Raw genomic sequence first — 57,671 nt, 5'->3', positions numbered from 1 at the left:
TTCGTCGTGCCGATGAATGCCCTGCTGCAACATCGCGGCCACGTGCTGATGAGCGCAGGCCATTCCATCGCCGTGCAGAACTTCAATGAGAATCTGTCCATTCTGACCATGCTGGCCGTGTATTCGATCATGATCCGTCTGCACCTGCCGCTCAACATCATCATCACCCTGTTCGGCCTGTTCGTCGCCGGCACCATGTACGCCATCATGCGCAAGCACAAGCTGAACCAGGCTGAGCATGACAATCTGTCGTTGATTGGCGAGCAGAAACATTAAACCCAAACAAGGGCTGGGATCAGACCCTGAGGATCTGACCCCGGATTTCATTTTGGGCTGAGAATTTCCGACCTACGCAGGCAGCGCGCCTGTCAGTCGCCGCGCGGCAGCCTGCTGCGTCCAGTCATGGGGCACGACAAAACCGCGCGTGCGCTCTACTTCCCAGCCTTCGACAGTATCCACCATGGCCACCATCACCGGTTGCGCCAGATCAAACAACTGCGCCCGCAAGGCTTCCACGTCCAGCACTTCCACGTCGCGCCCCTTGAACGGCGCCAGCCATTGCAATCGCGGCAGCACGATATAGCGCTGCGCGGGGAGTTGCGCCGGCGTGCACCAGAAGCCGTGTCCATGATCCGGGGAAATACCGTCCAGGGCGGGCGTGGCGTCCGGTGCATAAAACAGCCAGCCCTTGACCAGCGCCTGCGCCGCGCGCACGGGCTGCGCCAGCAGGCTTTGCGCGGCCGGATGGCGGGACAAGGCTAGTTGCTTGTCGAGAATCTTGCGCATCTTCAAGCCCAGGGTATCGGCCAGGTTCGGGCCGATCAAATGGTTGAAGACGCCGGGATCAGGCATCCCTTCGAGCAGGTAGAACTTAGTGGCAAATTCCCAGTGCAACAATTCACTCTCGTCACGCAGCAGGAAATCGAACTCGCCCACCGTATCGTTGCGGTTCACTTGCACCTGCAAACCATGCGCGGCCAGCACGCCGTGTTGCTCAAAATAAAAGGCCAGCAGCTTTTCAGCATACAGGCCCAGGCGGGAATAGAACCGGCTACCCAACGCCGCATCGAGCGGCGACGGATCATCCTGCAGCGCCCCCAGCCACGCCGCCACGGCGGGCGTGACGGCAGGCAAGCTGGCGATGCGCCCGCCCCAGTGGGGGCTGGCAGGATCGAGCAAGTCGGGCGAATCGAGCAGCCAGGCCAGCGCCCGCACGCGGGGGTGCGTCAGATGGCCCCAGCGCTGCTCGAAGCGGACCTGGAAGGTAGCGACGGCCGTATCAAGCACCGTGCGTGCTTTTCGCCAGGCACAGGTCGGCCCAGGCACGCGCCTTGGCCTTGCCCGTCCCGTCCTGCAACAGTTGCTCTGGGTGGAAGGTGGCCACGACGGAGGCATTGCCCAGCTGGCGCACCGTGCCCCGTACGGGCTTTTCGCCGGGATTGATGCCGGCGGCGGCCATGGAACCGAGCGTCAAAATAGTGCGCGGCTGCAACAGGGCCAGTTCGCGCTCGAAATACGGGCGGCAGGCGGCGGACTCGGCTTCTGTCGGCAAGCGTTCCTGGCCAGCCTCGTCGAGCGGACGGCATTTCAGCAAGTGGCTAATATACACATCGCTGCCCGCATCGACGGCGATGGCTTTCAGCATATTGTCGAGCAATTTGCCCTGCTCGCCCGGCAAGGCGCGCCCTTCGCGCTCTTCCAGCCGGGACGGGCTGCTGGCCAGCATCAGCCAATCGCCCTGGCGGTCGCCACGGCCCATGACGACGCCCTTGCGCGTCTTGCACAAGTCGCAGCGCGCACATTTGGCGACGGCGGCCGTCAAGCCATCCCAGTCGAGGGCGGCGATATCCGTATCGCTGAGCTGCTTCACGGGCGGCGGCGGGGGTGCGTCGTCGAACCAGGCCGTATCGTCGGATGCGGCGGCAGCCACGGGTGTAGCGGCCACGGCAACGGGCGCCGCAACCTCCACAGTGTCCACGGCTGCCACCTCGGCCAGCACTTCGACCACAGGCGCCGGGACAGCGACGGGTGCGGCAACTTCGGCCACGGGTTCCGCCACGGCCACTTCCAGTTCCACAGGGGCCTCGGCGGCGACGTCCACGACCTCGGGCGCGGCGCCCTGGCGCAGGCGCCACAACGGCCCCACACCCATTTCATCGAGGAAAACGGCGCTGCGGCTCATAAGGTATAACGCATCACGATGGCGTCCTCACGTTGCGAATTGGCGGCCGGATAATATCCCTTGCGCCGGCCGATCTGTGCAAATCCATAGCGCTGGTAAATATCGAGCGCGCGCACGTTCGACGGGCGCACTTCCAGCAGCATCGATTCCATGCCCAGCTGGCGCGCGCAGGCGCAGGACTGGTTCAGCAGGAAGCGGCCCAGTCCCTGCCCCTGGATGGCGCCCTCGACGGCCACGTTCAGCAAGTGCGCCTCGTCGACGACCAGCATCAGCAAGAAGTAGCCGAGCAAGGTGCCGTCCACGTCGCGCAAGACCCAGGCCGGGTAGCCGCTCTTGAGGGAATCGACGAAGTTGCCATGCGTCCAGGGATGCGGATACACGCGCTGCTCCAGCGCCAGCACCTCCAACAGGTCCGCTTCGACCATCGGCTGATAGTCGAGGCGCAGCAAGTCCCAGCCGGCAGCATTGTCCTGGCCCGCTACGCTCATTGCGCGGACTCCGCAGCGGCCTTGGCCTGTTGCATCTCTTGCCGTTCCGCGCTGGTAAAGGCGATCTTGTTGCGCAAATACAAAGGCTGCGCCTCGGCCGCCGTCACGCACTGGCCGGCCGCAAACGCGATGCGCGCCAGCTGCGCCACCTGCACGGCGTGCGGCATGATGGCGGCGTCGGCCGTGGCGGCGCACGGCAGCCCAGCCAATGCGTCGGCATAGGCGCTAAAACCGTTGCCGCAACCGGCGACGTCGCCTTGCGGCGCCACGCCGGCCGGCGCGCTCAGGGCCGGCGGCAAGACGGCCTGCAAGCCATTTTGATACTCATATTGCGCCCAGTACACTTCGCCCATGCGGGCGTCGAGCACGGTCACGATGTGTTGCGCGCCATGCTGCTGGTGGCAGGCGAGCGCCATGGCGTCGAGGGTCACGACGGGCACGACGGGCAGGCTGGCGCCATAGGCCAGGCCCTGGGCGATGCCGCAAGCCGTGCGCACGCCCGTAAACGAGCCGGGGCCGGAGCCGTAGGCGATGGCGTCGACGTCGGCCAGGGTCACGCCCGCTTCGGCCAGCAATTCCTGCACCATCGGCAAGATCGACTGGGAATGGGTGCGCACGCCCGACGAGGCGCGGGACAGGACGACATCGCCGCGCAACAAGGCGCAGGAGGCGAGTTCGGACGACGTTTCAATAGCAAGCAAGGTGGGAAGTAAGATAGGCATGCCGTATTTTACCTTGCCGCGCCATGGCGCGGCACTCCCCGCTGCCGCATGGCGTGGCAAGCCGGGCAGCGATCAGGCCGGTGCAGCTTGAGACGGCTTGCACAGCGGCCCCGCGAGGACGGCTATAATGAACGACGCAGCCTATTATTTGACCGGCATCAAGTCTGCCGCGCCAAGCAATCGTTCAGCCATGACTAAGCAACACTACCAAGCCACATCGCTCAGCAACATCGTCTTTCCACTCTTGCCCTGGTCCGTTCCGTGAATCCACTTCTTGCTAAACTGCAACCATATCCATTCGAAAAGCTGCGCCAGCTGTTTGCCGGCGTGACCGTCAATCCCGAGTACGCGCCCATCAGCCTGGGCATGGGCGAACCCAAGCACCCGACGCCGGCCTTCATCGAGCAGGCGCTGGTCGACAATATCCACGGCCTGGCCAGCTACCCGACCACCATCGGCTCGGAAGCCTTGCGCGGCGCGATTGCCGGCTGGCTGGAACGCCGCTACGGCATCCCCAAGCTCAATCCTGCCACGCAAATCCTGCCCGTGAACGGTTCGCGCGAAGCGCTGTTTGCGCTGGCGCAAACGGTGATCGATCCGTCGGCCGGTTCGCTCGTGATCAGCCCGAATCCGTTTTACCAGATCTATGAAGGTGCGGCCTACCTGGCAGGCGCCGAACCGTATTTCGTCAATTCCGACCCCACGCGCAATTTCGGCTGCGACTACGATAGCGTGCCCGCCTCTGTCTGGGAAAAAGTGAAACTGCTGTTCCTGTGTTCACCGGGCAACCCGACGGGCGCCGTGCTCACCCTGACGGACTGGGAACACCTGTTCGCCCTGTCCGAGCGCTATGATTTCGTCATCGCCGCCGACGAGTGCTACTCCGAGATCTACCACGGCGACACGCCGCCGCTGGGCGCGCTGCAGGCGGCGCACATGCTGGGCCTGTCCACGATCGAGCGCCCGTATGCCCGCCTGGTGGTGTTTTCCAGCCTGTCGAAGCGTTCGAACGTGCCGGGCATGCGCTCGGGCTTCGTCGCCGGCGATGCGGAAGTATTGAAAAAATTCCTGCTCTACCGAACCTACCACGGCGGCGCCATGAGCCCCGCCGTGCAGGCGGCCTCCGTCGCGGCCTGGAACGACGAAACCCATGTCGAGGAAAATCGCGCCAAGTACCGCGCCAAGTTCGATGCCATCACGCCGCTGCTGCAGGCGGTGATGGACGTGCAATTGCCGGACGCCGGCTTCTACCTGTGGGCCGACGTCAGCCGCACGGGACTGTCCGACACCGAATTCGCGCAACGCCTGTACGCCGAATATAATGTCACGGTATTGCCTGGCAGCTACCTGGCGCGCGACGCGCACGGCATCAATCCGGGCCGCAACCGCATCCGCATGGCCCTGGTGGCCGAAACGGCCGAAGGGCTGGAAGCGGCGTTGCGCATAGTAAAATTCTGCCAGCAGCTTTCCGCATCCGCATCAACCAACTAAATGAATAAGACATCATCATGAGCCAACAACTGCAAACCATCATCGACCAGGCCTGGGAAAACCGCGCCGAGATCAATCCGCGCAACGGCACGGCCGAACTGCGCGACGCCGTCTCCCACGTCATCAATGGCCTGGACAACGGCAGCATCCGCGTGGCCGAAAAAACCTCGGGCGACTGGGTCGTCAACCAGTGGGTCAAGAAAGCCGTGCTGCTGTCGTTCCGCCTGGAAGACAACGTCGTCCTGCCATCCGACGGCACGATGCAGTTCTACGACAAGGTGCCGACCAAGTTCGCCAACTACACGGCCGAAGACTTCGCCAAGGGCGGTTTCCGCGTGGTGCCGCCAGCCGTTGCCCGCCGCGGCAGCTTCATCGCCAAGAACGTCGTGCTGATGCCGTCCTACGTCAACATCGGCGCCTACGTCGATGAAGGCGCCATGGTCGACACCTGGGCCACCGTCGGCTCCTGCGCGCAGATCGGCAAGAACGTCCACCTGTCCGGCGGCGTCGGCATCGGCGGCGTGCTGGAACCAATGCAAGCGAACCCGACCATCATCGAAGACAATTGCTTCATCGGCGCCCGTTCGGAAATCGTCGAAGGCGTGATCGTCGAAGAAAACTCCGTCATCTCGATGGGCGTGTACATCGGCCAGTCGACCAAGATCTACGACCGCGCCACGGGCGAAGTGACCTACGGCCGCGTGCCGGCCGGCTCCGTCGTGGTGTCGGGCAACCTGCCTTCGGAAGACGGCAAGTACTCGCTGTACTGCGCCGTGATCGTCAAGCGCGTGGATGCAAAGACCCGCGCGAAAACGGGCATCAACGAGTTGCTGCGCGGTATTTAATTAATGCGCCACAAGGCGCACGCAGCACCCTGAATGTCCCGCCCCGGCGGGACATTTTCGTTTCCTACCAGCAACTTCAATCGTCCCGCTGTCCTGTTCCATCCTGTCCTATACTGGATGGCATGAATACTCCTCCCGTATTGATCGTCGGCGCCGGTCCTACCGGCCTCATGCTTGCCTTGCGCCTGGCGCGCCATGGCGTCGATTGCCGCATCATCGATAAAAACAGCGGGCCGGGCCAGGCGTCGCGGGCCATGGCCGTGCATGCGCGCACCCTGGAGTTTTACCAGCAGCTGGGCTTTGCGGACGAGCTGGTCAGCCTGGGCATCAAGATCAATGCCATGAATATCCACGAGGGCGGCGAAGAACTGGTAAAACTGGCGCTGGGCGAGATCGGCGAGGGGCTGAGCCCCTACCCTTTCGTGCTGAGCCTGCCCCAGGACGAGCATGAACGCTTTCTTATCAGCAAGCTGGCGGCGGCCGGCGTGCACGTGGAATGGAACGTCACGCTGGACCTGTGGACGCAAGACGATAGCGAAGTGCAAGCCATCCTGCTCCACAACGGCGAACGTCAATATTGCACGTTTGACTACATCTGCGGCTGCGACGGCGCCCGCAGCAAGGTACGCGAGATCGCCGGCTTCGAGTTTTCCGGCGGCACCTATGACCACCTGTACTACGTGGCCGATGCGCAAGTGGCGGGCAAGAATACGGATTTGCACGCCCACCTGGGCGCGAACTCTTTTGCACTGATGTTGCCCGTGCGCACCAGCGGCATGCAGCGCCTGATCGGCATCCTGCCCGACCGCCCCGATGGCGCGCCCGCGCCCGTCTTCGACGACGTGCGCGGCGACGTGGAAACCCTGCTGGGCATCCACGTCGAGCACGTGAACTGGTTTTCCACCTATAAAGTCCATCACCGGGTGGCGGCGCAGTTCCGCGCGCGGCGCTGCTTCATTCTCGGCGACGCGGCCCATTTGCACAGCCCCGTGGGCGGCCAGGGCATGAACACGGGCCTGGGCGACGCCGTCAACCTGGCCTGGAAGCTGGCGCAAAAGCTGCATGGCCAAAGCAACGACGCCCTGCTCGACACCTATGAAAGCGAGCGCATCGTGTTTGCCCGCAAGCTCGTCGCCACCACCGACCGCGCCTTCCAGGCCATCGTCGCGCAAGGCATCGCCGGGCAATTCCTGCGCCGCTGGCTGGTGCCGCACGCGCTGCCCTTCTTGTCCGGCTTCGAGCGGGCGCGCCGCTTGCTGTTCAAGACCGTGTCGCAAATCGAGATCAGCTATGAAGACAGCGCCCTCTCCGCCGGCCATGCGCAATACCTGCGCGGCGGCGACCGCCTGCCGTGGTTTTCGGACGGCACGCAAGACAACTTCACGGCCCTGCGCAGCATGGATTGGCAATTGCACATCTATGGCGAGCCGGCGCCCGAACTGCTCGACGAAGCGCGCGTGCTGAAACTGCCCGTGCATTGCTACACCTACAACGTGGCCGCCAAGCTGGCCGGCCTGGGCCGCGACGCGGCCTACCTGGTGCGCCCCGACGGCCACATCGCGCTGGCCCTGCACCTGCAGGAAAGCGGCGCCCTGCGCGCCCTGGCCTTGCGGCTTGGCCTGCATTTTGGTCCGCAAGAGATGGGCAAGACGGCGCCCCGGCCTGTGTAAGGGAATCACGGGGCCGTGTTGCACTGCCGCATCGACTGCGCATCGACTGTATAATGTCGGCTACCATCGCATTTTGTGCTGGCGCAAGCGCTGCGATCAAGCGAACCGCATTCATTCCCCCTTAGCCCTACCCATGACGACCATTACACTCTACGGTATCCCCAATTGCGATACCGTCAAAAAGGCCCGCACCTGGCTGGCCGCGCAGCAACTCGATTTCACCTTCCACGACTTCAAGAAACAGGGCCTGGAACGCGCCACCGTCGAGGCGTGGCTGCAGCAATTGCCGTGGGATGTGCTGGTCAACAAGAAAGGCACGACCTGGCGCGCCCTGTCCGACGAGCGCAAAGCGTCGATCACGGATCCGGCCAGCGCTTTGGAACTGATGCTGGAAAACCCGTCCATCATCAAGCGCCCCGTGCTGGACAAGGATGGCCAGTTCAGCGTGGCGTTTTCGGATGCCCAGTACAAAACCATTTTCTCAGTTTAAACCCGACACCTGCAAGGCTGAGGTCGTACGGGGACGCCGAGTCCCAAGAGTACGACCCCGCTCCACACCATGACCACCTCCAAAACCCTCGCCCTGACCGAAAAACTGATCGCCCTGTCCTCGGTCACGCCCGACGACAAGGGCTGCCAGCAGCACCTGATCGACCTCCTCACGCCGCTGGGCTTTGTCTGCGAGACGATCCAGTCGAACGACGTCACCAACCTGTGGGCACGCCGTGGCACGACGTCCCCCGTGTTCGTCTTTGCCGGCCATACGGACGTCGTGCCCACCGGCCCCGTCGAGCAATGGCGCTCGGAACCGTTCATTCCCACGCACCGCGACGGCAAGCTGTACGGCCGTGGCGCGGCCGACATGAAGACCTCGATTGCCGCCATGGTTGTTGCTTGCGAGGAATTTATTGCGGCCACGCCCGACCACTCGGGCTCGATCGCCTTTCTGATCACCAGCGACGAGGAAGGCCCGGCCACGGACGGCACCGTCATCGTGTGCGAGCAACTGAAGGCACGCGGCGAGCAGATCGACTATTGCCTGGTGGGCGAGCCGACCTCGAGCGCCCAACTGGGCGACATGATCAAGAACGGCCGCCGCGGTTCGCTGTCGGGCCGGCTGACGATCAAGGGCGTGCAAGGCCATATCGCCTACCCGCACCTGGCGAAAAACCCGATCCACGAGGCGGCGCAGGCGCTGGCCGACCTGGTCGAGGAAAAATGGGACGCGGGCAACGAGTATTACCTGCCGACCTCGTGGCAAATGTCCAACATCAACGCGGGCACGGGCGCCAACAACGTGATTCCGGGCGACATGGTGATCGACTTCAATTTCCGCTTTTCCACGGCCAGCACGGCGGAAAACCTGCAGGAAAGAGTCCATGCCATCCTCGACAAGCATGACTTGCAATACGATTTGCAGTGGACCCTGAGCGGCCTGCCCTTCCTCACGCCGCGCGGCACGCTCTCCGATGCGCTGTCTGCCGCCATCCTGGAAGAAACGGGCCTCACGACGGAGCTGTCGACCACGGGCGGCACCTCGGATGGCCGGTTTATCGCGCAAATCTGCCCCCAAGTGATAGAATTCGGGCCGCCCAATGCCAGTATTCACAAGATCGACGAGCACATCGAACTGCGCCACATCGATCCCCTGAAGAATATTTACCGGCGCACGCTGGAGCATTTGCTGCCCGTCTGAACCAGAATACCGAGGCCCGTCACGGCGGGCCAGAACACCGTCTTTTCGAGAATGCCATGACCCCGAACCCGTTTTCCACGCCACGCGACCTGCTGCGCTACGCCGTTACCCGTTTTAACACCGCCAAGCTGTTTTTCGGCCACGGCAGCGCCGAAGCGTTCGACGAAGCGGCCTATCTGATCCTGCACACGTTGAAGTTGCCGCTCGACAAGCTCGAACCGTTTCTCGACGCCAAATTGCTGCCGTCGGAAGTGGCCAGCGTCATGGCGGTCATCGACCGCCGCAGCATCGACCGCGTGCCGGCCGCCTACATCACCAAGGAAGGCTGGCTGGGCACGTATAACTTCTACGTGGACGAGCGCGTGATCGTGCCCCGCTCCTTCATCGCCGAGCTGATCCCTGAATACTTCTCGCCATGGGTGGCGGAACCGGAAGCCGTGGAAAACATCCTGGAACTGTGCACCGGCTCGGGCTGCCTGTCGATCATGATGGCCGACGCCTTCCCGAACGCCAGCGTCGACGCCGTGGACATTTCCGCCGACGCCCTGGCCGTGGCCAAGCGCAACGTCGACACGTATAAATTGCAGGACCGCGTGAACCTGATCGAATCGGACCTGTACACGAATGTGCCGGCCAAGAAATATGATTTGATCATCAGCAACCCGCCGTACGTGAATTCCGCGTCGATGGGCGCCCTGCCCCAGGAGTACCTGGCCGAACCGCAAATCGCCCTCGACGGCGGCAGCGACGGCATGGACCTGGTGCGCAAGATCATCGCCGGCGCGGCCGAGCGCCTGACGGACGACGGCATCCTGATGATTGAAATCGGCAACGAACGCGAATACGCGGAAGCGGCCTTCGGCGAACTGGGCCTGACCTGGCTGACGACGAGCGCCGGCGACGACATGGTGTTCCTGCTGACGGCCGAGCAGCTCAAGCTGGTTTAATTGACAAACGCACGACCTCACTCAACCCAACAGCAAATGCCGGGGTCGTACCCTCAGGGTACGACCCCAGGTTTCCGCCTCTGGGTTAAAACACAAAGAAAATAATGATACGTTTCCTACAAGTAAGCCTGATGCGCGGCATCAAACCGTTGCTCGAACAAGTCGATGTCACCCTCAATCCGGGCGACAAGATCGGCCTGATCGGCGCCAATGGCGCGGGCAAATCGAGCCTGTTCGCCATGATGCGCGGCGAACTGCACCCTGACCAGGGCGAGATCGATTTCCCGGCCAAGTGGCGCGTGGCTTACGTGGCGCAGGAAACCCCGCCGCTGGACCGTGCCGCGCTCGACTACGCCATCGACGGCGACGTGACCCTGCGCAAGCTGGAAGCGGAACTGGCGCGCCTGGAATCGGAACCGGCCACGTCGGAAAACGGCATCGCCATCGGCGAAATCTACAGCGCACTGGCCGATGCGGACGCCTACACCGTGCAGTCGCGCGGCGAGCAATTGCTGCTGGGCCTGGGCTTTACCCTGGACCAGATGCAGCAGCCTGTCGCCAGCTTCTCCGGCGGCTGGCGCATGCGTCTGAACCTGGCGCAAGCGCTGATGTGCCCGTCCGACCTGCTGCTGCTCGATGAACCGACCAACCATTTGGATCTGGACGCCATCATCTGGCTGGAAGACTGGCTGAAACGCTACGCCGGCACCTTGCTGATCATTTCCCATGACCGCGACTTCCTCGACGAAGTGGTCAACGTGGTCGTGCATATCGACGAGCGCAAGCTGAAACGCTACTCGGGCAACTATTCGAGCTTCGAGCGCCAGCGCGCGGCGCAGATGATCCTGGCCGCCGGCGCGCTGGAAAAGCAGCAGCGCAAGCGTGCCCATCTGGAATCGTTCGTGAACCGCTTCAAGGCGCAAGCTTCCAAAGCCCGCCAGGCGCAAAGCCGCATGAAGGCGCTGGCAAAGATGGAAGAACTGGCGCCGCTGCGCGCCGCCGCCGAATTCTCGTTCGAATTCCGCGAGCCTTTGAGCGCCCCGAACCCGCTGCTGGTGATGGAAGACGTCGACGCGGGCTACAAGATCGAAAACGAAGCGACGGGCGAGATCACGCATAAAACCATCGTCAACGGCATCAAGTTTTCGCTGCAGATCGGCCAGCGCATCGGCCTGCTGGGCCAGAACGGCGCCGGCAAATCGACCCTGATCAAGACCATCGCGGGCGAACTGATGCCTTTGACGGGCGACGCCACCATGGGCAAGGGCCTCAACATCGGCTACTTCGCCCAGCACCAGGTGGAAATGCTGCGCCACGACGAATCGCCGCTGTGGCATCTGGCCAAGATCGCGCCGACCGTGCGCGAGCAGGAACTGCGCAACTTCCTCGGCGGCTTCAACTTCCCCGGCAACATGGTCACCGCGTCCATCGCCCCGTTCTCGGGCGGCGAAAAAGCCCGCCTGGCGCTGGCCCTGATCGTCTGGCAGCGTCCGAATTTGCTGCTGCTCGATGAACCGACCAACCATCTGGACCTGGAAACGCGCGAAGCGCTGACGGAAGCGCTGGCCCAGTTCGAAGGCACGCTGGTCGTCGTTTCCCATGATCGCCATTTGCTGCGCGCCACCACGGACGAATTCATCATCGTGGCCGACGGCAAGCTGCAGCCGTTCGACGGCGACCTGGACGACTACAAGGATTGGCTGTTCAAGACCAAGCTGGGTAAAGGTACCGATGTGCTGCCGGCCGCCGGCAAGGCCAACAAGACCGATTTCCCCGTAACGTCGTCCGTCCCTGCGCCGGCCGCCGCCCCTGCCGCACCCGTGCGCGACAAGCGCAAGGAAGCGGAAGAGCGCCAGAAAACGGCCGCCCTGCGCAAGCCGATCGAAAACAAGATCAAGCGCCAGGAAGAGCAGATCGCCAAGCGCAACGCGCAAAAAGCGGAAACCGACGCCAAGCTGGGCGAGCCAACCATCTACGACGCGGCCAACAAGGCCAAGCTGAAACAGTTGCTGGCCGACCAGACCTTCTTCACCAAGGACCTGGCGCAGCTGGAAGCGGAATGGCTCGATTTGCAGGATCAGCTGGAGAAACTCGGCTGATGAAGACACCTGCCCAAACCTGCTGCGCGTCGGGATTTGCGGCCTGCGATGCTCACTGTACCTTCGTACAGTTGCGCTTCTCGGCCACAACTTCCTTCCGCTCGCGACGGTTTTGTCAGGCGTCGGAAATGCAGTGAAAACAATAAAACGGCTCATTCAAGCCGTTTTGTTTATGCCACCTGCATGGGGCTGGGGCTGCGGATCGCCATCAGGCGGTCGATGTCGACGAGGATCAACCTGCGTCCCGCCACCGTGCCCAGGCCCAGCAGGTAATCGGCTTCCGTCTCGCCCAAACCGGGCACGGCGGCGATGTCGGCGGGCGCCAGGCTGACGATGTCGGTGACGCCGTCGACCACCATGCCCATCACGCCATTGCTCAGTTGCAAGATGATCACGTCGGTGGCGGGGTCGGGCGCGCCGTGGGCGCTGCCGAACGCGGCGCGCATGTCGACGATGGGAATGATCACGCCGCGCGAGACGGCCACGCTTTGCAGCACTTCCCCTTCCGAGGAAAAGCGGTCAAGTTCCTTCAGCGGGCGCAATTCCCGCACGCAGCGATAATCGAGGCCGTATTCCAGGCCGCCCAGCCGGAAGCTCAGGTACTGCGTCAGGTATTGGGCCGATGCGGCGCCAGGCGTGGTCGTGGGCTGCATGGTGTTCCTTTCATCCGGTAAGCGCTGCCAGATGCGCAGTGGCGCAACGTTGGCCCCATGCTAACCAGCATCGCCGCCGCCAGCGTTGAGAAACATCAACTTTCCAGGAAGACAGCACCGTGTGCGGCCACGGCCTTGCGCCGGCGCAGCCATCTTCCCTTACAATAGCCCCATCGTTTCCCCACAGGCAGGCCATGCAACACCTCGTCAATCCCGCTGAAGTTGAATTTTCCGCCATTCGCGCCCAAGGGCCGGGCGGGCAGAATGTCAACAAGGTGTCCAGCGCCATCCATCTGCGCTTTCCCATTGCCGCCTCGTCGCTGCCGGATGCGTACAAGGAGCGCCTGCTGGCCCTGCGCGACAGCCGCATCAGCAAGGATGGCGTGCTGGTGCTCAAGGCGCAGCAGTCGCGCAGCCAGGAACAGAACAAGGAAGAAGCCTTGCGGCGCCTGCAGGAAATCATCGACAGCGTGACCTTCCTGCCCGCCGTGCGCCGCGCCACCAAGCCCACGCGCAGCTCGCAGCGGCGCCGCCTCGACAGCAAGAGCACGCACAGCGTCTTGAAACAGTCGCGCGGAAAAGTGACGGATTAACTACGGCGGCGGCTGGTACGTCCAGTCCAGGCTGCCTGTGCTGTCCGCAAACACGGCTTGCGTCACCGGCGTGGCGCTGCGCAACAGCGCCTTGATCTCTTTCGGCGGCCGGTCGTAGACCTTGGCCTGCCCAGGTGGCACGACCAGGGCGCGCACCGTCGTTTCGCCATCGACCAGGCCCAGGGTGCAGCGCGACTGGCCGGCCGTCGCCTGCCGCTCCTGGCGCAGCTGCGCCACCAGCGCCAGCATCTGCGCGTGCAGGATTTCCGACTGTTTGACTTCCAGCCGCAGCCGCGCCACCTCCTTCAGGACGGGGGCGATGCGCGCGGCCAGTTTGTCGTACTGCAACTGTTGCGCCGGCTGCAGCTGCAATTCGCCGCGCCGCAGCTGGCCCGCCAGGGCCAGGTAATTGCGCACCTCGGGCAATTGCGCGATGGCATCGATTTCCTGCTGGCGCTTGTGCTGCAACTGCTGGTATTGCGCCGCCTTCGCCAGGCTTTCCGCAATTCTCTGCTCCAGGACGCTCAAATCGGGCACCAAGGGGAACAGCAGCATCTCCACCTGCCTGCGCGGACCGGCGCTGCCGATGCGGATGATGCGCGCCGCCACGGCGCAGCCTTCAGCCAGTTCAATGACGACCTCGTCGGCGATGATCTCGCAATTGCTGGCGCTGTCGATCACCACGCGCGTGCCGGCGATGACGCAGCTTTCGGCGCGCTTCACGTGCACTTCGCCGCTGAGCGCCTGCAGCACGGAGCCGGAAGCGACGCCCTCGACGCGCACGTCGCCGTGTTCATTGAAGGCCGTGCCGCCCACCAGGTTGCGCTGCAACAAGATCAGCCCGCCGTGCGAGTGCAAATGCCCATACACGTCGCCATGGATGGTGATGTCGCTGCCGTCAAGCTGGCGCTGCTCCTGCACGTCGCCATATTCCTCGTAGGCGGCGCGCAGCTTCAGATTGCCCGTGGTGCGGCTGCTGACGCCTTCGCGGCTGACGATCTTGTTCTCGATGGAAATCTTGCCGCCCTCATCGACATTCACGTAACCAGCCTGGGTGGCCACGACGAAGTCGCCATCGCTGAAATGCTCGACGGCCGTGCCGCGCCGGCCACCGTAGCCAGGTCCAGCTCCAGCGGCGCGGGCGGCGGCAGCAGCTTGCCGGCCAGGTCGTAGCCGGGCAAGCCGGGCGCGCCTGGCAGCAGACGCAGCAGGCGCGCGTGTTTCTTGACTTGAGGAAAGCGGTTCTTGAAGCTGAGCAAATCCAGCCGGCCATCGGAGCGTTCGCGCGGCGCATCGTCGCGGTGGATGCCTTGCGACACTTCGGCCAGCCGGGCATCGCGCCCCGGCTGCGGCGGCAGCGCCCGCGCCACCGTGATGCGCTCGGCCTTGCCGCTGCCGAGAATGGCGCGCACGGCCACGCCATCGATGCCGTAGTGCACGCCCTTGCACCACAGGTCGGCCACCAGCTCGTCGAATTCGCGGCGCGCCGGCACCTGGCCATCCGCATCGGCAGGCAAGGCTTCAAAGTAAAACTCGGCGCTGTCGCCGCGGATCTTGACCTGTTTATATAACGCGCGGCGCTGGGGCGGGAATGGCGCCACGCGCACGGCGATGCGCAGCAAGGCGTCGCCCTTGGGCGCGGCGCGGGGCGCGGGGGCATGGAACAGGGTCAGCAGGAACAAACCGTAATCGAGGCCGGCCAGCAGCTGCCCGGACTGAAATAGTTGCTCGACGGCATCACGCAACTGCGCCGGCGCCAGCGACAGGTCCAAAAACACGCCCTCGTCGCGCTGGACGATGCCGCGCGGCAGGCCGGCAGCAGGGACCGCATCAGGAACGGGCACGTCGTCGTCGCTCACCACTCGCCTCCCCCGGCAACACATTCAGAGAATTGTCTCAGTGCACTAGAACAATATCACGGGGCGTGACGGTGTGCCGGATTAGCATAATCCTGGCGCAACAAACAGGGGAATGAAAAATGGAGATGGATGTTTCAGGTAAAGTCACGACATCTGGCAAGACCGTAGCGAGCGGAAGTGAATTGTGGCCGAGAAGCGGAACTGTATTTTAGTACAGTGAGCATCGCAGGCCACAAGTCGCGACGCGCAGTAGGTATTGCCGGATGTCATCAACGGCGCGGGGGATTCGAGTAAATATCCTGCCCCACTTCGTTGATCTGGCGGCGCAGGTCGCGCCGTTCGTCGGGCGTCATGCGGCCCGTGCGGCGCGACGCGTCGGCGCCTTCGCTGGCGCGGCGCTGCTCTTCGGCGCGCGTGTCGAAACTGCGTGCGTCACGCTGTTCGCGCAGTCGCGTATCATTGCTGTTGCTGCGCTGTACCTGCTCATACCGCTGGGCCTGCATTTGCTGCTGGTCGTCACGGCGTGGCGGCGGCTGGTTTTGCGCTGACGCCAGGCTGGCGGCGAACACGGAGCAAACGGCAAAGGCGGACAGCACAGCCGTACGTGCGGCGATAGCTGCGCTGGGAGCGGCGTGAATTTTTTTAGTAAAGATATTCATTGAGTTCCTCTTCCGCAATGCCGTATAAACTTAAAGCTGATTTCCACTGTGGCCCCAGTGTATGATGCTTTACACGGTGCAGTAAGAGTAATTGGGTAAAGTTTGTAACACTTTGTAATGGGTCGCCACAGCCCCTTGCCGACGCCGCGCGAGGCGTTACTATAGCAACTAATATACGATAACACGACACCCTAAATGACCACAACCTCCACTACCGGCAGCAACACGACAACGCAATCGATCCATGGCCACCAGGCAAAAATCATGGTGGTCGATGACGATGTGCGCCTGCGCGACCTGCTGCGCCGCTACCTGACCGAACAGGGTTTCAATGTCTTCACGGCAGAGAGCGCGACGGCCATGAACAAGCTGTGGCTGCGCGAACGCTACGACCTGCTGGTGCTCGACCTGATGCTGCCCGGCGAAGACGGCCTGTCCATCTGCCGCCGCCTGCGCGGCGCGGGCGACCAGACGCCGATCATCATGCTGACGGCCAAGGGCGAGGACGTGGACCGCATCGTGGGGCTGGAAATGGGTGCCGACGATTACCTGCCGAAGCCGTTCAACCCGCGCGAACTCGTGGCCCGCATCGGCGCCGTGCTGCGCCGCAAGGGTCCCGATGAAATCCCGGGTGCGCCGTCGGAAACGCCGCAAACCTTCGAATTCGGCGACTTCGTGCTGGACCTGGGCACGCGCACCCTGAAAAAGAACGGCGAAACGGTGCCGCTGACGACCGGTGAATTTTCCGTATTGAAAGTATTTGCCCGCCATGCGCGCCAACCGCTGTCGCGCGAAAAACTGATGGAACTGGCGCGCGGCCGCGAATACGAAGTGTTCGACCGCAGCCTGGACGTGCAGATTTCGCGCCTGCGCAAACTGATCGAACCAGATCCGTCGAGCCCGCTGTTCATCCAGACCGTGTGGGGCCTCGGCTACGTCTTCATCCCGGACGGACAGCCGCGCTGATCGCTGGCGAGGCATGATGAAGCTTGTTCCCGATATCAGCCTGGCGCGGCTGAAAAGCGGCCTGTTCTGGCGCACCTTTTTGCTGCTGGGTACTTTGACCACCGTCAGCATGATCACCTGGATCGGCATGATTTCCGTCATCCAGCGCGAGCCGCAGGCGCAGCAGATTTCCGCCCAGATCATTTCCGTCGTCACCATCACGCATGCGGCCCTCACGCACTCGGCGCCCGAGCTGCGGCGCGAGCTGCTGTTCGACCTCGTCAGCAACGAAGGCATCCGCATCTTCTCGCTGGAAGAGGACGACCGCATCGAGCCGCCGCCCGACAATTACCTGATGCCCGACATCGAGGCGCTGGTGAAGGCCAAGCTGGGCAAGGACACGCGCTTTTCCGCGCGCGTCAACGGCGTGGCCGGCTTCTGGGTCAGCTTCAAGATCGACGACGACGAATACTGGCTGATGCTGGACCGCGAGCGCCTGCGCGGCCTGACGGGCTTCCAGTGGCTGGGCTGGGCCAGCCTGGTGTCGCTGCTGTCCTTGCTGGGTGCGGCCATCATTTCCAGCCTGATCAATCTGCCGCTGTCGCGCCTGACGGCCGCCGCGCGCGACATTGCCAAGGGCAAGCAGCCGGCGCCGCTGCCGGAAAAAGGCCCGATCGAAATCATCGAGGCAAACCGCAGCTTCAACCAGATGGTCGATGACTTAAAGCAAGTGGAATCGGACCGCGCCGTGATTTTGGCGGGCATTTCACACGACTTGCGCACGCCGCTGGCGCGCATGCAGCTGGAAGTGGAAATGGCGAATCTGTCGGACGAGGCGCGCGAAGGCATCCAGTCCGATATCGGGCAAATGGACGCCATCATCGGCCAGTTCCTCGACTACGCCAAGCCGACGGAAGCGTCGAGCTTCACGGACGTTGACCTGAGCGGTTTGCTCAACGACATGGCGCGCGAAGCGATGCGCCTGCCCGACGTGAAGATCAATGCCAGCATCGCCGAAGGCGCGCACGCGATGGGCAACCCCACCGACTTGCGCCGCGTGCTGAACAACCTGATCGAGAATGCGCGCCGCTATGGCAAGACGCCGGGCAGCGACGTGACGGAAATCGACATCGCCTGCCAGGTGCGCACCAGCCACGGCGCGAAAAAGGTGATTATCGAGGTGCAAGACCACGGCACGGGCGTGCCGGCGGAAAAGATCGAGCAGCTGATGAAGCCATTCACCCGCCTCGACACGGCGCGCGGGCAAGCCAACGGCGCCGGCCTGGGCCTGGCCATCGTCGACCGCGTGCTGCTGCGCCATGGCGCCGAATTGCAGGTGCGCAACCGCGAAGGCGGCGGCCTGGCGTTTCAGATCAGCTTGCCGGCGGCATAATTTATGTAGGTTGGATTAGCACGGCATCGCCGTGCGTAATCCAACGCCGATGCCGCCCGGCAGCCATCATGCCGGCGCCTGCTCCGGCGCCAGCAATTTATTCATCAGCAATTCCGTCGCCCCATAGCCGTACAGGGAATCGCTTTCCATGCCCGGCGTATCGAAGGGGATCGATTCCTCGCGGTTCAGCTTGGCAGGGTCGGCGTCCGCATAGCTGGCGCGCCAGGCCCGCTGCAAGGATTCATTGCGGCGGATAAAGGCCGGCATGGGCCAGGCGTCGCGCTCCCAGTGGCGGCTGTCGCCCAGCAGGGGCCAGCGCTCGTTGAGCAAGGCCATGTCGCCCGTGCGCAGACGGCGCACGGCCTGTTCCGGCCGCAAGCCTTCCACCTCTTCCAGCGTGGGCAGGCTGTCGCGCTTCGGCCCGAACATATACGCCAGCATGATGCGCCCGGCAGGCGCCCTGCGCGCCACCACGCCGACGGCATAGCCGCCGCCCGGCAGGGGCACGGCAAACCAGCTGCCTTCTCGGTATGGTAATGATCTCATCGTTGCAAACTCCCCCAAAATCGTGTTCGGGGCACAGTCTACGCGAAACGATGCGAATGTGGCGCATGGTACGTTACAGCAACAAACCAATAGTTACAATATTTTCTCGTCATAGTGATACTGGGCAACAATCGGCCCCGCCTTGAACAGCGCTTCCTTCATGGCCGTGTCCAGGCGCGCGTCGCGGCGGCGCATCCATTCGAGCAGCATGGCCGCTTCCTTGCGGCTGGTGTCGCCCGCATGCGCCAGCACGCGGCGCAGTTCGGGGTCGGTGCACGCCTCGAAACGCTGGCTGTTCAAGTCCAGCGCCTGCAGCGCGGCGATGGTGGCGCCGATGGCGCGGTGCATATCGAGCGCCGTGGCCGGCAAGCCGGATTCTTCCAGTGGGACGGTGGTCATGCGCATTCCTTTTCGCGTGGTGGTGACATCGGCTGCATTCTCCACCGCGCGGACGAAAAGCTCAAGCGTCCACGACACGTTTCCACCCGTTCGGCCATAATCATGGCTCAGCAACAGCGCAAACCTCAGCGGCAGGAGCCCCATGTTCAATTTCGACTTTTACAATCCGACGCAAATCCTCTTCGGCCAGGGCCAGATCGCCGCCATCGCCGGCCTGATCCCGCCGCAGGCGCGGGTCCTGATGACCTACGGCGGCGGCAGCATCCGGCAGAACGGCGTCTACGACGAAGTCAAGGCGGCGCTGGCCGGCCACACGGTGCTGGAATTTGCCGGCATCGAACCCAATCCCAGCTATGAAACCCTGATGCAGGCCGTGGCCATGGTGAAAAGCGAGCGCATCGATTTCCTGCTGGCCGTCGGCGGCGGCTCCGTGGTCGATGGCACCAAGTTCATCGCCGCGGCCGCCCTGCATGAAGGCGAGGCGTGGGACATCCTGGCCAAAGGCGGCAAGATCGTCGAAGCGGCCCTGCCCTTCGGCACCGTGTTGACCTTGCCGGCCACGGGGTCCGAAATGAATGGCTCGGCCGTGATCACGCGCAAGGCCACGCAGGAAAAGCGCTCATTCATGAGCCGCAAGGTGTATCCTAAATTTTCCGTGCTGGATCCGTCGAAGACGTTCACCTTGCCGCTGCGCCAGGTGGGCAATGGCGTCGTCGATGCGTTTGCGCATGTGATGGAACAGTATCTGACCTACCCCGTCAATGCCTCCGTGCAGGACCGCTTCGCCGAAGGCATTTTATTGACGCTGATCGAGGAAGGCCCGAAAGCGCTGTCGCAGCCGGACGACTACGACGTGCGCGCCAACGTGATGTGGAGCGCCACCCTGGCCTTGAACGGCCTGATCGGCGTGGGCGTGCCGCAGGACTGGTCCACGCACGCCATCGGCCACGAATTGACGGCCCTGTACGAGCTCGATCATGCGCAGACCCTGGCCATCATCCTGCCCAGCATGTTGCGCGTGCGCAAGCAGGCCAAGCGCGCCAAGCTGCTGCAATATGCGGCCCGCGTGTGGGGCCTCGATGGCGGCGACGAGGATGGCCGCATCGAGGCAGCCATCGCGCGCACGGAATTCTTCTTCCGCCACATGGGCGTCAAGACGCGCCTGGCCGACTATGGCCTGAACCATGCCAGCGTGGACGCCGTCGTGTCCGCCCTGGAAGCGCACGGCATGACGGCGCTGGGCGAACAGCGCGAAGTGACGCCCGCCGTCAGCCGCAAGGTGCTGGAACTGAGTCTGTAGATTTTGTCGACACTGTTGTAAAACGGTCAGCCGGTGGGACAGCCGGCCGTGCTTCATGCTAAGCTGTCATTTCGCTAGGGGTCCTGGAGCAGTCATCCGGGTGAGAGATACCCTTCGTACCTGATCTGGATAATGCCAGCGAAGGAAAGCGCAAAGTACCTCCCTCCTTTGATAGCTCCTGCGTTGGCGCCAGCCGAACAAGCAGCCTGCCGTGCTCTTTCCCGAGACGGCTTGAACCACGAGCAATCTATGTCCACACCGAATTTATCCGCGCATTTTTCACGCCCCGCTTTGACCCTGGCCATCCTGCACGCGTTTGCCGCGCCTGCCATGGCCGCGAGTGACGCCACCGAAGCCTCCGAGCCGCAGGCCCAAAGCATGGCTGAAGTCGTCGTCACGGCCAGCAAGGCGCCTGCCGCCAAGCGCGCCTCCGTCGGCGGTTTCAGCGACGCGCCGCTGCTGCAGACGCCCGCGTCCGTCACCGTGATTTCGCAAAAAGACATGCAGGACTTGCAAATCCGCAATCTCAGCGATGCCGCCAGGCTCGACGCCAGCATCAACGACGCCTACAACGCCGTCGGCTATGCGGAACAGTTCACCATCCGCGGCTTCAAGCTCGACAACAATTCCAGCTACCGCAAGGATGGCGTGGCCATTCCTGGCGACACGCAAATTCCGCTGGAAAACAAGGAACGCATCGAAGTGCTGAAGGGCCTGGCCGGCTTGCAGGCGGGCGTGGCCGCGCCGGGCGGCGTGATCGACTTCATCGTCAAGCGCCCGACCAACACGCCATTGCGCACCGTCACCGTGGAAGCGCGCGAGCGGGGCACCCTGTACGGCGCCGTCGACCTGGGCGGCCGCCTGGAAGACACGCGCTTCGGCTACCGGGTCAACGTGGCGGCCGAGCGCCTGCGCTCCTACATCAAGGGCGCCGACGGCAACCGCAAGTTCATTTCCGGCGCCTTCGACTGGCAGATTTCGCCGCAGGCGCTGCTGCAGCTCGATGCCGACTACCAGGACAAGGCGCAGGCGACGGCGCCCGGCTTCCAGCTGCTGAACAATAAAACCTTGCCAACCGGCATCAGTGCCGACGCCATGCTCAACCTGCAGCCGTGGACGCGCCCCGTGGAAACCGTCACCAGCAATATCGGCCTGCGCTTCCAGTACGCGTTCAATGACGACTGGCACGCCACCCTGTCGGCCAACCAGCACTCGTTCAAGCGCGACGATTACACGGCCTTCCCGTACGGCTGCAGCGGACAGGACCTGTACCCCGGCTTCTGCGGCAATGGCGACTACGACGTGTATGACTACCGCAGCCTGGGCGAGACGAAAAAACCGCTGAGCGCGCAAGCCATGATCCAGGGCAAGTTCGCCACCGGTTCCCTGCGCCATGACTTCACGGCCGGCGTCTCGACCTTCCGCCGCAAGGACCGCGCCGGCCTGTACGTGTACGACTGGGTGGGCGTGAGCAACATCTACCAGCCGCAGATCGTCGGCACGTCGCCCGGCGTCACGGGCCCCGTGCGCCTGGTGCGCAAGGATACGGAAAATTCCGTCTTCGTGCAGGACATCGTCAGCCTGGCGCCGAACTGGAAACTGCATGGCGGCTTGCGCCATATCAATGTCGACGGCTACCAGTACGTGCTCAAGGCCGACACGGAAATCCGCGCCAGGCACGACTTCCTGCTGCCGAATGTATCGCTCGTCTACACCCCGATCGACAATGTGTCCGTGTATGCGGCCTACTCGCAAGGTATGGAACATGGCGGCACGGCCGACCGCAAGGCGATGAATGCCAATGAAGAGCTGTCGCCGAGCCGCTCGAAGCAGATCGAACTGGGCGCCAAGATGGATGTGACGCCGGACTTCATGCTGGCGGCCAGCCTGTTCCAGATCCGCAAGGGCCTGGAATTCCAGAACACGGCCGGCTACTTCGTGCGCGAAGGCCAGGCCCAGCACCGCGGCCTGGAATTGTCGGCCCAGGGCAAGGCATCGTCCAGCCTGAGCCTGGGCGCTTCCGTGACGGCCCTGAACAGCCAGCAGTCGGGCACGGGCAATGCCGACCTCGACGGCAAGCGCGTGCCGAACGTGCCCGCCTTCAAGGCGGCCGTGCATGCGGACTACGCCGTGCAGCAAGTGGCGGGCCTGAGCGTGAATGGCAGCTGGGAATATGCGGGCAAGAAAGCGTTTGAGTACAACAACACGACCTTCGTGCCGTCGTACCACGTGTTCAACCTGGGCGCCGCTTACGCCACGCGCATCGCCGGCACGCGCGCCGTGCTGCGCGCTGCCGTCAACAACGTGGCCGACAAGTTCTACTGGCGCGACGTGACGCCGGAATCGGACGGTTACCTGTATCCGGGCGCCAGCCGCACCTTTAAAGTCTCGGCGCAGTTCGACTTTTAATTGAGGGAAATGGCAGGCGCCGCAGCGAGCGCCTGTTGCAGCAAGGGCGCCGCCTGTTCCAGGCGCGCCTCCAGGCTGTCGCGCAGCACGTGGTAGGCGATGCCGCGCGCGTCCAGTTCGTCGAGCAGGTAGCGGTAGATCAGCTGGCGCACGGCTTCGGACTCGCGCTGCAAGCCATCCGCCACCCACGGGCTGTCGGGCGCCGTCACCAGGGTCAGGTCGTACCGCGTGGCATCGGCCAGCGCCGCCAGCCGGGCGTCCGCACCGGCAAAGTAATGGCGGCTGTAGACCACCGTCATCAAGGGCGTCGTGTCGCAAAACAGATAGTCGCGGGCTTGCGCGGCGGCGGCCGCTTCACGCTCGACTTGCGTTCGCGCAATCCCAAACTGGTCGGCCGCGACGGGCACCCTGCCTTGCGTTTCCACAAACTCCCGCAAGTATTCGGGCACCCAGACGGTGCCGTGGCGCTGGGCCAGGGCGGCCGCCAGGGTCGACTTGCCCGACGATTCCGCGCCCAGGATGGCCACGCGCACACAGTGTCCCATCACTTGAGGACCATCGCGCCGGGCGCGGCCGGGGCCGACTTCTTCCAAGCCAGCAAGCCGATGACGGCCATCACGACGAAGAAGGCATACAGCACGGCCGTCAGGGTCAGGCCCTTGTGCACATACAGCCACACATACAGCACGTCGACGATGATCCAGGCGATCCAGTTTTCCAGTTTCTTGCGCGACAGCAGGAATTGCCCCACGAGGCTGCCTGCCGTGAGGAAACCGTCCGCATGGGGCACGTCCGTGTCCGTCGTCGTCAGCAGCCAGGCGATGAGCAGGAAACCGACCAGCCAGCCCGCGGCGCAGGCCATCCAGCCGCGGCCGTCGAGGCGCGTGACGGGCAGGGTCTTGCCGCCGCTGGCCGGATGCAGCCATTGATACCAGCCCCAGAACGAGACGCTGATAAACAGCAGTTGCAAGGCCATGTCGCCATACAGGCGCGACTCGAAAAACACGAATCCGTAGGCGGCCGAGGAAATGATGGCGAACAGCCACGCCCAGTGATTCTGGCGGATGTTCAGCGCAACGGTTGTCAGTGCCAGGACAAAGGAAATCAGTTCAAGCGGCGTGGTGGCAAAACCCAGCAGGAGAAGCGTATCGTTCATGGGAATCGTGATGAGGCTGGTGGTGCAGTATGCAATACCGGCCATGAATAAGCAAGATTGCCCTTGCCATCCGCCCCCTCCCCGCCTCAGGCGAAGCCCGCCCTGGCGGCGCGCGCCAGCGAATGCCGCACGATCAGCTTGTGAAACGGGCGGATCAGCAGGATATACGCGCGCCCCACCCGGTTATGGCAATGCACGACGCTGGAGACGGTGACGCTGCCATGGCGGCCCGCGTCCCTGTTGCGCAGCACGGACAGGCGGAAATCGAGATGGCTGTCATCCTCGCCCAGGATGATCTCGTCGTCGCTGACGGCATAGATGCGGAAGATGCCGATGCGCTTGCCGGGCCGCGCTTCCATCTGTTTTGCCGTCCGGATGCCGAAACGCGCCACGATGGCGTCGCGCACCACCATCAGCTTGCGCGCCCAGCCCGGCTGCTTGCCCAGCAGCTGGCGCGCCAGGCTCTGCATGTCCATCTGGCGCGCCTGCGCGGTGGGCAAATCGACGGCGTACGCGTCGGCCAGGTTGCTGCCGGGATACAGCGGGGCGATGCTGGCGCCTGGCGGCAAGTCCACGCTGCGGACGGCAATGTTCATCTCATGCATGTGCTCTCCATGTTTTCAGTGATAACATGCCCATCATACACGACAATGTGAACAGCGATAACATAGAATGACAACAACGAGCACCTATCATCACGGCAACTTGCGCGACACCCTGGTCGCCACCGTCATCGCGCAACTGGCGCAGCAGCACGACGCGGCCCTGTCGCTGCGCGAACTGGCGCGCACGGTGGGCGTGTCGGTCGCCGCCGTGTACCGCCACTTCCCCAGCAAGGAAGCCCTGCTGGCCGAGGTGGCGGCGGCCGGCTTCGCCAGCCTGATACAGAAATGGGAAACGCAGCTGCCGTCGCCGGGCAGCCTGCCCGCCGAACAGCGCTTTCAATTGCTGGGCCAGCAATACATCGAATTCGCCCTGGCTGCGCCCGCCCACTACCGGCTGATGTTCGAACACCAGGACGTGCGCCAGTTCCCCGCCCTGCAGGAAGCGGCGCAAGCGTGCTTTCAATATGTGCTGCAGACGGCCGGCGCGGCCGTGCGCGAAGCGGGCCTCGATGCGCGCTGGGACAAGGCCGCCGCCAGCGCCGGCTGGTCGCTGGGCCACGGCTACGTGATGCTGCTGCTGAGCGGCCGCCTGGCCATGGCGGACGGCGGCGACGCGCTGTCGCCGGCGATGGTGCCGCGCTTTTTTCAGTTACCGGTGGAGGCACTGCGGCAGGCGCCGCCTTCAGGAGCTTTGGACTCATGCACAACATCTCGATAGACACACTCTCCGTGATCGCCAGGCAATGCCTTGCCGTCACGTGCCTGCAACGCTTTTGCCGGCGCTTTGATATCGATCATCCCGCCCTGTCCGCGTTCGCCGCTCACGTGTGGAAAGTGGCGCAGCTCGCGCCTGGGGATTTTGCTGCCTGGGAACGGGGCTTTGCGTCCCTGGCTGTGACGGGCATGGGCGATCCCTGGCCGGAAGACGTGCGCGCGGCACTGCCCGGGCACCTGCTGGGCGCGCTGGAAGCACTGGTGCAGCATGTGCTGGAAACGAGCGCCTGCACCTGGCATGGCGATGACCTTCCAGCCAGCCGGCGCCAGCTGGAAGCCGTGCTGGCCATCTGCGTCCGGCATGACGTGGCCGTGCCGCAGCTTGCGTACTATGCGCAGCCGGATGCGGGGCTGCGCGGCGGCTGGGGGCCGGCGCTCACGGACGAGGAAGTGAAAGCCTGGCAAGCCCTGATATAGCGCTTACGCCAGAAGGCCTTGGCGCACCTGTTCGAGCAGGCGCTCCTCTTCATCCGTATCGGCATCGATTTGCGTGACCACGGTCCAGAACGGCGCACACGTCTTGATCTGCTCGAAAGCATGGCGCGTTTCCAGCCGCACCATGGTTTTCCTGAGGCTGTGCAGATAGCCTTCCTCGATGGCGCAGAGCAACTCGTCATCGGCAGCGTCGATCAGCTCGCTTAAAGCATCTTCGATCCTTGCGTGGCCCTCCTCCCACAATTGCCCGATTTCCGGCACATCGGCTTCCATGCACTCGTTCGACCAGTCCGGAGGATAGTAATCGCGCGCCCTGTTACCGGGATCGGTGTCAAAGCTCAGCGAAATGGACGGGAACGATACGGCATTGAAGGCAAAGGCTGAAAATGCCTGATCCTTGAAAGCGGACGCGCCCAGCAGCGCCAGCGAGGCATTGGCCAGCCTGAACCAGGTTGCTTCAACGTCGTATGCAGTTTCAAACGCGTGCCAATCCGGCGGCAAATCGGGAGTCGGGGGCATGGGAACCTGTCGAAAAAGAATAGTGGTGGATAGTGCGAGGAATTATACGTGGCACAGCCTATGCGGCAGGCCGTGGCGCGTGAACAGTGCGGGCAGTGCCGGGGCGGCAAAGCGGTGGGACGCAGCGCCTAGCCGGCGGCCAGGAAATATGGCTCTTTTGAAAGCGCCGCGGCGCCTGGCTGCGGGGTGGCTGGCGGTGGGCACGCCCATGGCGGCGTCAAGCAGGCTCTTTCGTTGACCATCCCAGGGCGGCAGATCGGCCGGTGGCAATGGCAGGATTTTATCGAGGTTGGGGAAGCGGCGATTGGGGTTGAAGCCGAGGGCATTACTAAGCATACGATATCGCTCGCCACGAGCCTTGTCCACATATGGCGCCAGCATATCGGCAAGATCAAAAGGTGAACCGAATTCAATTGCCAATGCATTTGCACAATCCTCACAACCAAACTTAACACCCTCATGCAACACCTTTAATGCACGATTTTTTGTTTCAGCGTTACGCGAGCCATTTATTTTCCCATTGGCAGCCCGTGGAGATACATACAAATAATGCAAATCAAATGCTGCGGGACCATATCCTTGCCCAAATGCACATTCCAGCATTTTTGTCGCTACCGGAATATTGGACCAATAGCCCGCCCCTTCACTGGCGGGTCCAACATTTAATTTATCCGCCAAAAATTTCATCGCCTGAGGATTTCCCATGACAGCAGCCTTTTGCCAGAAGGCATAGGCGCGAGTGATGTCACCGTTGACACCCGAGCCATTCGCGTAATACGTCCCCATCCGGTCATAGGCCGCCGGTATGCCCAGCCGCATCGCCTTTTCCACCAGTTGCACCGCTTCTTCCTCACCATATAAAGGATCGCGCCCTTCCACATACAGGCTGGCCAGATTGAGCATCGCCTTCCAGTGCAATCGCTCTGCCGCCTGACGCGTCAAATCGACGATTTTTTTGTAATCGCGGTCTTCCACGGCAATTTCGGGATCTTCCAAGGCGCGCGCTTCGAGGAACCAATCCTCGGCTTGCGCATCGATGGGCGGCACCTTGTTCGCCTCGGTTTCACAAATGAAGTCAGGAGCATGCGGATTGAAAAGCGGCAGGCTTTGGTTGCGCGGCAGGACTTTGTCGTCTGGCATTTTGCAGGCAAGCAGGCAGCACAAGAAAATAAGCGACGCGAAGCGTCCTCTCATGGCAGCCATGCTGGATTGATTGCTATCCATTGCCTTATCCAAGATCAGGAAGGGACGCATCCATCAAATGCCACGTCACCTCGCCATCTGGCAAGTCCAGCAGCCAGTCGCGGCGCGGTCGCGGGAACGGCGCGCCCTGGGTCAGCCAGGTCTGGCGCCAGTACTGGTTGACGATGGCCTGCAGCGGATGGTCGGCCGCCACCCACGGTTGCCAGACGCCGCTGACCGGACAGGCTTGCCCGCAAGCGCAGCTCAACAAAGGCTCGGGCCGCGCCACCTCGCGCAGCAAACCGCGCGCCGCGCGCGGTTCCACTGCCGCATGGTTGTGCCGTATCGTCAGGCACTGCTCCCATGTCACGGGGCCGTAACGGCTCTTCCCAGCGGCATCAAGCACGCTGAAATGGCGGAACTCCTCGCCTTCACTGAACAGCCGGGCCGGCTCAGTCACTCCTTGCCCTTTGGCGGGTTGCCAGTATGCGGAAAACGGCGCAGTCGGCGCATCGCTGAGCAAGCCGGTGGGACGCAGCGCATAGTCGGCGGCCAGGAAATATGGTTTTTGCAACAACGAGGAGGCGCTTGGCTGCGGGGTGGCTGGCGGAGGACGGACACCCATGGCGGCATGCAGCAAGGTATCCCTGTCGCCATTCCAGGGCGGCAGATCGGCTGGAGGAAGCGGCACTACCTTGTCCAGATTAGGAAAGCGGGCATTGGGATTGAATCCAAGTTCACGGCTAAGTACACCGTAACGTTCCGCTCGCGCTTTATCAATGTACGGAACCAGCATATTTGCAAGATCAAACGGATCGCCGAATTCAATCGTGAGTTTGTTTGCGCATTTCTCGCAGCCCAGCCTTACTCCGGTATGTAATACTTGCAAGGCACGCTCTTTGGTTTCAGTTGTTCTTTCCCCATCAGACGTGCCGTCAGGCGTTCTTAATACAACATATAAATAAGATAAATCATATGCGGATGGGCCATATCCCTGCCCCAGCGCACACTCCATCATCTTGATTGCCACAGGAATATTCCCCCACATTTCAGCACCCGGATAATCCTTCCCCGCAGTGAGTTTTTCTCCTAAAAAACCCAGCGCTTGGGGGTTACCCATCTGCGCCGCCTTTTGCCAGAAAGCATAAGCACGCGTGATGTCGCCGTTGACGCCCGTGCCATTCGCGTAATACGTCCCCATCCGGTCATAGGCCGCCGGTATGCCCAGCCGCATCGCCTTTTCCACCAGTTGCACCGCTTCTTCCTCACCATGCAAAGGATCGCGCCCTTCCACATACAGACTGGCCAGATTGAGCATCGCCTTCCAGTGCAATCGCTCTGCCGCCTGACGCGTCAGAGCGACGATTTTTTTGTAATCGCGGTCTTCCACGAAAATTTCAGGATCTTCCAAGGCGCGTGCTGCGAGAAACCAATCCTCCGCTTGCGCATCGATGGGCGGCACCTTGCTCGCCTCGGTTTCGCAAATGAAATCCGAAACATGCGGATTGAAGAGGGGCAGACTCTGGTTCCGTGGCAGGACTTTGTCGTTAGGCATTTTGCAGGCAATCAAAGGAACAAAGAGAAGAACTGCCAACGCAAGAAATGGCAGGCGAAAGAAGACGGTATTTTTTTTACTCATGATCAACCCAGGCGTATGGTGGAGCTGCGTTTGTCTTCCAGAGGCAGCAGGAAACCGGTCATTTTCTTTAAAAGTGCATTTTCAGATTTATCCCATTTTTTCTTGCGATTTGCGCCCATCAGCTCCACCCACTTCCGATAAGCATCCACAATCTCCCCCTTCGTCCCGCCCCCGCCATCAACCAATCCGCCGCTATGCATGCGCCACACCCGCTTGCGCAAATCGCGGGCCACGCGGTGATCGTCGGTGGCGATATTGATCTCGCTGTCGACGGCCATGCTGCGCTGGTTCAGGTTGGCGCTGCCCAGCGTCATGAACACGTCGTCGACCAGCATCAATTTGGAATGGATGTAGATTTCACGGTAACGCCAGCGGTCCTTGTCAAACGCGCTGACATTGAGCATGGCCACCGATACCTTCAGCCCGAATTCGCTTTCGAGCGTCATCGCACCGGGTTTGTTGATGCCGTTGGCATGCTGTACCACGTCGGGCAACTTGACTTCCGCCTCGGTGGAAATGCCGAATCCTGCCCTGACACGCCGGGTTTTCGGTCGCTTGTTATAGTCGTCGATCATGGTGTTTTGCCCCGTCATGCCAGCGTGCTGCCCCAGTGCCGCCAGCGTGTCATGGGTGCGCGGCACCATCTGCGTGCGCTCCGGCACGGGGATGACAATGAATACGTGCATGACCGGCATATCACGCATGGTTTTGCCAGCTTTCAGGCTTCCGGCCTTCCAGGCGGCGACCACCTTCTTGCGCTCGGCCAGCAAGTGCCGGGCCCATTCTTCATACTGGAAATACTGGTTTTCCACGTACAGGTAGCCGGCCGCCAGGCTGGCCTGGGTCACGGCGCGAAAATAGGTTTCCTTGATCGTCTTGTCTTGTTCCTCGGGCTGCGTCAAGACGATCTGCACGGTGGAGTCGCTTGGTCCGGCCTTGCGCAACAGCCGCGCCGGCGGGCTGCCATGTGGCAATTCGCGGCTCACGCTGGCAGTGGCGGCGCCATGCGTGCGATCGCCAGACGCGCGGTCCCACGCCTTCACGAAATTATTGTAGAGCGCGATAAGCGCCTTGCCGCCGTCGATGCGGCAGGCGTAATCCTGATAGGGTTTCAAGGTGGCGAACCCGCCATCCGCGGCCACTCCCTGCACACACTCGCGCCGCTCGTTGACGCCGCCCTGTTCGCGGCGCGTATCGTCGAGCAGATGGGCCGTCGTGTCCCAATAATCGGTCACCGAGTTCAGGCCCATCACGTAACCGACGGCCTTGGCGCCCTCTTCGTGATCGAAATCGATCAGGACCGGCTTCTGGTGGTGCGTGCCCAGGTATTGCATGCCGGGCTTTTCGATTTCCCCCATCGTCAGGCCGTGCGGCTGGTTTATTTCGGTCGCGATACTCTTGCTGATTGCGGCGCTGTCGCCGTGCCGCAAACGAATTTCCAGCCCCCCGAACAGGCCCTTGAAAGCGGCCGCATACCAGCTGTAACAATATTCTTGACGCGCCATTATCGGAATATCCTCAGGCCGGAGGTACTCGCCCCAATAACCGTTGCCTAAAATATGTTTCTTTTTTTGGACAGCATCGTGCAACATCGACAGGCTGGCTTTTGCGCTGATGTCATCAAAGCGTTGTCCATCGGCTTTCCATGATGAGGTACCGTGCGAATAGCCCGGCATATTGCGCACCATCGGCGAACCGATCCGGTCATACCAGACCAGCAGGCGCACCCTGACGTGACGCCGTGCGGCGGCGATCAGCAAGTCGCCAAACGTTTCGCCCCGCGGCCAGGTGGCGCCGCTGCCGCGCACCAGTTCCATGCCCGGGTCGAAACCCCAGCAGCACAGGTCGATCGAATGTTTAGCCTTGGCGATCTCGCCGGCGATGTTGGAGAACCCTTCCTGTCCGCAGATGAACAGTGTCAGCTTGTTGTTATGCGTAATCGGATGAGTGGCCTTGCCCTTCAGGTTGCGGTTTTCCAGCAGCCACTGAAGCGAACTCGTCGCAGTGCGTCCGACTTCGTCGATGTGGGTGGTTTCAATGCGGCCGCTCGATTCCGGCATGGCACTCTCCAGTCAGTGTCGTGAATCATTGAACCCCGCGGCCGTCGGCCGTGTCGTCGAACGCGCGCAAGCCGCGGTTCGACAGCTTGTGTTCGCCGTCCGGCGCCGCGTCCGGGTCGAAGCGTGCGCTCGCTTGCAATGAAAACTCTTCGCCATTGCCAAGGACGACACGGTAGCGCGGCGTGCCATCCTGATGCGCGATCAGGATGCGACCGAATTCGTCGGTCAGGCCTTGCTCGACTTCGGCTTCCCCGTTGTACAGCGTGTACGGCACCTGCGCGTATTGCCCGCCATCCGCATGGGCCTGTATCGTATGCTGCAACTGCCCCGCTACCGGCGCGATGGGCGGCTCCTGCTCCGGTTGCGGCCGGTTCTTGGGGGCCAAGGTTTCCAGGTTTCCATGGAACAGCGTCGGCGACGCGGTAAAAAACTGGACCTTGTCGCTAATTTCAAGCATGCAATTGGCGCCATGCAGGCGCACGCCTTTGCGGCCGCGAATATTCACCCAGTCCGTCTGACTGATCAATTCCAGCACCTTGTTGGCGACGATATCGACCGCATCGGTTTGCGCCGCGATCTGCACCGGGCCAGCTGCAGCGATCAGTTTCATGCCAGCCTTGTGGACGAACAGGCGGAACGCTGCGCCGATGCTGGCGAACAGGCCGCCGCCGGCCGCCAGCGACAGGTCGCGCCCGGACGTCAGCGCAGTGTGCTCGGCGCTGGCGATGTGCGTCGATTGCGCGGTCGTCGTTTCGATACCGGCCGGACTGGCCAGCACCAGATGCGGTTTGGATAGTTCGGGAAATGCGCTTTCGCCACTGCCGGCACCGCCCTTGATCGCGGCATGCTGGGCATTGAGCACATCGGCGGCGGCGCCCTGCTGGGCGGCGCTTTCTTGCGCGCCGTAATGCTGCGCCAGGGCGGCCAGTGCCTTGTGCCGTTCAGCAGCCTCGGCCAACCGGCGCAAGGTTTCATCCATGCTCTTGATATGCGAGGCGGCGCCAGGGCGCGCTTCGGTGGTCAGCAACATGCCGCGGCCGGCGCGCGCCACGCCCCAGGCGTCTGACGCCAGTTCCCAGCCCTCGCCACGCGCATCCTTGCGCCCGCTGGCGTCTTCGATGCGGCTGATGCAGCCGAGCGACAATTGGCTGTGCTGATGATCGCTTTTCAGTTGCGCCTGGATGCGCTGGTGCGTGTCGTCGAGCACCAGCTGGTTGCCGCGCACGCCGTAGCCGCCGCCAGGCATCAGCTCGGCGCTGCGCCAGCCGCCCAGCATGCGTTGCCCCGGCAAATTCCACGGCGGCGCATGGTTGCCGTTGTACACCGCGCCGACGATGACGGGACGGTCGATATTGCCGTCGAGAAATTGGATCAGCACTTCCTGACCGATGCGCGGCAGCGCGATCTGGCCAAACGCCTGGCCCGCCCATGGCGTCATGACCCGGATCCAAGGCGAACTGCCCGCGTCGAACTTGCCCAGCCGGTCCCAGTGGAATTGCACCTTCACCCGGCCCAGACCGTCGGTATGGATGGTTTCGCCTGCCGGCCCGATGACGATCGCCGTCTGCACGCCGGGCAAGGCGCAAGGCGTGCTGTTGAAGTGCCGCCCCGGATACCAGCGGATGCTCTTGCGGATGCAGCGAAAACGGTTTTCATACTGCGACTTCGCACCCGTGCCTGCCTGGTAATTGTTGCTGGCGATATGATCGACCGACACGATCAGGTATTCGCGCGCGCCGATGTCCGGGCGCGCCGCCTCACCTCTGGCCGGCATGGCTTGCTGGGCGCTGAAGTGTCCGCCCAGCGTGAAACTGCGCCCGGCCTGGGCGCAGCGGTGATTGCCGCCAGCTTCGAAGTATTGCGCCTGGCAGTTCTGCTCCTCCAGGCGGCGTTGCGCCAGCGCTTCGCCGTCACCCATGCCGGCATAGCCATAGCCGGTGTTTTGATACAGTTCATGGGCAAACACGTCGCCCTGCTGGTGCAGCGCGTAGCCGCTGGCGCGGCTGGCATACGGATGCTTGTAGTTGAAACTGGCCAGCGTGAGCGAGCCTGAGGCAATCTTCCGTATTGCCTGCCAATCGCGTATGCCGTCGCGCTCCAGCGAGCCGGCGCCGCTGCGAAACGCCATCTCGTCGGCTTCGCCGGCATGGCCGTCGCCTGGATCGATGCTGTCGTTCAGCCAGGTATTGTCGCCCAGACACAGCGTATGGCCGTCGGCGCGATGTTCATACCAGTAATGGATACCCTGGTCTTCCCAGCGCCGGTGCAGATGGTTGTAATCGGTTTCATTATGCTGGTTGGCGCAGCTTAATATCGCTTTTTCCTCCTGCAGCCGGTTTTGCCAGTCGCGCTGCAAATAATGATTGAAGGTCGTTTCGCTGATGTCGATGACCGTGCGTTCGTGGAACGAAACGTTGTCCATGCGCAGCCTGGAAAACGCCAGCCAGGGTTGCAGCACCATCTGGTAGAACGCGAAACCGCCATCGCTGCGCAACAAGCGAAATTCGCCGACGTAACCATTAAAATAGCGCAAGCTGCCGTCATCGCGCACCAGCGAAATCGTGACCATGCGTCCCATCATCGCCGTCAGGGGGACGTGGAGATTGTCCGACAGCACTTCGGCGTCGAAGCGGAAGTCGCGTGACATTTCCTCGTGTGCCCGCAAGCTGTTGACCAGCAGCGCGGTATCGGGCGGACCGTCCTCGCGCGGAAAATCCATGCGCAGCAAGCGGCTGTCCTGAACTTGTCTACCTGCTCCGAAAAGGCGCGCAAGATCGGCTGCCAGCTCGCCATCATCCATATTGCCTCCATCGCATAGTCTCCCTGGTTCATGCTAACCATGGCGGACGCTGGCATATTGATGAAACTCAAAATAGTTGGCCATACGCAAAAAAGCCGCATCGGCCCTGAGGCGGATGCGGCTTTGCGCTAGCGCAAGCTGAAGATTACTTCTTGGTAGCTTTCGGATACTTGACCGTCATTTCCTGCAGCAAGTTATCCGCGTGGTCCACTTCCTTCATCACCCACAGCATGTAGCGGATGTCGAGGTGGATGGCGCGCGTGATGGCCGTGTCGAAGTACCAGTCCTTGGTGATCGATTCATACGTGGAATCGAAGTTCAGGCCGATCAGCTCGCCACGCTTGTTCATCACGGCCGAGCCGGAATTGCCGCCCGTGGTGTCCGCGCTGGTCAGGAAGTTGACGGGAACCGTGCCCAGGGCCGGGTCGCGGAACTGGCCGTAGCGTTTTTGCTTGACGGCGTCGATCAAGCCTTGCGGCGCTTCGAAGGGGGCCTTGCCCGTGACTTTCTCGACGATGCCTTCCACGGTCGTGAACGGTCCCTTGGTGATGCCGTCGCGCGGCGAGTACGGCGAGACCGTGCCGTAGGTCACGCGCAGGGTCGAGTTGGCGTCAGGATACACCGGCTTGCCTTGTGTTTTCTTCCAGGCAATCACAGCTTGCATGTATTGCGGAATCACGCGTTCCAGGTTGCCGTCGATTTCCTTGCGGCGCTCTTCCAGCGCCGCTTCCACGGGCTGCAGCTTGATGGCCAGCTGCATGAAGGCGTCGTCGGATCGGGCCACGGCAGCCTGGTCCTTTTCCAGCCAGGCCAGGCGCTTGGCCGTGTCAGCCAGTTGCGTCTGCTGGTACAGGGCCGCCACGGCGCCTGGCGCCGGCAGCAGCGCGTCCAGGCCTTGCGGATGGCTCTTCGCCGCCAGCTGGGCATAACGCTTCAGGCCGGCTTCAAAACGCGCCTGGTCCACCTTGTTGACGTACGACTGTTCCAGGCGCGCCAGGCGGGCCTTGATGAAAGCCAGGTCGCGCTGCTGGAAGCCCGATTCGCGCTCGGCGTCCGCTTTCTGGCGCTCCAGCGACAAACGGTAGACGGTGCGCGCGCTCTTCAGCAAGTCGCTGTGGGTGGCGACCGACCAGGCGAACTCTTCTTCGCTCAGGGCCATGTCGCTGGCGATCGCCGCGTCCAGTTCCGCCAGCAGGGTAGGCGACACGTTCGGCTGCTTGGCGTACCAGGCGCGGAATTCGGCATCCTGCACATCCTTGATGGCGGCGATGTCCTTGCGCGCGAAACCGTCGAGCAAGCCCTGGGTTTTCTTCAGCACGTTGTTGATGCTTTTCACCACGCTGGCGTAACGCACGGCGGCGGCGGCATCGCCCTGCGTCGCGTCGGCCATCACGGCCAGGTCGGCTTGCAGTTCCGATACTTTCAGGGGGAAGGCCGTATCGCGCGCAAAGCGGATTTCCGCCGGCAGCTTGTAGCGGCTGGTGCGGCCGGGGTAGCCCGCCAGCAGGATGCCGTCGCCGGCTTTCAAGCCTTCGGCCGAGACCACCAGGAAATCCTTCGATTTATACGGCACGTTGTCGGGCGACGGGTCGGCCGGACGGCCATCCTTGCCCACGTAGGCACGCAGGAACGAGTAATCGCCCGTGTGGCGCGGCCATTCGTAGTTGTCGGTGTCGCCGCCGAAGTTGCCGATCTTGTCCGATGGCGCGTACACGAGGCGCACGTCGCGTATCATCATCTGGCGGATGCGGTAGTACTCGAGGCCGCGGTGGAAGGCGGGCACGGAGCAGCGGTACATCTTGTCCGTTTCGCATTCGGCGATCAGGTCCTTGATGCGCTTTTCCACGGCTTCGTGGCGGGCGCGGCCGCTCATGTCGGCCGTCAAGCCTTTCAGGACGCGGTCGCTGACGTTCTCCACCTTGTCCGTCACATACACGAGACTGTTCGGACCGCCAGGAAGCTCTGCGGCGCGCGTCTTGGCCAGAAAGCCGTTGGTGATGTAATTGTGTTCCGGCGTGGAATTGCGCTGCACGGCGCCATACGCGCAATGGTGGTTCGTCACCACCAGGCCCGCGTCGGAGACGAAAGCGGCCGAGCAGCCGCCCAGCGACACGATGGCGCTCATCGGGTGCTTGCTCAGGTCGGCGAGTTTTTCTGCAGGAATGTCGATGCCGACCCGTTTGAGCTCGGCTTTCAGCTGTGGCAGCTGGTGTGGTTGCCACTGCCCTTCGTCAGCGTGTGCGCCGGCGAACGCGCCCAACAAGGCGACTGGTAAAACGATTGTTTTGAACAAGATATGCCCCTCCATGAATAGCAGGCGAAAGTATAGCCTGTCCAGGAGAGCCGAGTCGGCAAAAATTAACCCATTGCAATTTCCGTATCAGGTGGCCGGCCGCCCCGTCCCCGGCAAGGGAATCTGCAGGGACAAACGGCAACCGGCGCCCGAGGCCGGCATGCCCACCTCGAAGTGGCCGCCCAGCGCCGTCACGCGTTCGGCAATGCCGATCAGGCCAAAGCACTGCTTCTTGCGCTGCTGCTGCGGCGTGATGCCGACGCCGTTGTCGCTGATGGCCAGGTACACGGCGCAGGCATCCGAACTGAGTTCGATCTCGACCTGGCTGGCCTGGGCGTGGCGCATGACGTTGCTGAGCGCTTCCTGCACGATGCGGAACAGCACGATCTCGATCTGGCTGCCGATGGCGGCAAACAGGGCCTCGTCGCGTATCAGCAGGCGGCAAGCGACGCCGCTGCGCTTGCGGAAGTCGCCCACCTGCCATTCGATGGCGGCCTGCAAGCCCAGGTCCAGCGCCATCGGGCGCAGCTCGTTCATGATGCCGCGCACGCTCTTGATGGTGGTGTCAACATTGCTGAGCACGGCGCCAACCCGGCGGTGCAGGCGCGGATGGGAACCCTCGGTGCGCGCGCTGAGCATGGAAATATCGATGCGCAGCGCCAGCAGGTTTTGTCCCAGTTCGTCGTGGATATCGCGCGAGATGCGCTTGCGTTCATCTTCCTTGGCCGTTTCCAGGTGCAGCGCCAGCTGGCGCAGCTGGGCATGCGACTGGCGCAGCGCGCCATCCATCAGCTTGCGTTCGGTGATGTCCGTGTGCGCCACCACCACGCGCAGCGGCCCTTCGCCGAGGAAACGGCTGGTCCGGGCCTGCGACCAGCGGGGGCCCGAGCGCGTGGCAAATTCGTATTCGAGCGCAAACGTGTCGGCAGTGCCGGCAATGACGGCGCGGATGCCGGCAGCCAGCTCGCGTCCGGCGCTGCGCTGCCAGCGCGGGTCCGCCTCGCAAAATTCCAGGTAATTCAGCGGCCGCGGGATTTGCCCGACGAAGGCCAGGCAAGCCTGGTTGGCATGCACGATACTGCCGGCCTGATCCAGCACCAGCACCCGGTCCGTCAGCGAATCGATGGTGGCGTGAAAGAAACGCTCGGCGTCGCGCAAGGCTTCCTGTGCCCGCTCGCGCTGGTGCACTTCCAGCTGCAGGTGCTGGTTGGCCCGCAGCAATTCGGCCGTGCGGTCGACGACCCGCTGGTCCAGCTCGCGGTGCAGTTCGCGCAAATCGGCTTCGGCCAGCTTGCGCTCGGTAATGTCGGAAAACACGCCGACAAAATGGCTGATGCCGCCATCCTGGCTGCGCATGGGCGTAATCGACAGCGATTCGACGAAGCGTTCGCCATTCTTGCGCCGGTTCACCAGTTCGCCATACCAGTTGCCATCCTGGTGCAGGCTGCGCCACATGGCTTCATAGAACTGCGGCAAATGCGTGCCGCCGCCGAGGAAGGACGGGTCGCGCCCGATGGCTTCCTCCGCCTGATAGCCGGTGATGGTGGTGAAAGCGGGGTTGACGGAAATGATGCGGTTGTCGCTGTCCGTCACCAGCACGCCTTCGCGTATGCTGTCGAGAATGACAAAGGCGCGCCGCAAGGCCGATTCGCGCGCATGCTCGTCGCCCAGGTCCGTCACCAGCATGCGCGCCGTGGCGCTGGCCGCATCGAGATTGGCCTCGATGCGCACCATGCCGCCCGTGCCGCCCGCCTCGCCTTCGAACAGCTGCGCTTCGAGCACCTGGCGCGCGCCGCTGTTGAAGACGGCGTCGAGGAAACGCCGGAAGCCGCCCTGTGCATGGGGCGCGACGAATTGCTCGAAGCGCCGCCCCAGCAGCTGGTTCTTGTCGCGCTGCAGCAAGCCGCACGCCGCCACGTTGACACGCGTGACGAGCCCATCGCGCGCCAGCGAAAAATAGCTGACGGGCGCCTGCTCATACAGCTCCGCATAACGGTCGCGGCTGCTTTCAAATTCATTCTTCAGCTGCTCCAGCTCGGCCAGGGCCGCGTTCTGCATTTCCAGCTCGATCTGGCTGACCTGCAGCTCATGCAGCTGACGCATCACGTCTTCATTCGACTGCGGCGGCACGGTCTGGCGCTGCTCCGCTGCCAGTTGTTCGGCCTGCTCCCTCAGCCTGCCCGGCACGCCGCCGTCGAATGGTTCGCTCATGGCGCGCTCTCTCCGGCCGCCCCGTCGGACTGCATCTGCCGCAACTGGGCTTCCAGCAGCTTCGATTCCGTGATGTTGATGAAGGTCACCACCACGCCATCGATCACGTTTTCGATCGTGCGGTACGGCATGATGCGCACGTTGTACCAGCGCCCCGTCTTGGTCGGCACCTGCCGCTCGCAAAACACGAGGCTGCGGATGACTTCCAGCGCATCGTCTTCCAGGCCCGGATAATCGAGGTCGTTGACGATGTCGCTGAGCGGACGGCGCAAGTCCGTCTGGATCAGCTTATAGATTTGCGTGGCCGGCGCCGTGAAGCGGCGGATGCGCAAATCGCTGTCGAGGAAGATGGTGGCGATATCGGTACTATTGAGCAGATTCTTCATGTCGCTATTGACCAGCGACAAATCATCGACCTTCGATTGCAGCTCGGCATTGACCGTGTACAACTCTTCATTGAGCGACTGCATCTCTTCCTTCGAGGTGGTCAGCTCCTCGTTCGTCGATTGCAGCTCTTCATTGGTCGACTGCAGCTCCTCGTTGGCCGATTTCAGTTCCTCGCGCGAGGTCTGCATCTCGTCGCGCACGGCCTGGATCTCATTGCGCGCCTGCGCCAGCTGCTGTTCCAGCTCCAGCACCTTGGGGTTCGGCGAACGGCCGCGGCGCGCTTCGGCCACCAGGGGCACGCTGGAAAACGTGACGAAGACCATGCCGCGCAGGGATTCCGGCTGGCTCAGGGCTTCGGCGCTCAAGTCCACGCCCAGCGATTGTCCCAGGTGATCCTTGACTACCAGGCCCTTCAGGCGCACCACGCTTTCGCTTTGCAGCGCCTGCTTGATCAGGCCGGCCAGCTCGTAGCGCAAGCCTTCGCGCGCCATGGCGTGGATATTCCAGTTGGCCTTGCCGGCCGCCGGTTCCAGGAAGGCGCCCGTGCGGCCATTGATGTACAGGATGTCCCCATCCTGGTTCAGCAGCGCGGCGGCCGGTGAATATTTCTGGAGCAATAATTGCTCGACATGGGATTGAATCTTTCCGGTCATGCTGACTTCTCTCGTGTCGCTAGGTGTGGGGGGGGATGCCAACGAAACCTTGGTGGGAAAATACGTGGGCAGGCGCTGGCGCGCCAGGTTGTCGAGGCGGCGGTACAGCCGGGTCGACGTGGTCAGCGGCGAAAACAGCTCGGAAAAGTGGCCGGGCGTATCGGCGCTGCCCAGCAGTAAGATCCCATCGCGGTTCAAGGCGTAATGAAACAGGGGAATCAGGCGCTGCTGCAGCTTGGCATTGAGATAGATCAACAGGTTGCGGCAGCACAAGATGTCGAGCTTGGTGAACGGCGGGTCCGAAATGATGTTTTGCTGGGCGAAGATGATCGTGTTGCGGATCTCTTTCTTCACATGGTAGCCGTTCTTGTCATTGACAAAGAAGCGCTCCAGCCGCTCGGCGGACACGTCGCTGATGATGCTGTGCGGAAAGCGCCCCTGGCGCGCGCGGTCGATGGCGTCGGCCGACAGGTCGGTGGCGAAGATCTGCAGGCTGTATTTCGACGGCGGGTTGATGCCGGCCACCACCTCATGGAACACCATGGCCAGCGAATACGCCTCCTCGCCCGTGGAACAGGCGGGCACCCAGGCCTTGAAGGCGCGCCCGTCCGGGTGGGCCGCCAGCATTTGCGGCACGACCACCATCTTCAGGTATTCCCACACTTTCGGATCGCGGAAAAAGCTCGTCACGCCGATCAGCAATTCCTTGAACAATAAATCGATTTCCGCGGGATTGGCGCGCAGATACGGCACGTAGTCTTCCATCGACGTCATCTGGTACAAGCTCATGCGCCGCTCGATACGGCGCAGCACCGTGTTGATCTTGTAATCGGTAAAACTGTTGCCCGTGTGCTCGGACAGCAAGGCGACGATTTCTTGCAGGGAATTGCGGCCGTTCGGTTCATGGCCCGGCAAGCTGAGGAAACTGCTGCGGAACAGATAGGTGATGATCTTGTCCGGCATCTTGTCGGGAAAATCGACGAGGTCCACCACTTCGGCGGAAATCGCGCTTTGCGGCATCATGTCGAACTTGGCCGTATCGGGATGCTGGGCCAGGGTCAGGCCGCCCGCCTGCTTGATGGCCTGCAAGCCGCGCGTGCCGTCGCTGCCCATGCCGGAAAAGATCACGCCGACGGCCAGCTCGCCCAGTTCGGCCGCCAGGCTTTCGAAAAAGGCATTGATGGGCAGGCGGTGCCCGCGCAGCTGCAGCGGCTCGCTGAGCACGAATCGGCCCTTGGACAGGCCCAGATCCGCATTCGACGGAATCACATAGATATGGTTCGGGCGCAATTCCGACTGATGCGTGATTTCCGCGACGGGAATGCTGGTGGCGCGCTGCAGCAATTCCGGCAGCATGGCTTTTTGCGTGGGATCAAGATGCTGGATCACCACAAAGGCGATGCCGCTTTCCTGCGGCACGTTGGCCAGGAAAGCGACGATGGGATCGAGTCCGCCGGCGGAAGCGCCGATGGCCACCACGGGAAAGACGATGGTGGCCACGTCGGGAACGGACAAATTGCTGTGTTTGCTGCGTGTCATCGTCGGCAAGATAGCAGCCACGGCCAAACCGTCAGGCTGGGAATTGATAATCTTGCATTCTAGCACTCAAGATGCGCAGGAAAACGCGAATTTGGCGCAGGTTTTTCAGCCCGCGCCAGCCTCTCCCCTTACTGCGCCTGCGGCGCATGCCAGCCGCCGCCCAGCGACTGGATCAGCGCCACGGCCGTCGTCTGGCGGTCCGCCTGGGCTTGCACCAGCGAACGGCGCGCCGACAGGGCCGTCACCTGCGCCGTCACCACGTCCGTATAGCCGACCTGGCCCGCGTTGTAGCGGTTCAGCATCTGCTGCTCGACCTGGTCGGCGGCCGACGATGCCTGCTGGCGCAGGGCCAGCTGTTCGGCCAGCGCGCGCGTGGCCGACAACTGGTCTTCCACGGCGCCAAAGGCACTCAATACCGTCTGGCGGTAGCGCGCCACGGCCGCCTCATGCCCCGCCTTGGCCGCATCCACGCTGGCCGTGGTGGCACCTGCGTTGAACAGCGTTTGCGCGGCCGACACGCCCAGGGACCACAGGCTCGACGATGCATTGAACAGGTCGCCCACCTTGCTGGCGCCGGAACCGTACGATCCCGTCAGGTTCAGGCTCGGATAGTAAGCCGAGCGGGCGATGCCGATCTGCTCGTTGGCCACGGCCACCCTGCGCTCGGCGGCGGCGATGTCGGGACGGCGCTGCAGCAGGGTCGACGGCACGCCCAGCGGCACCTCGGGCACGGTCAGGGTCCATGGCGCCACGGCCAGGCTGAAGTCGGACGGCGCTTTTCCCAGCAGGATGGCGATCGCGTGTTCCAGCTGGGCGCGCGCGCGCGTCTGGCTCGACAGCTCGATCTGCGCATTGGCTAGCTGCGTCTGCGCCTGCAGCAGGTCGGACTTGGCGGCGATGCCGGAGTTAAAACGGTTGCCGGTGATCTCGAGCACGCGCTGGTAGCCGTCGATGGTTGAATTGAGCAGCGCGATCTGCGCATCGCTCTGGCGCAGCGAAAAGTAATTGGTGGCCAGCTCGCCCTGCGCCGACAGGCGCGCGGCGGCCAGATCCGCCGCGCTGGCGGCCGCGCTAGCGTCGGCGCCCGTCACGCCGGCGCGCAGCTTGCCCCACACGTCCGGCTCCCACGAGGCGCCGATGGCCGCCTTGAAGTTGTTGTTCGTCTGCTGCTCGCCGCCGCCACCGGAGCGGGCGCCGCTGCCCGTCAGGTTCACCGTGGGGAACAGCGAGGCGCGCTGCTCGCGCACCAGCGCGCGCGCCTGCTCGTACGAGGCGATGGCGGCCGCCACGTTCTGGTTCGAGATGTCGATGCCTTCGGCCAGCTGGTTCAATTGCGCGTCGCCGAACAGGGTCCACCACGGCCCCCGCTCCAGGGTATCGGCCGGCGCGGCGGGCTGCCAGCCGGCCGCCTCCTTGAACGTTTGCGGCGCGGCGGCCGTGGGCGTTTCATACGCGGGGCTGACGGCGCAGCCGGCCAGCAGGAGGAAAGCGGTGGCCGCGCCCAGTGCCAGCAGGCGGCGTGCGGGAACGGCGGAGGAAATAGGTTTTACTTGCTTCATGATTGTGTACTCGGGTTATCTAGCCCAGGAATGCGGCTCAATTGCTGCTCGTCGGCGCTGCGCGTGCGCAGCTTGTCGAGCAGGATATAGACCACCGGGGTGGTCAGCAATGTGAGTAACTGGCTGGCAATCAGGCCGCCGATGATGGCGACCCCCAAGGGCTGGCGTAGCTCTGACCCCTCGCCGAAACCGATCGCCAGCGGCAAGGCGCCAAGCGCCGCCGCCAGGGTGGTCATCAGAATGGGGCGGAAACGCAGCAAACATGCCTCGCGCACCGCCTCCACTGCACTCAAGCCGCGCGAACGCTCGGCCTCCAGCGCGAAGTCGATGATCAATATAGCATTTTTCTTGACGATACCGATCAACAGGAACACGCCGATCAGGGCGATGATGGAAAACTCCATGCGGAACAGCAGCAAGGCCAGCACGGCGCCCACGCCCGCCGAGGGCAAAGTCGACAGCACGGTGACGGGGTGGACCAGGCTTTCATACAGGATGCCCAGCACGATATAGATCACCACGATGGCCGCCAGGATCAAGAGCGGCTGCTCCTTGTTGCTGTCCTGCGCGCTCTTTGCCGAACCCTGGAAGCTGCCGCGCACGTTGACCGGCATGCCGATTTCCGACTCCGCCTGGGCCACGGCCGCCTGCCCGTCGCTGAGCGGATAGCCGTCGGCCAGGTTGAACGACACGGTGGTGGCCAGTTCGCCGCCCTGGTGGTTGATCGACGTAGCCGTCGCGCTTTCGGCAAAGCTGCTGAACGACGACAGCGGCACCATGTGCGCCAGGGTCGTGGACAGGGCCGAGCCGCTGGACGGATCGCGCGCCGCCGTCGTGTTCGACGGCGCCGCAGTGGCGGTGGCTGTGGTGGCCGTCGTGCCGGTGGCGGCGACGGCCGCCGCATTCGACGCCGGCACGTACACGGAGCGCAGCGCTTCCGGGCTTTGCGCATAGCGGGGCGCCACTTCCATGATCACGTGGTACTGGTTCAGCTCATCGTAGATGGTCGCCACCTGGCGCTGGCCGAAGCTGTTGTACAGCGCATTGTCGATATCCTTCACCTGTACGCCCAGCTGCGTGGCGCGGTCCTTGTCGATGGAGACAAAGGTTTCCACGCCGTTTTCCGCCTGGTCCGTGTCGACGTCGATCAGGGCCGGCTGCAGCTTCATCTGGTCGGCCAGCTTCGCCGCCCATTTCTTCAGGTCGGCCTGGTTGTCGCTGATCAAAGTGTACTGGTAGGTGGAATTGCTCGAGCGCCCGCCCATGCGCAAATCCTGCACGGGGTTGAGGAACAGCGAGATGCCCGTCACCTTGGCCAGCTGCGGGCGCAGGCGCGCGATCACAGCCTGGCCCTTGTCGGTGCGCTGCGACGCGGGTTTCAGGTCGATGAACATGAAGCCGCCCCCTGCCCGTCCGCCGCCCGTAAACCCGACGACGGTGGCGACGGCCGGATCGTCCTTGATGATGTTGACCAGCTGGCGCAATTTACTCTGCATGGCCTGGAACGAGATGCTCTGGTCGGCGCGCATGCCGCCATTGATCTGCCCCGTGTCCTGCTGCGGGAAGAAGCCCTTGGGCGCGGCCGCGAACAGGTACACGTTCAAGCCGACGACGAACACGAGGATCGTCATCACCAGCGCGGCACTGGACAAGGCCCAGTCCAGGCAGTGCTCGTAGACTTTCAGCATGCGGTCGAAACCCCGCTCGAACCAGCGCGCGACCGCACCCGGCTTCTTATGCTGCTGGCCGCTTTTCAGCAGCCAGGCGCACATCATCGGCGTGGTCGTGAGCGAGATCACCAGCGAAATCATCACGGCGGCCGACAGGGTGACGGCAAATTCGCGGAACAGCCGCCCCACCTGCCCGCCCATGAACAGCAGCGGGATGAAGACGGCCACCAGCGACAGGCTGATCGACAGCACGGTAAAACCCACTTCGCGCGCGCCCAGCAAGGCCGCCTTGAAACGGTCCATGCCGGCCTCGATGTGGCGCTGCGTGTTTTCCAGCACCACGATGGCATCATCGACGACAAAGCCCGTGGCCACCGTGAGCGCCATCAAGGAAAGGTTATTCAGGCTGAAACCCAGCATGTACATCACGCCGAAGGTGCCCAGCAGCGAGACGATGGTGGCCACGGCGGGAATGATGGTGGCGCGCACGCTGCGCAAGAAGGCGCTGACCACCAGCACGACCAGCACGATGGAGAGGATCAGGGTGAATTCGATCTCGTGCAGCGACGAGCGGATGGAATTGGTGCTGTCGGACGCCACCTGCAGCTTGATGTCGCCGGGCAGCTGCGCCTGCAGTTGCGGCAGCAGCGCGCGCACGCCGTCCACCGTGGCGATGACGTTGGCGCCGGGCTGGCGCGTGATCAGCACGATGACGGCCGGGTCGCCATTGAACAGGCCCAGGGTATTGTTGTTCTCCACGCCGTCGACCACGTCGGCCACGTCGTCGAGGCGGATGGCGGCGCCGTCACGCCAGGCCACCACCAGGCTGCGGTAATCGTTTGCTGAGCGTCCGCCCGAGGCCGTCGCCGCGCCCGAGTAGATCTGCAGGCTGCGCGCGTCGCCGGAAATCGCCCCTTTCGGGCGGTTGGCGTTGCTGGCCTGGATGGCGGCGCGCACGTCTTCCATCGACACGGCATAGTGATTGAGCTGATACGGCAGCAATTCCACGCGCACGGCCGGCAGCGAACCGCCGCCCAGTTCCACGTCGCCCACGCCCTTCACTTGCGCCACCTTTTGCTGCACCAGGTTCGACACGGCATCGTAGATCTGGCCAGGCGTGCGCGTTTTCGACGTCAGCGCCAGGATGATCACGGGCGCGTCGGACGGATTGGCCTTGCGGTAGGTGGGGTTGCTGCGCAGGGTGGCCGGCAAGTCCACGCGCGCGGCGGCAATGGCCGCCTGCACTTCGCGCGCGGCCGAATCGATCTTGCGGTTCAAGTCGAACTGCAAATTGATGCGCGCCGAGCCCGTGCCCGACGACGACGTCATCTCGTTCACGCCCGAGATCACGCCCAGGCGCCGCTCCAGCGGCGTGGCCACGGAAGTGGCCATGGTCGCGGGGCTGGCGCCGGGCAGGCTGGCGCTGACGGAAATGGTCGGATAATCGACCTGCGGCAGCGGCGAGACGGGCAGCACGAAGAAGGCGCCGATGCCCGCCAGCGCGATGCCGATGGTCAGCAGCACGGTGGCGATGGGACGCTTGACGAACGGTTCGGACAGGTTCACGCGGCGCTCCCCGCGTTATCGGCCGGCTTGTCCACGTTCACGCCCCGCGTTTTGGATGCGAAGCGCTGGCCCAGGCGGTCGAAGCCCAGGTAGATGACGGGCGTGGTAAACAGCGTCAGCACCTGGCTGACGATCAGGCCGCCGAAAATGGCCAGGCCCAGCGGACGGCGCAACTCGGCGCCCTCGCCCCAGCCCAGCATCAGCGGCACGGCCGCGAACAGCGCCGCCAGGGTGGTCATCAGGATCGGGCGGAAACGCAGCAGCGCCGCCTGGTGGATGGCTTCCTGCGGGCTTTTCCCTTCGTCGCGCTCGGCCTCGATGGCGAAGTCGATCATCATGATGGCGTTCTTCTTGACGATGCCGATCAGCAGGATGATGCCGATGATGCCGATCACGCCCAGGTCCTGCCCGGAAAGCATCAGCGCCAGCAAGGCGCCCACGCCGGCCGACGGCAGGGTCGACAGAATCGTCAGCGGGTGGATGTAGCTTTCGTACAGCACGCCGAGCACGATGTAGACGCAGACGACGGCGGCAAGAATGAGCCACAGCTGGTTCGACAGCGAATTTTCATACGCGCCGGCCGCGCCGAGGAACGTCAAAGTCACCGACGGCGGCAAGGCGATGTCCTTCGCCGCCTGGCGGATGGCGTCGACGGCGCTGCCCAGCGCCACGCCTTGCGTCGTATCAAAGCCCAAGGTCGTGGCCGGGTACTGCGCCACGTGCGTGATTTGCAGCGGCGCCTGTTTTTCGCTGACGCTGGCAAACGCGGACAGCGGCGTCGACTTGCCGGAACCCGTGCGCACCTGCAGCTCCGACAGGTCGGCCGGCGTGGTGACGATGCCCGGCTGCGCTTCGAGGATCACGCGGTACTGGTTGGTTTCCGTGAAAATCGTCGAAATGATGCGCTGGCCGAAGGCGTTATATAAGGCGTCGTCGACGGTGGCCGTGGTCACCGACATGCGCGCGGCGCTGTCGCGGTCGATGGAGACCGTGACGGCGGCGCCCGTGGCGCCCGCATCCGTGACGACGTTGCGCAGCTGCGATTGCTCGCGCATGCGCGCGGCCAGCTTGCCGGCCCACTCGGTGACGGTGGCCGTGTCGGCCCCTTCCAGCGAGACGCGGTACTGCGTCGGGCCCGATTCCGCATCGATGGTCAGATCCTGCGTCGGCTGCAGGTACAGGGTCACGCCGGCCACCCTGGCCACGCGGTTGCGCAGGCGTTCCATGATCTCGTCCTGGCTGCCGCTGCGCGGACGCTTGAGATTGATCAGCATGCTACCCGTGTGCAGCATGGTATTGTTGGCCGCATCGACGCCGACGAGGGAACTGAGGGTATCGACAGCGGGATCTTCCAGCAGCGCGCTGGCGGCGGCCTGCTGCAAGGTGGCCATGCGTTCGTACGAAACGGCTTGCGACGTTTCGATGCGCGCCTTCAGCTGGCCCGTGTCCTGCGTGGGGAACAGGCCTTTCGGAATCGTGATGTACAGGACGACGGTCAGCAGCAAGGTGGCCAGGGCGACGAGCAGGGTCAGGCCCTGGCGTTTCAGCACCCACACCAGCGCGTGGTCGTACTGCACGATCACGCGGTCGAGGAAAGCCTGGATGCGCTGGCCCGTGGCGCTGATTTTTTCATCGGCATGGCTTTTCAGCCAGCGCGCCGACATCATCGGCACCAGGGTCAAGGACACGACGGCGGAAATGAGGATGGTGATGGCCAGGGTCATGGCAAATTCGCGGAACAGGCGGCCCACCACGTCGCCCATGAACAGCAGGGGAATCAGCACGGCGATCAGCGACACAGTCAGCGAGATGATGGTAAAGCCGATCTGCGACGCGCCCTTCAGGGCGGCGGCCATCGGCGTTTCGCCCTCCTCGATGTAGCGGGCGATGTTTTCGATCATGACGATGGCGTCGTCGACGACGAAGCCCGTGGCAATCGTCAAGGCCATCAGCGACAGGTTGTTCAGGCTGTAGCCGAGCAAATACATGACGCCGCAGGCGCCGATCAGCGAAATCGGCACGGACAGGCTGGCGATCACCGTGGCGCGCAGGCTGTGCAAAAAGGCGAAGATCACCAGCACCACCAGCAGCACGGACAACAGCAGCTCCATTTCCACGTGCTCGACCGAAGCGCGGATGCCCGTGGTGCGGTCGCTCAGCACGTCGAGCTTCATGGCCGCCGGCAGGCTGGCCTGCAGGTCGGGCAGCAGGGCCTTGATGGCGTCCACCGTCTTGATGACGTTGGCGCCGGGCTGGCGCTGCACGTTCAGGATGATGGCCGGCTGCTTGCCCGACCAGGCGCCCAGGCGCGTGTTTTCCGCGCTGTCGACGACGTTGGCCACGTCAAGCAGGCGCACGGGCGCGCCGTTTTTATACGTGATGATCAGGCGCTTGTAGTCTTCCGCCGTCACCAGCTGGTCGTTGGCGTTGATGGTGAACGAACGCGTGGGGCCGTCGAAACTGCCCTTGGCGCTGTTGACGTTGGCCGCCGCGATGGCCGTGCGCAGGCTGTCGAGACCCAGGCCATACGAGGCCAGCAATTTGGTGTCGCCCTGGATGCGCACGGCGGGACGCTGGCCGCCCGACAGCGAGACGAGGCCCACGCCGTTGACCTGGCTGATTTTCAGCGCCAGACGCGTGTTGACGATGTTTTGCACCTGCGTCAGCGGCATCGTCTCCGAGGTGATGGCCAGCGTCAGCACGGGCGCGTCGGCCGGGTTGATCTTCGCGTACACGGGCGGCGCCGGCAAGTCCGTCGGCAGCAGCGAGCCGCCCGCGTTGATGGCGGCCTGCACTTCCTGCTCGGCCACGTCCAGGGTCTGGCCCAGGGTGAATTGCAGGGTGATGAGGGAGACGCCGGCCGCGCTGGTGGAACTCATGCGCTGCAAGCCCGACATCTGCCCGAACTGGCGCTCCAGCGGCGCCGTGACGGTCTGCCCCATGACTTCGGGACTGGCGCCCGGATACAGGGTCTGCACCTGGATGGTGGGGAAATCCACCTGCGGCAAGGCGGCCAGCGGCAGGAACTTGAAGCCGACCAGCCCCGCCAGCACGATGGCCAGCATCAGCAGCGCCGTGGCGACGGGGCGCTTGATGAACGGCGTCGATGGACTCATTGCGCCGCGCCCTTCGCTGGCGCCGTGGCCGGCGCCGAGGCGGAAGCCGATGCGCTGGCCGCGCCGCCACTGCCATCAGGGTGCTGGCGGCGGTGGCGGCGTTCGCCGTTCGCGCCACCGGCGCCCCCCATGGCCGGCTTGTCGCCCGCCAGGGTGACTTTCGCGCCTTCCTTCAGGCGGTCGGCGCCTTCCGTGATGACTTGCTCGCCCGCTTCCAGGCCGGCGCGGATTTCCACCATGTCGGTGGTGGCCTGGCCCCGCGTGACCATGCGCACGGTGACGGTTTTATCCGCTTTCAGCACATACACGAAGTCGCCGTTGTTACTGTGGCGCAGGGCCGTGACGGGCACCAGCACGGCGCCCGTGATGTTGCCCAGTTCCAGGCGCACGTTGACGAACTGGCTGGGGAACAGCGCCATCTTGTCGTTCGCGTAGCGGGCCTTGGCGCGCACGGTGCCCGTCTGCACGTCGACCTGGTTGTCCAGCGCGCTCAGGCTGCCCTTGTCCAGGGTATGCGTGCGCGTGCGATCCAGCGCCAGCGCCGCCAGGGCCGTACCGCCATTCAGGCGCTCCTGGATGGTTTGCACCTTATCCTGCGGCACGGAAAACTGCACGTCGATGGGCGACAGCTGCGTCACCACCACCACGCCGCCCGCATCGCTGGTGCTCACCAGGTTGCCGATATCGACCACCTTCAGGCCCGCGCGGCCGCTGATCGGCGACACCACTTTTGTATAACCCAGGTTCAGCCTGGCCGTGCCTTCGGCCGCGCGGTCCGTCATCACCGTGCCTTCCAGCTGTTTCACCAATGCTGCCTGCGTATCGACATCCTGGCGCGCGATGGAATCCTGGCCCAGCAGGGTTTGATAGCGTTTCAGGGTCAGGCGCGCGTTTTCCAGCTGCGCTTCGTCGCGCTGGCGCTGGCCCGTGGCCTGCATCAGCGCCATCTCGAACTGCGCCGGGTCGATCTGCGCCACCACTTGGCCCGCCTTGACCATGCCGCCTTCCTTGAATTTCAATTCTTTTAATATGCCCGACACTTGCGGGCGCACCGTCACCGTGGACGCCGCCGTCACCGTGCCCAGCGCATCGAGCACCACGGGCAGGTCGGACTTGACGGCCGTGGCCACGCCCACGGTGGTCGACGGCGCGCCGCGGCGTCCGCCTGGCCCGCCAGGCCCGCCGGGACCGCCAGCGCCCGCGCCGCCCTGGGCGCTGGCGCCCGAATGGGTCAAGTACCAGGCACCGCCGCCCAGCGCGGCCATCACGGCCAGCGCGATGACCGTGCCGACGATTTTCGAGCGGCGGCTGCGCCGCGGGGTGTTGGGTGTTGTCTGCGAATCCATCGCTTATCCTTGTAGTGGCCGCTGGCACGGCGAGTCTGTGGCGCCGGCCGAGGTGGAACACACTCAGGCCGGACGACCGTTTTTCGGGGTTGTTTCGGTACACAGCCGGGGGAGTCAAGAGCTGAAAGTCAGCTGAAAAAACATCGCTCCCTAGCGTGAAACGACTCTAGCATAGTCATGTAACTGTTTCATTTCTACTTGAAACAATTACACACAGCCAGGCAGGCATGGGAGGAGCAGGCGGGCCGGCAAGCAGGCCGCCAGTGCGGGGGAATGGTGAAAAAATCAGGCTTGCGGGGCGCCGCGCCCCGGCGAGCACGTGACGCGGGCGACTCGCATGCAGATACAAACTCGCTACAAATCTCCCGCCAGCCGGCTTGACCAGGCGCCACGCGGGTGCTCAGGCGGCGCCGGATGGCAGCGATTCTTTACCTGGCTTTACAAGGTCATGCCGAGGATGACATCCTGATAGTCGGTGCGGCCCACGCGGAAGGTGCGCCGGCCCACTTGGGCAAAGCCGCAGCGCGCATAGAACGCCAGCGCGTCGTGGTTTTCCGCGTACACGCCCAGCAGCACGCGCCCTGCCCCGCCGGCGCGCGCCTGCTCCACCGCCGCCTGCATCAAACGCTGGCCCACGCGCTGGCCCTGGAAGCGGTGCAACAGGTAGATGCGCTTGATTTCCAGGTCGTCCGGGCGCGGGTCCGCCACCGGCAGGCTGGCGGGGCTGAGCACCAGGTAGCCGACAGGCGCGCCGCCGGGCGTGGCCTCGGCCAGCCACAGGCGCATGGCCGGCAGCGCCAGCCAGTCGCGGTACAGCTGCGCGTCGTGCTGGCGCTGGCAATGGGCGATGACGTCGGCGCCATCGAGGATGCCGGCGAACGCTTCAAGAAAAGTGGCCTGTCCCACCAGCGCCAGCGCCGCTTCATCGCCCTTCCCGCACGGCCGGATGGCGATCGCCGCGTCAGTGTGTGTACTCATGTCGCTTGCCATGCTGTGCTCCTGATATGAAACAAGCCGGACGAAGCCGGCTTGGGTATGCTGTTGATGTGGCTGTTACTTGCCGCCCAAAGGCACCTCGCACAGGCAGTGCGTAAGGGCCATGAACGGTTTGCGCTCGCGCGTGATGCCCGACAGCCAACTCAAGTCCTGCGCCATGCCCAGCGCCGCGTCGGCCGGCAAGCCGGTCGTGGCCAGGCCCAGTTTCACGTGCTCGCCCAGCCCCAGCGAGGCCATGGCCCTGGAGCCGAACATGCCCAGCAAACGGTCGACGTTCGACGTTTCCTGCTCCAGGTAGGTCACGCGGTAGTCGGCGCCCAGCTTGGCGCGCTTGGCGGCCGACGCCAGCGCATCGCCATAGCTGCCGATGCGGTCGACCAGATTGCGCTCTTTCGCCTGCAAGCCCGTCCAGACGCGGCCCTGCGCCACTGCATCGATCTTTTCCGGCGTGGTCTTGCGCGCCTTGGCGGCCAGGTTCAGGAAGTCGCCATACACGTGGTTGATCGAACCCTGGATCACTTGCGCGAAGCGGGGGTCGAGCGGACGCAGCGGGTTGCCCGCGTCGGCCAGCCAGGTGGTCGGCGAGCCGGCCGTGTGGATGCCGAGCTTTTCCACCACCTTGTCGGCCGTCGGCAACAGCGCGAACACGCCGATGGAACCGGTGATGGTGGCCGCGTCGGCGATCACTTCATCGGACGAGGTGCTGATCCAGTAGCCGCCCGACGCGGCCACGTTGCCCATCGAGACGACCACGGGCTTGCCGGCGGCGCGCGTCAGCTCCAGTTCGCGGCGGATCAGTTCCGAGCCGAAGGCGCTGCCGCCCGGCGAATCGACGCGCAGCACGACGGCCTTGATCGACTTGTCTTCACGCGCCTGGCGGATCAAGCGCGAGGTGGACAGGCCGCCGATGGCGCCCGGTGCCGCGATGCCATCGCCGATTTCACCCGAGGCGATGACCACGCCGACGGCGTCGCCGATGTGCACGGGGCGCAGGCGCGCCAGGTAATCGGTGTAGTTCACCTGGCGGAAATTCGTGCCTTCCGTGTTCCTGGCGCCGCGCGCCATCATGAACTGGCGCAGTTCATCGCGCGTTTTCAGGCCGTCGACCAGCTTGGCGTCCAGCGACAGCTTGCCCAGGTCGCCGCCGGCCGCCGTCATCAGCGCGGGCAGCGCATCGATAGCCTGCATGATGGCGCCGGCCGGCAGCTTGCGCGCCTTTTCCACGTCCGCCGTGTAGGTGGCCCACAGGCCGCTATTCAGGTAGCGGTCCGCCTCGGCCGCCGCTTCGGACGGTCCGTTGGCGATGAAAGGCTCGGCCGCGCTTTTATATGTGCCCACTTTCAGCAGGTTCACCGTCACGCCCACCTTGTCGAGCGCGTCGCGGTAGTAATTGCGGTAGCGGCCAAAGCCTTCCAGCATGACGCCGCCCATCGGGTGCAGGAATACCTCGTCGGCCTTGGCCGCCACCAGGTACTGGCGCTGGTTGTAGCTCGAACCCCAGGCCGTGACTTTCTTGCCCGTGGCGCGGAAGCGTTCCACGCCGGCCGCCACTTCGCGCAGCGACGCCAGGCCGCCGCCCTGCAATTCGTCGAGCAGGATCACCATGGAGCCGATGTTCTTGTCCTTGCCCGCCGTGTCGAGCACGGCCAGCACGTCGCGCAGCTGCACGCTTTTCTTGACTTCGCCGCTGACATTGGCCAGCACCGCTTCGCGCACGCCGCCCGGGGTTTCCTCGACCAGCGGGCCTTGCAGGTCCAGCACCAGGGTGGTCTTCTCGGCCAGGGGCTTGGCGCCGCCGCCAAAGATGGCGATCAGGATGGCGATGACGATCAGCAGGAAAATCAGATTGATGACCGCGCGGCGGGTGGCGTCCAGCGCGCGCCAGAATGCGCCAAAACCGCGGCGTAGCGGCGGGAAGGGGTTGAGTGACATCGATGCTCCGTGAGGTTATGTACCTAAAGGAAATCAATATAACTGAAAACGGCCTGAATCGTCTTATTTTGACAACTGTAGCGTGCCCGCGCCGCCCTGCCCTGCCGGCGTGGAAATGAGGAACAAGCCAGCAAGTACCAGGGCGCCATTCAGGATCAGCAATTCCAGGCCGATGCGGTAATGTTCGAACAGCCGCGCCTGCTCCCCTTCGATCAGCGCGCACAGCAATGGCCCCGCCACGGCCACCAGCGGTACCCAGCGGTCGCGCACGCCGCGCCGGCTCAGCAGGCCGAAGGCAAACAGGCCCAGCAGCGGACCATAGGTATAGCTGGCCAGTTTCAGGATCACGCCTATCATGCTGGGGTCGTCGAGCCACTTGAAGGCCATGATCAATATCAAGAACAATGCGGAAAAGCCCAGGTGCACACGGCGGCGCCAGCGCATCTGCACGGCCGCGCTCAAGTCCGGCCTGCGCTGCACGCCCAAAATATCGATGCAGAAGGTGGACGTCAGGGCAGTGAGCGCCCCGTCCACGCTGGGAAACAGGGCGGAAATGAGGGCGATGAAGAAAATCAGCTGCACCACGGCGGGAAAGTGCCCCAGCACGACGGCCGGGAACAGTTTATCGCCCGTGGCCGTCACGCCGGCCAGCGGTGCATACAGGTGCAGCAGACCGCCCAGAAACAGGAACAGCAGCAGCACGCCCGTCAGTACCACGGTGAGACTCAGCATGTTTTTTTGCGAATCGCGCAAGGTCCGCACGGAAATGTTCTTTTGCATCATTTCCTGGTCCATGCCCGTCATGGCAATCGTGATGAACATGCCGGCAAGAATGTGCTTCCACACATACGCGGGGCTGTCCGGGTCGGTAGTGAAGATGCGCGTGAGCCCTTGCGCGCGCATGCGTTCGAGGCTGTCGATGAGCGACAAGTCCATCTCTCGCAGCAAAAACACGCTGCAGATGACGAGGCCGGCCAGCATGCACGCCGTTTGCAGGGTATCGGTCCAGACGATGGTCTTCACGCCGCCTTCATACGTGTACAGCAGGATCAGCAGCAGCACGATGCACGAGGTCAGCCAGAACGGCACGCCCAGGTTGTCGAGTATTGTTGCTTGCAGGATATTGACCACCAGATACAGCCGCGCCGTGGCGCCCAGCAGGCGCGAGACGATGAAAAACGCCGCCCCGCTCTGGTAGGAACGCCGGCCCAGGCGCACTTCCAGGTAGCGGTAGATGGACGTCAGCTGCAGCCGGTAGTACAGCGGCAGCAGAATGAAGGTGATGGCCAGGTAGCCGAGCACATAGCCGATCATCAGCTGGATGTAGCCGAAACCGTTGCTGCCCACGGCGCCGGGCACGCTGATGAAGGTCACGCCCGTGAGCGTGGTGCCGACCATGCCGAAGGCCACCAGCATCCAGTTGCTGTCCTTGTTGCCGATGAAAAAACTGTCGTTGGTGGCGTGGCGCGAGGTGCGCCACGCCACGCCCAGCAGGATCAAAAAATACGCGAGGACGACGGCAAACAGGGTGACTGGGGACATGGGCGATACGCTGGCGGCAAGGGGAACAGGGGCAGAAATATACAGCAAAGCCCCTGTTTATGCCGGCCTCAGCAGCCAGTCGGTTTGACTTTCTCCACTTCCAGGCCGAACCACGGACGCAAACGCGTGCCGACGACGTTGCCCAGAAAAGCGCAGACCAGCCACAGCCAGCCGTGCAGGCTGCCCGAGACAATGCCGCTGAAGTAGGCGCCGATATTGCAGCCATACGCCAGGCGTGCGCCGTAGCCGAGCAGCAAGCCGCCGACGATGGCGGCGATGACCGAGCGGCGCGGGATGCGCCACACGGGCGCATAGCGGCCGGCCAGGGCCGCGGCCAGCATGGCGCCCAGCACGATGCCGATGTCCATCACGGAAGTCTTGTCCTGCGTCAAAGGCGCGGCCAGCGCGGCCGCGTTGGCCTTGGTCGACCAGTAGGCCCAGCTGGCCGTGTCGATGCCGACCGCGGATGCCGCTTTCGCGCCCCACAGGGCAAACGCCGACGTCACGCCCCACGGACGGCCCGACAGCGCCAGGGTGATGAAATTGAGCACGACGAGCGCGATGGCGCCCGCCACCAGCGGCCAGGGGCCGTGCAGCCACGGCGAGGCTTGCGACGGGCGCAGGGGCGTGGCGACGAGCTTGCCGTGGCGGCGCTTTTCCACCAGCACCGTGATGCCGGCGATCAGCGCAAAGACGAGCCAGTTCAAGGCCAGCGCGGGCGCCAGGCCCAGGGTCGTGACGAGGGAAATGGGTTTCAATTGCGGCAACGCCGTCCAGAACGGCATGTGCGCCGTGCCGATCACGGAGCCGACGATGAAGGCGGCCAGGGTGATGAGCATGCGCGTGCTGCCCCCGCCGACCGTGTACAGCGTGCCGGAGGCGCAGCCGCCGCCCAGCTGCATGCCGATGCCGAAGATGAAGGCGCCGAAGATGACGGAAGTGCCGGCGGGCGACACCAGCCCGGCGACGGGCGTGCCGAACAGGGTGCCGGCCGACAATGCCGGGAAAAACAGCGCCACGCCGACGGCCAGCATCAGCATTTGCGCGCGCAAGCCGTCGCCGCGGCCATCGGCAATGAAGACGCGCCAGGCGGACGTAAAGCCGAAGGCCGCGTGATACAGGGTGATGCCGAGCAAGGCGCCCACCACGTACAGCGCGGACTGCGTGGCGCCCACGGTTTGCGCCAGGTAGCAGGCGCCCAGCACGATGAGCAAGAGCGCCACGCCCAGCGGTTTAGGATTGATGGCGGCGCGCAGGCACAGCGGTGACATTGCGGTATCGGACATGGGGAGTATGGGCGAGAGGAAAGTAAACACCATTGTAAACCCTACTCTCGTCCATGCCAGCGACTTGCCTGTAGATTAATGCCCCACCGCATGCATCGACTTTTCGCCGCCGCTGCGCACGGGGATGGGATGCAGGCGGTCCATGCGGCCGCTCAAGGCCGTCAAGCCAAACGCGCCCAGCACGACGAGCGCGCCGATCCAGCCCGTGTGCACGAGGCCCAGGTGTTCCACGATCAAGCCGCCGCCCCAGGCGCCGCCGGCGATGCCCAGATTAAAAGCGGCGATATTCAGGCCCGATGCCACGTCCACGGCGCGGGGCGTGAAGTGTTCGGCTTGCTGTACGACATACACTTGCAAACCAGCAACATTGCCGAAAGCCACGGCGCCCCACAGCAACACGGTGATGACGACGAGCACGGGATGCGGCGCCGTGAAGGTCAACAGCAGCAGCACGGCTGCCAGCAGCAGGAAGATCAGTTTCAGGGCGCGCACTGGCCCCTTGCTGTCGGCCAGCTTGCCGCCCCAGATATTGCCGAACGCCACGGACACGCCATACACGAGCATTACCGCGCCCACGGCGCCGGCGCTGAAACCCGATACTTGCTGCAAGATCGGCGCCAGATACGTAAAGGCGATGAAGGAGCCGCCATAGCCGACGGCCGTCATGGCGTACACCAGCAGCAGCCGGGGCTGGCCCAGCACCTGCACTTGCTGCAGCAGCGAGGCAGGCTTGCTGTGCTTGATGGTCGACGGCACGTACAGCAGGCTGCCGATGAAGGCCACCAGGCCCAGGGCCGAGACGGCGAGGAAGGTTTCGCGCCAGCCGAAGTGCTGGCCGATGAAGGTGCCCAGCGGCACGCCCGTCACCAGGGCAACGGTCAGGCCCGTAAACATGATGGCAATCGCGCTGGCCGCCTTGTCCTTGGGCACCAGCGAGGTGGCGATGGTCGAGCCGATGGAAAAGAATACGCCATGCGCCAGCCCCGTCAGGATGCGGGCGACGACGAGGGTTGCATAGCCGGGCGATTTCCACGCCAGCAAGTTACCCAGGGTGAACAAGACCATCAGCGACAGCAGCAGGGTCTTGCGCGGAATCTTGCCCGTCAGGGCGGTCAGCACGGGCGCGCCGACGGCGACGCCCAGCGCATACAGGCTGACCAGCAGGCCGGCCGACGGCAGGTTGACGCCCAGGTCGGCGGCGATGGTGGGCAGCAGCCCCACGATGACAAACTCGGTGGTTCCGATGGCAAACGCGCTGAGGGTCAGCGCGAGCAAGGCAATGGGCATGGCAAACTCCGATAAATGATGTTGGCATGCAGTATCGGGGTTTTCTTTGTTCCGAAAAATACGTCAGCGGGCAGAAGATAGTTGCGCCAAACTCAACAATGTAGAGGTCTGCTACACTGGGCAGGTCAACACGAGATTTCCACCATGAATTCAGAAAAACTGGCGCTGCTGGTCACGCGCGAAATGCCATACGGGAAATATCAGGGAAGGCTGCTGGCCGAC

Annotated in this window: 46 protein-coding genes and 1 riboswitch (2 of these 47 cut by a window edge); of the genes, 16 read left to right on the top strand and 30 right to left on the bottom strand. The window is 63.6% G+C overall.

Translation table 11 applies throughout. The annotated features are described in order from the left end of the window. On the top strand, positions 1 to 276 hold the 3' portion of the coding sequence (gene lplT / locus IGS61_RS15940) for a lysophospholipid transporter LplT (protein WP_230540483.1). It extends 987 nt beyond the left edge of the window; 276 of the gene's 1,263 nt are visible here — the last part of the coding sequence; its start codon lies off the left edge, out of view; it ends in the stop codon at positions 274 to 276. A gap of 72 nt (positions 277 to 348) precedes the next feature. Here lplT and IGS61_RS15935 read toward each other — a convergent pair whose 3' ends face one another. Genes IGS61_RS15935 through tsaB form a run of 4 tightly spaced genes read right to left on the bottom strand, consistent with a single transcriptional unit; the run spans position 349 to position 3,392 of the window. Continuing rightward, positions 349 to 1,287: a DUF1853 family protein gene (locus tag IGS61_RS15935; protein WP_230540481.1), complete on the bottom strand. Its 939-nt coding sequence runs from the start codon at positions 1,285 to 1,287 to the stop codon at positions 349 to 351. Next, complete coding sequence (locus IGS61_RS15930) at positions 1,280 to 2,182, bottom strand: uracil-DNA glycosylase (RefSeq protein WP_230540480.1); 903 nt, start codon at positions 2,180 to 2,182, stop codon at positions 1,280 to 1,282. Before IGS61_RS15930 ends, IGS61_RS15935 begins: the two co-directional genes overlap by 8 nt. Beyond that, on the bottom strand, positions 2,179 to 2,670 hold the full coding sequence (gene rimI / locus IGS61_RS15925) for a ribosomal protein S18-alanine N-acetyltransferase (RefSeq protein WP_230540478.1): 492 nt from the start codon (positions 2,668 to 2,670) through the stop codon (positions 2,179 to 2,181). Before rimI ends, IGS61_RS15930 begins: the two co-directional genes overlap by 4 nt. Beyond that, positions 2,667 to 3,392: a tRNA (adenosine(37)-N6)-threonylcarbamoyltransferase complex dimerization subunit type 1 TsaB gene (tsaB, locus tag IGS61_RS15920; protein WP_230540476.1), complete on the bottom strand. Its 726-nt coding sequence runs from the start codon at positions 3,390 to 3,392 to the stop codon at positions 2,667 to 2,669. Before tsaB ends, rimI begins: the two co-directional genes overlap by 4 nt. 261 nt (positions 3,393 to 3,653) lie before the next feature. Between tsaB and dapC the strand changes: the two genes are divergently transcribed. The 7 genes from dapC to IGS61_RS15885 all read left to right on the top strand — a co-directional run bounded on the left by dapC (position 3,654) and on the right by IGS61_RS15885 (position 12,140). Further along, complete coding sequence (dapC, locus tag IGS61_RS15915; RefSeq protein WP_230540469.1) at positions 3,654 to 4,883, top strand: succinyldiaminopimelate transaminase; 1,230 nt, start codon at positions 3,654 to 3,656, stop codon at positions 4,881 to 4,883. A gap of 17 nt (positions 4,884 to 4,900) precedes the next feature. After that, entirely contained in the window at positions 4,901 to 5,728 is an 828-nt protein-coding gene (dapD, locus tag IGS61_RS15910; RefSeq protein WP_070223998.1) for a 2,3,4,5-tetrahydropyridine-2,6-dicarboxylate N-succinyltransferase, read from the top strand. A 122-nt stretch (positions 5,729 to 5,850) separates the two neighbouring features. Then, positions 5,851 to 7,398: an FAD-dependent oxidoreductase gene (locus IGS61_RS15905; protein ID WP_230540468.1), complete on the top strand. Its 1,548-nt coding sequence runs from the start codon at positions 5,851 to 5,853 to the stop codon at positions 7,396 to 7,398. Positions 7,399 to 7,531: 133 nt separating this feature from the next. Further along, complete coding sequence (locus IGS61_RS15900) at positions 7,532 to 7,888, top strand: ArsC family reductase (RefSeq protein ID WP_230540467.1); 357 nt, start codon at positions 7,532 to 7,534, stop codon at positions 7,886 to 7,888. Between the two features lie 69 nt (positions 7,889 to 7,957). Next, positions 7,958 to 9,094, top strand: coding sequence for a succinyl-diaminopimelate desuccinylase (dapE, locus tag IGS61_RS15895; protein WP_230540465.1), 1,137 nt, complete (start codon positions 7,958 to 7,960; stop codon positions 9,092 to 9,094). A gap of 56 nt (positions 9,095 to 9,150) precedes the next feature. Continuing rightward, complete coding sequence (gene prmB, locus IGS61_RS15890; protein WP_230540459.1) at positions 9,151 to 10,041, top strand: 50S ribosomal protein L3 N(5)-glutamine methyltransferase; 891 nt, start codon at positions 9,151 to 9,153, stop codon at positions 10,039 to 10,041. Between the two features lie 104 nt (positions 10,042 to 10,145). Next, positions 10,146 to 12,140, top strand: a complete 1,995-nt coding sequence (locus IGS61_RS15885; protein WP_230540458.1) for an ATP-binding cassette domain-containing protein — start codon at positions 10,146 to 10,148, stop codon at positions 12,138 to 12,140. Between the two features lie 170 nt (positions 12,141 to 12,310). Here IGS61_RS15885 and IGS61_RS15880 read toward each other — a convergent pair whose 3' ends face one another. Next, positions 12,311 to 12,793 (bottom strand): chemotaxis protein CheW, encoded by a 483-nt coding sequence (locus tag IGS61_RS15880; protein ID WP_230540452.1) that lies wholly within the window; start codon positions 12,791 to 12,793, stop codon positions 12,311 to 12,313. A gap of 194 nt (positions 12,794 to 12,987) precedes the next feature. Here IGS61_RS15880 and arfB point away from each other — a divergent pair, with 194 nt between their 5' ends. Beyond that, complete coding sequence (gene arfB, locus IGS61_RS15875) at positions 12,988 to 13,386, top strand: alternative ribosome rescue aminoacyl-tRNA hydrolase ArfB (protein WP_230540450.1); 399 nt, start codon at positions 12,988 to 12,990, stop codon at positions 13,384 to 13,386. Here the strand turns inward: arfB and IGS61_RS27850 are convergent, their stop codons facing one another. From IGS61_RS27850 to IGS61_RS15865, 3 genes are all read right to left on the bottom strand, one after another. Continuing rightward, positions 13,387 to 14,448 (bottom strand): hypothetical protein, encoded by a 1,062-nt coding sequence (locus IGS61_RS27850; RefSeq protein ID WP_329958062.1) that lies wholly within the window; start codon positions 14,446 to 14,448, stop codon positions 13,387 to 13,389. Then, positions 14,424 to 15,245 carry a flagellar assembly protein A gene (locus IGS61_RS27845; protein WP_329958061.1) on the bottom strand — a complete coding sequence of 274 codons (822 nt, stop codon included), beginning with the start codon at positions 15,243 to 15,245 and terminating at the stop codon, positions 14,424 to 14,426. Before IGS61_RS27845 ends, IGS61_RS27850 begins: the two co-directional genes overlap by 25 nt. Before the next feature lie 269 nt (positions 15,246 to 15,514). Next, the gene (locus tag IGS61_RS15865; protein ID WP_230540448.1) at positions 15,515 to 15,904 is read right to left on the bottom strand and encodes a hypothetical protein; all 390 of its coding nucleotides are present in this window, start codon (positions 15,902 to 15,904) and stop codon (positions 15,515 to 15,517) included. A 264-nt stretch (positions 15,905 to 16,168) separates the two neighbouring features. On the opposite strand from IGS61_RS15865, the gene ompR reads away from it, so the two are divergent. Both ompR and IGS61_RS15855 read left to right on the top strand, forming a co-directional pair. Next, positions 16,169 to 16,870, top strand: a complete 702-nt coding sequence (gene ompR, locus IGS61_RS15860) for an osmolarity response regulator transcription factor OmpR (RefSeq protein WP_223278807.1) — start codon at positions 16,169 to 16,171, stop codon at positions 16,868 to 16,870. A 13-nt stretch (positions 16,871 to 16,883) separates the two neighbouring features. Further along, positions 16,884 to 18,242, top strand: coding sequence for a sensor histidine kinase (locus tag IGS61_RS15855; RefSeq protein WP_230540447.1), 1,359 nt, complete (start codon positions 16,884 to 16,886; stop codon positions 18,240 to 18,242). A 66-nt stretch (positions 18,243 to 18,308) separates the two neighbouring features. Here the strand turns inward: IGS61_RS15855 and IGS61_RS15850 are convergent, their stop codons facing one another. Continuing rightward, entirely contained in the window at positions 18,309 to 18,788 is a 480-nt protein-coding gene (locus IGS61_RS15850) for an Imm26 family immunity protein (protein WP_230540445.1), read from the bottom strand. 93 nt (positions 18,789 to 18,881) lie between these two features. Further along, on the bottom strand, positions 18,882 to 19,187 hold the full coding sequence (locus IGS61_RS15845; protein ID WP_034750230.1) for a ferritin family protein: 306 nt from the start codon (positions 19,185 to 19,187) through the stop codon (positions 18,882 to 18,884). Positions 19,188 to 19,329: 142 nt separating this feature from the next. Here IGS61_RS15845 and IGS61_RS15840 point away from each other — a divergent pair, with 142 nt between their 5' ends. Together IGS61_RS15840 and IGS61_RS15835 are read left to right on the top strand one after the other, a co-directional pair. Beyond that, positions 19,330 to 20,487: an iron-containing alcohol dehydrogenase gene (locus IGS61_RS15840; protein ID WP_230540443.1), complete on the top strand. Its 1,158-nt coding sequence runs from the start codon at positions 19,330 to 19,332 to the stop codon at positions 20,485 to 20,487. Positions 20,488 to 20,553: 66 nt separating this feature from the next. Continuing rightward, positions 20,554 to 20,651, top strand: a riboswitch (TPP riboswitch). An 85-nt stretch (positions 20,652 to 20,736) separates the two neighbouring features. Next, positions 20,737 to 22,896: a TonB-dependent siderophore receptor gene (locus IGS61_RS15835; protein ID WP_230540441.1), complete on the top strand. Its 2,160-nt coding sequence runs from the start codon at positions 20,737 to 20,739 to the stop codon at positions 22,894 to 22,896. Here the strand turns inward: IGS61_RS15835 and IGS61_RS15830 are convergent. From IGS61_RS15830 to IGS61_RS15820, 3 genes are all read right to left on the bottom strand, one after another. Then, positions 22,893 to 23,441: an AAA family ATPase gene (locus IGS61_RS15830; RefSeq protein WP_230540737.1), complete on the bottom strand. Its 549-nt coding sequence runs from the start codon at positions 23,439 to 23,441 to the stop codon at positions 22,893 to 22,895. The two genes, IGS61_RS15835 and IGS61_RS15830, sit on opposite strands and share 4 nt — an antisense overlap. After that, a complete protein-coding gene (gene pnuC / locus IGS61_RS15825; protein ID WP_230540439.1) occupies positions 23,441 to 24,052 on the bottom strand; it encodes a nicotinamide riboside transporter PnuC in 612 nt (203 codons plus the stop codon). The genes IGS61_RS15830 and pnuC overlap by 1 nt, the downstream gene beginning before the upstream one ends. 86 nt (positions 24,053 to 24,138) lie before the next feature. Then, a complete protein-coding gene (locus IGS61_RS15820; RefSeq protein ID WP_230540437.1) occupies positions 24,139 to 24,657 on the bottom strand; it encodes a DUF2867 domain-containing protein in 519 nt (172 codons plus the stop codon). 67 nt (positions 24,658 to 24,724) lie between these two features. On the opposite strand from IGS61_RS15820, the gene IGS61_RS15815 reads away from it, so the two are divergent. Continuing rightward, positions 24,725 to 25,375, top strand: a complete 651-nt coding sequence (locus IGS61_RS15815) for a TetR/AcrR family transcriptional regulator (RefSeq protein ID WP_230540436.1) — start codon at positions 24,725 to 24,727, stop codon at positions 25,373 to 25,375. Further along, entirely contained in the window at positions 25,357 to 25,848 is a 492-nt protein-coding gene (locus IGS61_RS15810) for a hypothetical protein (RefSeq protein ID WP_230540434.1), read from the top strand. Before IGS61_RS15815 ends, IGS61_RS15810 begins: the two co-directional genes overlap by 19 nt. A 3-nt stretch (positions 25,849 to 25,851) precedes the next feature. On the opposite strand, the gene IGS61_RS15805 is transcribed toward IGS61_RS15810, so the two are convergent. The 17 genes from IGS61_RS15805 to IGS61_RS15725 all read right to left on the bottom strand — a co-directional run bounded on the left by IGS61_RS15805 (position 25,852) and on the right by IGS61_RS15725 (position 57,449). Continuing rightward, positions 25,852 to 26,385 (bottom strand): hypothetical protein, encoded by a 534-nt coding sequence (locus tag IGS61_RS15805; RefSeq protein ID WP_230540432.1) that lies wholly within the window; start codon positions 26,383 to 26,385, stop codon positions 25,852 to 25,854. Between the two features lie 42 nt (positions 26,386 to 26,427). Continuing rightward, entirely contained in the window at positions 26,428 to 27,609 is a 1,182-nt protein-coding gene (locus IGS61_RS15800) for a tetratricopeptide repeat protein (RefSeq protein ID WP_230540430.1), read from the bottom strand. Between the two features lie 4 nt (positions 27,610 to 27,613). Then, positions 27,614 to 29,206, bottom strand: a complete 1,593-nt coding sequence (locus IGS61_RS15795; RefSeq protein WP_230540428.1) for an SEL1-like repeat protein — start codon at positions 29,204 to 29,206, stop codon at positions 27,614 to 27,616. A gap of 2 nt (positions 29,207 to 29,208) precedes the next feature. After that, positions 29,209 to 31,266, bottom strand: a complete 2,058-nt coding sequence (locus IGS61_RS15790) for a phospholipase D-like domain-containing protein (RefSeq protein ID WP_230540427.1) — start codon at positions 31,264 to 31,266, stop codon at positions 29,209 to 29,211. A 25-nt stretch (positions 31,267 to 31,291) separates the two neighbouring features. Beyond that, positions 31,292 to 33,985 carry a type VI secretion system Vgr family protein gene (locus tag IGS61_RS15785; protein ID WP_230540736.1) on the bottom strand — a complete coding sequence of 898 codons (2,694 nt, stop codon included), beginning with the start codon at positions 33,983 to 33,985 and terminating at the stop codon, positions 31,292 to 31,294. A gap of 226 nt (positions 33,986 to 34,211) precedes the next feature. Continuing rightward, a complete protein-coding gene (locus IGS61_RS15780; RefSeq protein ID WP_442908072.1) occupies positions 34,212 to 36,359 on the bottom strand; it encodes a S46 family peptidase in 2,148 nt (715 codons plus the stop codon). An 87-nt stretch (positions 36,360 to 36,446) separates the two neighbouring features. Further along, entirely contained in the window at positions 36,447 to 38,570 is a 2,124-nt protein-coding gene (locus IGS61_RS15775; RefSeq protein WP_230540423.1) for a PAS domain-containing sensor histidine kinase, read from the bottom strand. Then, entirely contained in the window at positions 38,567 to 41,149 is a 2,583-nt protein-coding gene (locus IGS61_RS15770) for a chemotaxis protein CheB (RefSeq protein WP_230540421.1), read from the bottom strand. The genes IGS61_RS15775 and IGS61_RS15770 overlap by 4 nt, the downstream gene beginning before the upstream one ends. Before the next feature lie 128 nt (positions 41,150 to 41,277). Next, complete coding sequence (locus IGS61_RS15765; protein WP_230540419.1) at positions 41,278 to 42,708, bottom strand: efflux transporter outer membrane subunit; 1,431 nt, start codon at positions 42,706 to 42,708, stop codon at positions 41,278 to 41,280. Further along, positions 42,705 to 45,944 carry an efflux RND transporter permease subunit gene (locus IGS61_RS15760; RefSeq protein WP_230540417.1) on the bottom strand — a complete coding sequence of 1,080 codons (3,240 nt, stop codon included), beginning with the start codon at positions 45,942 to 45,944 and terminating at the stop codon, positions 42,705 to 42,707. Before IGS61_RS15760 ends, IGS61_RS15765 begins: the two co-directional genes overlap by 4 nt. Beyond that, the gene (locus IGS61_RS15755; RefSeq protein ID WP_230540415.1) at positions 45,941 to 49,060 is read right to left on the bottom strand and encodes an efflux RND transporter permease subunit; all 3,120 of its coding nucleotides are present in this window, start codon (positions 49,058 to 49,060) and stop codon (positions 45,941 to 45,943) included. Before IGS61_RS15755 ends, IGS61_RS15760 begins: the two co-directional genes overlap by 4 nt. Beyond that, complete coding sequence (locus IGS61_RS15750) at positions 49,057 to 50,406, bottom strand: efflux RND transporter periplasmic adaptor subunit (protein WP_230540414.1); 1,350 nt, start codon at positions 50,404 to 50,406, stop codon at positions 49,057 to 49,059. The genes IGS61_RS15755 and IGS61_RS15750 overlap by 4 nt, the downstream gene beginning before the upstream one ends. A gap of 438 nt (positions 50,407 to 50,844) precedes the next feature. Next, on the bottom strand, positions 50,845 to 51,384 hold the full coding sequence (locus IGS61_RS15745) for a GNAT family N-acetyltransferase (protein WP_230540413.1): 540 nt from the start codon (positions 51,382 to 51,384) through the stop codon (positions 50,845 to 50,847). Positions 51,385 to 51,459: 75 nt separating this feature from the next. Next, on the bottom strand, positions 51,460 to 53,334 hold the full coding sequence (sppA, locus tag IGS61_RS15740) for a signal peptide peptidase SppA (RefSeq protein ID WP_230540412.1): 1,875 nt from the start codon (positions 53,332 to 53,334) through the stop codon (positions 51,460 to 51,462). A gap of 63 nt (positions 53,335 to 53,397) precedes the next feature. Next, on the bottom strand, positions 53,398 to 54,876 hold the full coding sequence (locus tag IGS61_RS15735; protein WP_230540411.1) for a sodium:solute symporter: 1,479 nt from the start codon (positions 54,874 to 54,876) through the stop codon (positions 53,398 to 53,400). A 68-nt stretch (positions 54,877 to 54,944) separates the two neighbouring features. Further along, complete coding sequence (locus tag IGS61_RS15730) at positions 54,945 to 56,162, bottom strand: YeeE/YedE family protein (RefSeq protein WP_230540410.1); 1,218 nt, start codon at positions 56,160 to 56,162, stop codon at positions 54,945 to 54,947. A gap of 75 nt (positions 56,163 to 56,237) precedes the next feature. Next, positions 56,238 to 57,449 carry an MFS transporter gene (locus tag IGS61_RS15725; protein ID WP_230540409.1) on the bottom strand — a complete coding sequence of 404 codons (1,212 nt, stop codon included), beginning with the start codon at positions 57,447 to 57,449 and terminating at the stop codon, positions 56,238 to 56,240. A gap of 144 nt (positions 57,450 to 57,593) precedes the next feature. On the opposite strand from IGS61_RS15725, the gene IGS61_RS15720 reads away from it, so the two are divergent. Next, a protein-coding gene (locus tag IGS61_RS15720; RefSeq protein ID WP_034749909.1) for a DUF3820 family protein crosses the window boundary here: on the top strand, positions 57,594 to 57,671 show its 5' portion. 159 nt of this gene lie beyond the right edge of the window; 78 of the gene's 237 nt are visible here — the first part of the coding sequence; it begins with the start codon at positions 57,594 to 57,596; the stop codon falls past the right edge of the window.

The organism is Janthinobacterium sp. FW305-129 (assembly GCF_020858115.1).
Lineage (GTDB): Bacteria > Pseudomonadota > Gammaproteobacteria > Burkholderiales > Burkholderiaceae_D > Janthinobacterium.
The sequence above is the reverse complement of the archived record's forward strand: the minus strand, read 5'-3'. Positions and strand labels throughout refer to the sequence as shown.

Bases quoted from the DNA above. Each gene is read 5' to 3' on its own strand.
- IGS61_RS15930 (WP_230540480.1), bottom strand. From the start codon at position 2,182: ATGAGCCGCAGCGCCGTTTTCCTCGATGAAATGGGTGTGGGGCCGTTG.
- rimI (WP_230540478.1), bottom strand. From the start codon at position 2,670: ATGAGCGTAGCGGGCCAGGACAATGCTGCCGGCTGGGACTTGCTGCGC.
- tsaB (WP_230540476.1), bottom strand. From the start codon at position 3,392: ATGCCTATCTTACTTCCCACCTTGCTTGCTATTGAAACGTCGTCCGAA.
- dapD (WP_070223998.1), top strand. From the start codon at position 4,901: ATGAGCCAACAACTGCAAACCATCATCGACCAGGCCTGGGAAAACCGC.
- IGS61_RS15905 (WP_230540468.1), top strand. From the start codon at position 5,851: ATGAATACTCCTCCCGTATTGATCGTCGGCGCCGGTCCTACCGGCCTC.
- IGS61_RS15900 (WP_230540467.1), top strand. From the start codon at position 7,532: ATGACGACCATTACACTCTACGGTATCCCCAATTGCGATACCGTCAAA.
- dapE (WP_230540465.1), top strand. From the start codon at position 7,958: ATGACCACCTCCAAAACCCTCGCCCTGACCGAAAAACTGATCGCCCTG.
- prmB (WP_230540459.1), top strand. From the start codon at position 9,151: ATGACCCCGAACCCGTTTTCCACGCCACGCGACCTGCTGCGCTACGCC.
- IGS61_RS15885 (WP_230540458.1), top strand. From the start codon at position 10,146: ATGATACGTTTCCTACAAGTAAGCCTGATGCGCGGCATCAAACCGTTG.
- IGS61_RS15880 (WP_230540452.1), bottom strand. From the start codon at position 12,793: ATGCAGCCCACGACCACGCCTGGCGCCGCATCGGCCCAATACCTGACG.
- arfB (WP_230540450.1), top strand. From the start codon at position 12,988: ATGCAACACCTCGTCAATCCCGCTGAAGTTGAATTTTCCGCCATTCGC.
- IGS61_RS15865 (WP_230540448.1), bottom strand. From the start codon at position 15,904: ATGAATATCTTTACTAAAAAAATTCACGCCGCTCCCAGCGCAGCTATC.
- ompR (WP_223278807.1), top strand. From the start codon at position 16,169: ATGGTGGTCGATGACGATGTGCGCCTGCGCGACCTGCTGCGCCGCTAC.
- IGS61_RS15855 (WP_230540447.1), top strand. From the start codon at position 16,884: ATGATGAAGCTTGTTCCCGATATCAGCCTGGCGCGGCTGAAAAGCGGC.
- IGS61_RS15850 (WP_230540445.1), bottom strand. From the start codon at position 18,788: ATGAGATCATTACCATACCGAGAAGGCAGCTGGTTTGCCGTGCCCCTG.
- IGS61_RS15845 (WP_034750230.1), bottom strand. From the start codon at position 19,187: ATGACCACCGTCCCACTGGAAGAATCCGGCTTGCCGGCCACGGCGCTC.
- IGS61_RS15840 (WP_230540443.1), top strand. From the start codon at position 19,330: ATGTTCAATTTCGACTTTTACAATCCGACGCAAATCCTCTTCGGCCAG.
- IGS61_RS15835 (WP_230540441.1), top strand. From the start codon at position 20,737: ATGTCCACACCGAATTTATCCGCGCATTTTTCACGCCCCGCTTTGACC.
- IGS61_RS15830 (WP_230540737.1), bottom strand. From the start codon at position 23,441: ATGGGACACTGTGTGCGCGTGGCCATCCTGGGCGCGGAATCGTCGGGC.
- pnuC (WP_230540439.1), bottom strand. From the start codon at position 24,052: ATGAACGATACGCTTCTCCTGCTGGGTTTTGCCACCACGCCGCTTGAA.
- IGS61_RS15820 (WP_230540437.1), bottom strand. From the start codon at position 24,657: ATGCATGAGATGAACATTGCCGTCCGCAGCGTGGACTTGCCGCCAGGC.
- IGS61_RS15815 (WP_230540436.1), top strand. From the start codon at position 24,725: ATGACAACAACGAGCACCTATCATCACGGCAACTTGCGCGACACCCTG.
- IGS61_RS15810 (WP_230540434.1), top strand. From the start codon at position 25,357: ATGCACAACATCTCGATAGACACACTCTCCGTGATCGCCAGGCAATGC.
- IGS61_RS15805 (WP_230540432.1), bottom strand. From the start codon at position 26,385: ATGCCCCCGACTCCCGATTTGCCGCCGGATTGGCACGCGTTTGAAACT.
- IGS61_RS15800 (WP_230540430.1), bottom strand. From the start codon at position 27,609: ATGGATAGCAATCAATCCAGCATGGCTGCCATGAGAGGACGCTTCGCG.
- IGS61_RS15795 (WP_230540428.1), bottom strand. From the start codon at position 29,206: ATGAGTAAAAAAAATACCGTCTTCTTTCGCCTGCCATTTCTTGCGTTG.
- IGS61_RS15790 (WP_230540427.1), bottom strand. From the start codon at position 31,266: ATGCCGGAATCGAGCGGCCGCATTGAAACCACCCACATCGACGAAGTC.
- IGS61_RS15785 (WP_230540736.1), bottom strand. From the start codon at position 33,985: ATGGATTTTCCGCGCGAGGACGGTCCGCCCGATACCGCGCTGCTGGTC.
- IGS61_RS15775 (WP_230540423.1), bottom strand. From the start codon at position 38,570: ATGAGCGAACCATTCGACGGCGGCGTGCCGGGCAGGCTGAGGGAGCAG.
- IGS61_RS15770 (WP_230540421.1), bottom strand. From the start codon at position 41,149: ATGACACGCAGCAAACACAGCAATTTGTCCGTTCCCGACGTGGCCACC.
- IGS61_RS15765 (WP_230540419.1), bottom strand. From the start codon at position 42,708: ATGAAGCAAGTAAAACCTATTTCCTCCGCCGTTCCCGCACGCCGCCTG.
- IGS61_RS15755 (WP_230540415.1), bottom strand. From the start codon at position 49,060: ATGAGTCCATCGACGCCGTTCATCAAGCGCCCCGTCGCCACGGCGCTG.
- IGS61_RS15750 (WP_230540414.1), bottom strand. From the start codon at position 50,406: ATGGATTCGCAGACAACACCCAACACCCCGCGGCGCAGCCGCCGCTCG.
- IGS61_RS15745 (WP_230540413.1), bottom strand. From the start codon at position 51,384: ATGAGTACACACACTGACGCGGCGATCGCCATCCGGCCGTGCGGGAAG.
- sppA (WP_230540412.1), bottom strand. From the start codon at position 53,334: ATGTCACTCAACCCCTTCCCGCCGCTACGCCGCGGTTTTGGCGCATTC.
- IGS61_RS15735 (WP_230540411.1), bottom strand. From the start codon at position 54,876: ATGTCCCCAGTCACCCTGTTTGCCGTCGTCCTCGCGTATTTTTTGATC.
- IGS61_RS15730 (WP_230540410.1), bottom strand. From the start codon at position 56,162: ATGTCCGATACCGCAATGTCACCGCTGTGCCTGCGCGCCGCCATCAAT.
- IGS61_RS15725 (WP_230540409.1), bottom strand. From the start codon at position 57,449: ATGCCCATTGCCTTGCTCGCGCTGACCCTCAGCGCGTTTGCCATCGGA.